Genomic DNA, 57,671 nt, shown 5'->3' with positions numbered 1-57,671 from the left:
TTTTTCAACAATTTGTGTGTCTTGGCTATCTTGGGTAACAGGCTTAACATCTTTAGTATAGTTTAGTACAGACAAGCCAATTTCTTTGGCTTCGGCATTGTGTTGTTCTGTACCATTACAAATACCAACCGGGTTTAATGCTAACGCTGCAAGAATACGTTTTAAATCGCTGAGTACAATGCTCTGTTCCTGGACGTCAGCAAGATTGATTACGATAGGTGCTCCTTTAAAAAATTTTGGAGCCTGGGAAATTTTATCACTCAGTTGTTGTTTTACATTACCAAGGTCGGCATCGAAGAGGTGTAAAACTGAGAGAGTAAACAGGTTTCCCTTCAATTCAAAAGACTGTGTAGACATAAGCGCTCAATACCAGTGCGATCTCTGATTAATATTGTTCTGACCCCGTACTCTGTACGTTTGAGAGTCGCAAAACTTTCCAAATATTATATAGGTCATGGTATAGTGCTGCTCTCAGATTAGCAAGATTTTATAGGGTTATAATGCTAGCCGCAGTATATAAAAGTAGTAAAAAAGCCGATACCTATCTTTTTATTGAAAAACGAGACGATTTTAGCAAAGTCCCTGACCCTTTAATGGCTACTTTTGGTACGCCAATATTTGTAATCATTGTGGATTTAGCAAAACGCAAGAAACTCGGTACTGCTGATTTAAGTAACGTTAAGCAGAAATTAATCGATGATGGGTTTTATTTGCAGCTGCCGCCTCCACAAGAGAATCTTCTGGACGAATTAAAAAGACAAAACGGAGTAAAAAGTGACTAAAACACTATCCGCATTATTAGTATCTTTATGTCTGGCATCGCAAACTGTTAAAGCGGATGATCAGGCGCGTTTCGACAGTTATGTAGAAGTTTTAAAGGCTGAAGCGCTTGAGCGCGGTTATAAACCCGCTCTTATAGAAAAAGCGTTCAGCACAGTCAAATTCAAAAAGAAAGTCATCAAACAAGATAAGAACCAGCCTGAAATTGTTGAGACGCTGGAAACTTATCTGCCAAAACGTGTACCGGACTGGAAGGTTCAGCGTGCACGTAAGCTGTATAAAGAGAATAAAGAGCTGCTCGATCAGATCAGCAAAGACTTTGGCGTGCAGGGACGCTTTATCGTTGCACTGTGGGGACTTGAAAGTAGCTTTGGCCGGGTTCAGGGCGGCTATCCGGTGATTAGCTCACTGGTGACATTGGCATTTGATGGTCGCCGGGAAGCCCTCTATAAACGACAACTATGGGCTGCACTGGACATTCTTAAAGATGGCCATGTGAATGTCGACAATTTCAAAGGCTCCTGGGCTGGTGCAATGGGTCAATCCCAGTTTATGCCGACCTCCTTCAATTCTTATGCTGTTGATTACAACAAAGACGGCAAGAAAGATATCTGGACCAGCAAAGAAGATGCCCTGGCATCTATAGCTAATTATCTGAAGAGTGTTGGTTGGAATGACAGTCTGACCTGGGGCCGTCAGGTAAAGTTGCCGGAGGATTTCCCCAGCCAGTATGTCCTGAAGCGCGGTTCAAAAAATCACAAGCAGTGGCTTGAGTTTTGGCGAGATTCTGAACGCTCACTACAAGAGTGGCAAAGCCTGGGCGTCAGACGTGCTGATGGCACAGATTTGCCAAAAGTGAATATTAGTGCGGCTTTGGTGATGCCTGATGACATGAACGGCCGTATGTATCTGGCTTACAATAACTACAAAGCGCTGATGAACTGGAATCGCAGCTATTATTTTGCCACCAGTGTCGGGTATTTGTCTGACCGCATTGGCTATCCGAAAATTTAGTTTTCAACTAAACGAAGCAAATAAAAAAGGCAGCGTGCGGGCTGCCTTTTTGGTTGGGCTAATGCAAGTGAAAATCAGTAGTAGCTCAGGTCCTGTGTTTTTCCCCAGAAAACCCGATAAGAGAATAGTGTGTAACCGATGATTGCTGGTACCACCAGTACGACGCCGTATAGCATAAAGGTGAGTGCAGACGGGTCAGCAAGTGCCTCATATATGGTTAATGTGCCAGGGACGACAAAAGGGAAAAAGCTATAGATAAGACCAAAAAAGCACAGTAAAAATATCACCACTGTGATGGCAAAGGGCAACCAGCAACCTTGATCTGGGGTCTGTTTGAGCTTTACTAGCACTCTGTCTTGAAGCACAAAAAGTACCATGCAGATAAGGGGCAGTGGCAACAATAACAGGCTTATCTCGGTGCCAAACCAGCGCGTCTGAACGTACGTGTTTATAAGTGGGTTTACCACCGAGACCGCTAATACGCCCAACAAAGCAATGAGATTGCTCACCCGGCACCAACGGATAGCCGAGTTTTGTATCTCACCTTCGCATTTCATGATCAACCAGCCAGCGCCTATTAAGGTATAAGCTGCTATGACACCAACCCCACTGAGTGCCGCAAACAGGTGGCTCGCCAGACTGTGTTCAAACGACATCACATACAGGCCCAGCATATACCCCTGTGAAAAAGCGGTGATCAGGCTGCCCAGTTTGAAGCAGCGATCCCAGGTTTCACGGTAGCGTGTTTTGGCCTTGGCACGAAAATCGAATGCAACGCCCCTTAGAATTAAACCCAGCAACATAAAAGCGATAGGCAGATACAGTGCCTGCAGTATGATTGAATGTGCGGTGGGGAAGGCAATGAGCGCAAGACCGACAGCCAGTACCAGCCAGGTTTCGTTGGCGTCCCAAAAAGGGCCAATAGAAGCAATCATAGTATCGGCAGCGGGTTTATTTTGGCCCGGCAACAATATACCAACCCCTAAGTCATAGCCGTCGAGCACAGCATACACTATGATCGCAAGTGCCATGAGTGAACTGTAAAGCACAGCCAGGTATTCAGCACTAAACATATTGACCTCCCTGAATCGGTGTTGTCTGATACTCTTCAACTTCTACGGCATTACGCGCGGTATAAAATAGTGTTTTAATATACGCTGTGAGTAGTACAGCATAGACAGTAAGATAGCCTACTAATGTAAGCAGCACATGCTCTCCCGGGACACTGGTGACTAGTTCTTCAATTTTTATTAGCCCATTTACCATAAAAGGTTGGCGTCCAATTTCTGTGACATACCAGCCTGCCAAAGTAGCAATCCAGCCAGAGAAGGTCATGGCTACTAGTATTTTAAGTTGCCAATCTGGCAGCGTTGAATGCCGCCACAATGTGTAGCGTGTCACTGCCGCTACCAGGATCATGAGTAAACCCATCCCCACCATTATTCGGAACCCAAAAAAGACAGGCTTAACCGGAGGGTGCTCACCTTTAAACTCGTTCAGACCTTTGATCTCACCGTCCAGCTTATGAGTCAGGATCAAACTCGCTAAGTTAGGAATAGCGACCTCAAAATGATTCGTTCGGGTACTTTCATCAGGAATTGCGAATAGCAACAGGGGGGCACCTTGCTCAGTCTCCCAGACCCCCTCCATTGCGGCTACTTTTTGCGGCTGATGCTCAAATGTGTTCAGGCCGTGCAGGTCTCCGACAAACATCTGCAGTGGTGCCAGCAGTGCAGCAACACTTAGCGCTACCTTCAATGTCAATTTGGGGGCATGCTTGTGGTCGTTTTTTAATAGCCGATAGGCGCTAATTCCTGCTACCAGAAAGGATGCTGTGAGTCCGCTGGCCAGGAGCATATGAGCAAAGCGATAACCAAATGAGGGGTTGAAGATTATCTCAAACCAGTTGTCAGGATAGAACACGCCATCGACTAGTGTGTAACCAGTGGGGGTTTGTAACCAGCTGTTTAAAGAGAGTATCCAGAATGCCGACAGGGTAGTGCCTACCGCTACAATGAGGGTAGAAAAGGTATGCAGACGCGGGCTAACACGTTTCATACCAAATAGCATAATACCGAGAAAAGTGGCTTCCATAAAAAAGGCTGTGAGCACTTCATAGCCGAGCAACGGACCGGCTATGTTACCTATGCGTTCCATAAATCCGGGCCAATTAGTGCCAAACTGAAAAGACATAGTAATGCCGCTCACCACACCCAGCGCGAAAGTGAGTGCAAAAATTTTAACCCAAAATCGATATGCTCTCAGCCATACCTGCTCGCCAGTTTGGTCGTAACGGAATTTAAAGAAAACCAGGAACCAGGCCAAAGCAATGGTTATGGTTGGAAATAGAATATGAAAGCTAATATTTGCCGCAAATTGAATACGCGACAACAGTAGGGTATCAAGCATGACGCACCTCGCATATTATATCAGCACAAGCTTTGCCTGGGTTGGGTAAAGCAATCTGGCTGACACGACTGTGATGCGCGGGCACGAGCCGCGCATTGTAAAGAAATCCTTTTCAAAGCCACTCAGTCAGGATTTTCTGAGCAGCTTATCCTTCAAATCAATTACTTTGCTAACAGATGAACCCAATTTCATTAAGGATTGCAGTTGTTCAGGCGTAAGCCTTTGTAATTCCGCCGACCATTTTGTCACTGTCTCTAGTAGATCATGGATAGACTGCATTTGCTCTTGCGCGTATTTTTCTTCTGGTGAATTTGCGCTGTCCAAAATCTGGTCACGTAACAGGGTCAGGGTCGGGTCAATTTCGCGTTTGCGGCGTTCTTCAAACACCCGGTTAGCCAGGTCCCAAATGCTGCCATTAGGGGAGTAATACTCTTTTCTGTCTCCAGGGATATGATGGACTTTAACCAGTTGCCATGATTGCAGCTCCTTGATACCCATACTGACATTACCACGGGAAATCTTAAGCGCTTCTGCAATTTCATTAGCAGTCAGGGGCTTTTCGTTGATAACCAATAAGCCAACCATCTGGCCTATGGTACGGTTGAAGCCCCAGCGGCTTCCCATCTCTCCGCAGTGGAGAACGAAGTTTTCGATTTTAGGTGATAGCTGCATTTTTAAAGTTTCAGTAATTATTGAAACTTTAATATATAGTGCGTTTTGATTTGGATCAACCCAAATATTCAACTAATTTAATTGCGGTTCAGGCAGGCAAAAATGGGAAGCAGACAAGCACTGCTTTCCCATCGGTTGAAGGATGTTCGTTTTAATCCGAGACTGGATGGTTATTTGGTGTGTTTGCCTGTTTCCCAGCGCTCATTAAGCAGTGTTTCCCCTGCATCAATGGCGCCTGCTTCCAGTGTAGTCGCCATAGAGTCATTCCAACGATTGAGGTAACCAAATAAAGCGATAACACCCAATATTTCGACGATTTCACCATCATCCCAATGTGCCTGCATTGCGGCTTCAATTTCGTCATCGACGGCATTTGGTACACTGGAGGCTGCTAGTGCAAACTCAAAAGCGGCCTTTTCAGCGTCATTAAACGCGTCACTCTCCCTGAACTGCCAAATCTGAGCCAGTCTTTCATCGCTGCCGCCGTAGCGTTGCGCCGCTAAGATAGTATGGGCTTCGCAGTAGCGGCATCCAGTATTGGCACTGGTGATATAGCCAACCAATCTTTTTAACTCCGAAGTAACCCGACCATGGTTTTCCATGACTGCTTTATTCAGATTAATGAATGCACGCGCAATTGCCGGGCGGATTTGCATGGTTAACACGCTGTTAGGACAAAAGCCAAGCGTTTCGTTGAAAAACTTGGCTAATTCTGCCACTTCCTGATCATGCTCTTGAGACAAAGGCTTAACTAAAGGCATACTGGTTTCCTGTAAATGTTTATTGTGTTGCATATGCAACAACTATATGTGTAGAGGTACAAATTGTCCAGTGACAATGATATGAAAAATGCCATTGCTAACAGAAAGCGTGCGTTGGCAGTAACAAATCCACATAAGGAAGCACTTGATTTGGCTGAGCATGTGCCATTTCAGGTCGCGGTAGTCAGTAACCTGTTATCACTCGATAGGGACCCGGTGATCCGCTCTTTGACTGAGCTCAATACCCGCGAATTGCGAGTATTGTTGAACGTTGGGTCCTATGGACCCATTACAGCTGCGGAAGTGAGCTATCAGTCCCGACTGGACCCCTACTCAGTAACGCGTGCTGTTAATGCCTTGCTAAAACTTGAATTGGTGCATGCAATGGAATTAACTGGCAAGAGTAAACCTGTAGTATTGACAGAGGCGGGTGAAAAAATCTATCGAGAAGTCACCGTTCATGTGCAAAAAAGAGAAGCAATGCTTACCGAGCATATGTCCGATGATGAAAAGGCACAATTAAGTGCCTTATTGATGAAGTTAGAATTAACCGCGGAAGAAATACTTGCCAATGAAGTCACCGAAATGGAAGCTCAGGGACAAGCAGTGACACGTGATCACAAGGAAATGCAGCGCTGGTATAAACGCAGCAGGCAGAGCTAGTTTTTACTATAAGGCATCCATACGATCGATTTCGACTCTTCGACTGCTAAAGCGACATTGGTTTGTGTCGTAATCAAAGATATCTAAGTAACGGCCGCTGATGATCTTTGTCGTCGTCGGCTGCGCATTATTTTTCAGCAGTAAAATAAAGTGAGATTCGCCGGCAAGAACGTCGTTTTGGCGGAACTGACGAGAGGAAGTCATCATATGAACAGTTTGTGTGTTACTGCGCGCTTTATTGAAACGGTCGACAATCTCGGTCTTGTTATGGAGTGAAATATTGAGTTTCTCGACGTTAAAGCGTGCATTATCTGTGAATAGTGCAGCATATTGATCCTCGTTTCCTTTATCGCGTACTTCCGGGTAGCTATAAACGAGATCCTGGCAGGTTTTTACGTGGGTGGGTTGCTCGTAAGAGGTACATCCACCCAGTAAAAAAAGTAGTAGTAGTGAGCGACGATACATGTGCAAGGTCCTGTTATAAAATTGTGACTGGATGATTACACAGTTTTATTCAGACGCCAAGCGTTGGGGAAAAGAGGGTTAAGGCTTTTTGTGAGCAGCTTTGCCTGTATTTTTTAATGCTTCGCGTGCTGCAATCATGCGATACCCAAGTGCGCAAGCTATGTAGGCAAGCACCAAGGCACTGCCGGTAAGCAGGGTGTCTTTATCCTGAACAAACATCCACAGCATAGCTAACGCAATACTTGCGAAAGTAAAGTGTGTGACGAGTGGGTTCATTCGGGTTTTCTTTTTCATTACGGTAAAACTGAGTTGGTCAAATATCGAACATATTATAAGGCACAGCGTTTAAACATGATAGTAATTTACGTAATTTATTTTTCTGTGTAGTTAAAAAGTGCTTATTGATTGTGCATTTCTCATCCTTTGAGTGAACTATGCTTATGTCCCCCGTGTGTCCGTTGCGATTTAAAGCATGTGTAAGCGGTTTAGGCACAGAGAGTTTGACCCAGAATAAGTTCTTTCTCCCACAGTATTTTACAATGACATCAGTAGCCATGTTCGTGCTGATGTTGGAGGGAATAGTGAAAATCATCCGTCGCTGGAAGCTGGATCTTAAGCAGCTCATATTAATACTGGTCAGTGCCGGTATCGTGTTAGCTGTGTATAGTGCATTAATGGCTAGCTATCGTGTACACGAACGAGCATTTATTAAAGACACGCTTGCTGCGAATCAGGCATACGCAAAAAAGCTTGCCACTGTTACTGAGCTATTTTTGCAATCGCTTAATAGCCAGTTACGTGTCAGTGCCGGTCACATTGCTAATCATTTTGACGATAGTCATGCTATCGATGTCGAATTGGCGCGCTTGCTTACCCAAACGAACAGTTTTGATTCTCTGGTTGTCATTAATGCGCAGCGCAAGATCATCTCGGCTCAGCCATCCAGCCTCGCGCTCAAAGGCCTAACATTAGATCCATCATTATCCTTGCCGATAGAGCTACAGCAACCCCACATTCTTGATCCATTTGTCTCGCCTGCCGGTAACTTGTTGGTAAGTCCGACATTTCCGATTTTTACACCAGACGGTACTTATCTTGGTTTTATTGCCGGTGGGATCTATCTGCAAGGCGATACCATTTTAAATCAATTATTGGGTACTCATCATGCTTCTGAGCATTCCTATGTTTATGTTGTAGATAAAAGTAAACGGCTGATCTATCACAAAGATAATACTCGAGTGGGCGAACATATTCCGGGTAATGTCGCGATTAACGCTGTATTGAGTGGTCAATCTGGAGCCGTTGAGGTACTCAATAGTCAAGGTGTAGACATGCTCGCGGGGTTTGCACCAGTATCCACCACGGGGTGGGGCATAATTAGCCAACGTGCCCTAACTAGTATCATCGCTGAGTTAAATTTGACACATACTAACGTATTGTATTCCACGTTGCCGTTTGCACTGGCTATATTTGTAGCGACTTTGTGCGCCGGGTTTCTTATTGCCAGGCCTTTGGCGCAGCTAGCTCAAAATGTTAGTTCATTGAGTCCCGGAAATCTACGTTGTATCGATGAAACGCCGGCCTGGTATTTTGAGGCAGAAAACCTAAAATCAGCGATCCTGAACAGCTCTGAGCTACTGGGTCAGGAGATCAGGGAATTGGAAGAAGACAGAAAAATGGATCCGCTCACTAAACTCAATAACCGGCTGGCAATGCAATTATGGTTGGATAATGTCAAAAACATGCATTATCAGTTCTCAGTTATGGCACTGGATGTGGATCATTTTAAGTCTATCAATGATGAGTTTGGTCATGCTGTTGGAGACGAGGTGTTGTGTGCTTTGGCGAGTGTGATGAAAAAGAACGCGCGCAGTCATGATTTTGTGTGTCGTAGTGGGGGGGAAGAGTTTCTGATTTTTATGCCATTTGTGGATGCAAACCGCGCATTTAGCATAGCAGAGCGGTTACGTATTGCGATAAGCGAACACGCCATGCCTTTATCCAGGCCTGTGACGGTGTCGATTGGCATTGCCTGCTGGCCAGCGCACAGTAAAAGCATAGATGAAACACTTAAAATGGCAGACAAGGCACTTTATCAGGCGAAAAACAAAGGCCGAAATCAAACTTGTCAGGCTAAGCTCTCTACACATGCCGCGAATCATGATGTGGCGCGTCACGCTGTTTAGCGCTTAATTTTTGTAAACATTATTCGGTTTTACTAAGGAGTGTTTGAACCTGATCCCGTGTTGTGGTATGAATAATATCATACAGCTGGTCAGACTAGGTTTACTACTTATCCTTATTTGACTTTGTAGAGCACAGGGATTGACGATGCTAAGAAATAAGTTCGATTTATTGATCTGTATCGAGAACAAGTCTTGCTTTTAATTCTATCATTGCAATTTGTTAAAATACCTGTTGATATTGAAAACAATAAAATATAAGAACTTAGCCGAACAATGACTTTTTCATTTAGTACATTTTACAATTTGTGTAGTAGTGAGGCGCGCTATGAATTGGCGCTCGATTTGATCTATGAGAAGTTCAAGCCGGCTCATTGTTTGATTGGCAAATTCATTGATGCCGATACTCGGGTCAAAACGGTTGCCTATTCTGTTGATGGTAATCGCTCAAACGATATTATCTACGACCTAGAAGGAACGCCCTGTAATGACGCCAAAACCAGTCAGGGGGTTTGTTCTATTAGTTGCAACCTGCAACAAATGTACGCAGAAGACGAAATCCTAAAGATCTTTAATATTGATGGATACCTCGGCGTGACATTGCGAGCACTGGATCATAAACCGATTGGTATAATGGTTTGCTTGTTCGATGAAAAGGTGACCGTCAGTGACGAAGATAAGCATTGGTTCCGAGAGCTCAGTTTGCTTGTTGGGGCTGAGTTAAATCACAACCTTGAAATTGCGGCGCAGCAAATCCTCGTTAAACAGCTGGCAAAGGGAGAGCGGATCGCTAAGCTAAGCTCCTGGAGCTGGAATATTAGCCGCGATAAGCACATATTCAGCCATGAAATGCGTCGCCTTTTGCAGCATCGTGAAGAAACATTGACTCTTGATGACTTTACGAACTGCTTAACAGAAGCTGATCAAAAGCGGCTGAGGGTCATTATACAGAAGCTCAGGACGGGCCATCTTGATTACATTGACGTTAATGTGGCGCACAAAAAGCGTACTAATTTGCGTGGCCTGTATCGCATTATAGGTCGTGTCGAGCAGTGTGAAGAACAACGTGACGAGCGTGTTTTTAGCGCAACGGTTCAGGATGTTTCCTATATTTACTCATTGAATAAGCAGCTTGAGCTAACCAATGTTGTATTTGAACACGCCACTGAAGCCATCATGATCACCGATGGTGAAAATAAAATCATAATGGTAAACCGTGCTTTTGAGCGTCTAACTGGATATACCGGCCATGAGTTGATGGGGCGTGATCCTTCTGTGCTGTCCTCAGGGCAACATGGTGATGACTTTTATCATCAAATGTGGAATAGCCTGATGAGTGCAGGCTGCTGGAAAGGCGAGATATTTAACCGCCGAAAGAACGGCCAGATCTTTCCTGAAGAGTTGACGCTTAGCCTGGTAAAGGATGAGCAAGGTGAAATTGTCAATTATGTTGCGATTTTCCGGGATATCACCGAGTGGAAGCGCAACGAAGCACAGCTCATGTTCTACGCGAATCACGAGCCTTTGACTGCGTTACTTAATCGCCGCTGCTTTATTGATATCGTTGAAGAAAAAATTTCCGCAAGTCGTAGCCTGCACACACCCTGTTCTTTGTTGTTTATCGGCCTGGATCATTTTAAGGAAGTGAATGATATTTATGGTCCGGAAATTGGCGATAAAGTGCTGGTTTCGGTAGCAAAAAGATTGCGGAATGGGATTAGGGAAAATGACACGATTTCTCGCTATGGCGGAGATGAGTTTGCAATTTTGCTTGATAATACCGACGTTAAAAGTGCATTACAGGTTGCCAAAAAGCTTAGCGACAAAATAAAGCAGCCCTATGTATTTAATGACTTGACGGTAGAGCTTAGTGCGAGCACAGGCATAGCGCAGTTGGAAAACCGCGGTCGGATCACGGCTGCTAAGTTTATTCGCAATGCAGCGCATGCGCTTGAAAGCGCCAAGAAAACACATCGCGGGCACGTGGCACTTCACAATGCCGCAATTCAAAACGCCTATCTGAATAAAATTAAACTCAAAGACAAACTGAAAGCAGCGCTTAAAGCCAACTTGCTGACGGTTTACTACCAACCCATCGTTGATGTGCAGCGCGGTAAAATTGTTAAATTTGAAGCGCTTGTCAGATGGTTCGATGACGAGCAGGGCATGGTCTCGCCGGGCACCTTTATTCCGATTGCTGAAGAATTCGGTTTGATACACCTGATAGGGCAGTTTGTTCTTGAACAAGCTTGTCAAGATTTGAAAGTGTTACATTCGCAAGGCTATGACGAAGTTAGCATTTCGATTAACCGCTCTGTCAATGAGTTTAAAACCAGTAATGATCAGTTTAAGCTGGTGACAGAAGCGATTGAAAAAGCGCAAGTACCCTACGATAAAGTGACGCTGGAAGTCACTGAGTCTATGGCGACGAATCGTTATACCTGGGAACTGTTATCGAAACTGAGAGCGCAAGGCGTCAAAATTGCGTTAGATGATTTTTGTACAGGCTACTCTTCGCTGAGCCATTTGGTAGAAAATCAGGTTGATTATCTAAAAATTGACAAGTCTTTTGTCGACAGCCTGATGGCAGATAGAAACAAAAAGGTGATGATCAGTTGTTTGCTGAATTTAGCTCAGGAGTTAGGCATCAAAGTCATTGCGGAGGGTGTTGAATCTCAGAGCCAGCTTTCGATGCTGGAACAGTTAGGGTGTAACCATATCCAGGGCTTTTATTACAGCCCGGCGCAGCCACTACCTGCTTGTTTACGTCTGTTACAGGAGTTCAATTCAGGTCAGGTATTCAATGACGAGCTTATTTATATAAGCAAATCATCACAACAACACTGAAAATAAGGGGCCAAATCGGCCCCTTTTTTTATATTTCGCTCTATCTGATATAGGGTTTCAGGATATCGAATAAAGCCGCTAAGTGATCGTCTCTGTCATTCAGCGCTGGTATATAGTGGTACGTTTCACCACCCGCTTCGATGAAGTACTCGCGGTTTTCTTCTTCAAGCTCTTCTAGTGTTTCCAGACAGTCCGCACTAAATGCTGGGCTGAGAATAGCAATTTCCTTTACCCCCTGAGAAGCCAGCTCTTTTAGCGTGACATCCGTATAGGGTTGTAACCATTCTTCCCGGCCAAATCGGCTTTGGAAAGTCGTCATGACGATGTCTTTGTCTAATTTAAGCTGCTCACACACAAGTCGAGTGGTTTGTTGACAGAAGCAATGGTAAGGGTCGCCGTTATCGAGGAATCGTTTCGGTGTGCCATGATAAGAAAAAAGTAGCTTTTCTGGCAGGCCATGTTTGTCTATGTGCTCTTGAACTGAGTTGGCAAGGGCTGTGATATAACTTGGTTGCTTATGATAGCCATTAATAAAGCTGAGGCTCGGCACCCAGCGCCAGGTTTTCAGTACGTTTGCAACCGCGTCGAACGTTGAGCCTGTTGTAGCGCTTGAATATTGCGGGTAAAGAGGGAAGACAACGATGTTAGTGATCCCTTTTGAGCGAAGTGCTTCAAGGCCGCTTTGGATAGACGGGTTACCATAGCGCATTGCCATGACCACCTCGACATTGTCGTAGTTTTGTTCTTTTAGTAATGCACTCAGTTTATTACACTGCTCTTGTGTAATTTGTACCAGCGGAGATCCCTGATCTGTCCAGATACTTGCATAGGCTTTGGCCGATCTGCTTGGTCTGACTCGTAAGATGACGCCGTGCAGTATTAACCACCAAAGTGCTCTGGGCAGCTCTACGATACGAGGATCAGATAAAAACTCACGAAGATAATTTCTTAGTGCAGGTGCATTCGGGGCATCCGGGCTACCCAAATTGGTTACCAGAACGCCGATTTTTTCATTAAATCTGTTCTCGTGTGGATTATCAGTAATGGCAGAAAGCTTTGGCACTCACGGCTCCTTTGGTGTGTTCTGTTAGCCTTGCTATTCTACATAAAAGGCTAGAGTGAAAAAACGATTTTTGGTTGTACGTACTTGGCGTTGAGTTAGATCTCGTTATTTTGTCTTAAAAAAATGGCAAAATACAGATTTGTTATTGCAAAAACAGCGCATTAGTCGTATTTTCTCGCTTCGCAGAAGCAATTGATAGCATAGAATTCGAGTTTAAACATGCGATTAAATCACCCCGTCACCAATCAGGAAAAACGCTTTTCCGCTGACACCCGACTAATTTCAGTGACCGATCTGAAAGGCACAATACTTGACTGTAATGAACATTTTGTTGAAGTCAGTGGGTATGCCAAAGATGAATTAATTGGCCAGCCACATAATTTGGTTCGCCACCCGGATATGCCCGAAATCGCATTTAAGACTATGTGGGATCAATTAAAAGCGGGTAAACCCTGGATGGGACTCGTTAAGAACCGTTGCAAGAATGGTGACCATTACTGGGTAAATGCGTATGTCACGCCAATGACGGAAGGCGGAAAAATCATCGGCTACGAATCTGTCCGTAGCTGTCCGGACCGTGAATCTGTGACTAGAGCCGAAGCGCTTTACAAACGGGTTAAATCAGGTCAACGTGATCAAGTGAAACTACCCAAGCTACGTGCAATCTGGCCTTCACTGGCAGTGCTCACGGCACTCTTTTTATATCTATCAGTGAATGAAATGCTTGGATTCGGGTGGCTGATTGCCAACACACTGGCGTTGTTTGCTTATAACACTTACCGCGATAACGAACAGCTGGGCAGGATTGATAAAGTGATGTCGCACAGTTTCTGTGATGATATTGCTACTCAGGTTTACTCCCCATGGAGTGGCAAGATGGCTCAACTACACGTTAAATTGCTAAGTGAGCGTGCGCACCTGGATACTATTATTACGCGTATTGAATTCGCTGCAAAGGGTGTCGCTGGTGGTGCGAAAGAGAGTAATAGTAAAAGTATCGAAACCTCTCAATGCCTGACAAAACAGCAACTCGAAACTGAGCTGGTTGCCACTGCGATGAATGAAATGGCAACCACCATCAATGAAGTCTCGCATAGTGTCCAGGCCAGTTCAGAAGATGCTAAAGGGGTACTCGTATTGGCCCAGGAAAGTGCACGCAGCTCGGAAGAAACGCGCGCTTCAATAGAAAGTTTGGGTGCAACCGTTGTTGATATTAAGGATTCAGTGTTAGGTGTGGCAAAACAAACATCTAAAATTGCAGAGGCGGCACAGATCATTGAGCAAATTGCTGAGCAAACTAATTTGTTGGCTCTGAATGCTGCAATCGAGGCGGCAAGAGCCGGGGAGCAAGGTAGAGGCTTTGCTGTAGTTGCAGATGAAGTGCGTCATTTAGCACAACGCACGCAGGAGTCGACTAAAGAAATCCATGCGATCATCGAACAGTTGACGCAAAGCACACAAAACGCCGAATTCATTGCAAAGCGAGGAGAAGATGAATCTCGTCAGGGCATTGAGCAGCTTTCACACTCTTCTCAAAAATTAGAAGGGATTTATCAACTGATAGAGAAAATCAGCGCGAGTAGCATGCAAATTGCCACGGCTGTGGAAGAGCAAGCAACGGTCTCTGAGGATATTAATCAGCAGGTGGTGAGTATTGCAACACTCGCCAACACAAGCGTAAATAGCTCAAATGAAATGCATGTGATCAGTGAAGAATTGACCACAGTGGCAAATGATATGTATGAACTCGTTGTCAGATTTAAACGCTAAGTTTTAATCAGTATTCTAAACGGGGTGGGTTTTTGTGATTCGAGCTGTTGTAGTTTCGCAACCGTTGCAGCGGTAAAAACATGCCCCTTGGGCAACAGCATTATGCCTTTATGACTATGAATGGCCAGGCCCAGTTCCATGCCTGGCTTGAGTTTTTGTGCATCAAGGATATTCATTGACCCCACTTGCTCCGAGCCTGTTCCGTCAGCTTGAACAGATTGCTCTAATGCAGCCACTACCTTGGGGTGATAAAAGGATCCACTGTACATTTTTATCATTTCCAACGCATGAGCGCGCTGTTCTTTTTCTGGGTTATTGGTTTTTAGCAGGTGTTCTACGTAATCTCTGACTGCCGCAAGAATGTGCGCGCCTATGGGGATTTCTTTGCCTTTCAAGCCTTTCGGGATGCCTTGCCCGTTGTACTTTTCATACTGATGGTAGATAGCTTCGCCAACATCACTCAAATGCTGTGCAGGCATGAGCATCAGCTGTGCGGTCGCTGGGTGCGTGAAAAATAATTTTCGTTGCTGTGGGCTTAACTGTTCGACAGGTCGATTATAAAGGGCGGGATCCATTGCCAGCAGCCCTACTTGCGCCAAGTAACCAGCCATCTTGGTTAGTTGTATGACTTTTTCACTGAGCCCAAGTTTATGTGCAACAAGGCCACAAAGATGAGCAATGTGCTTTGCCAGATCAGCATTGATATAGGGGTTAGCATTAATAAAATTGTACAGAAGTTCTACGGTTGCTTTATGCTCATCTTGTTCTCGTTTGTTAGCCGTTTCAAGTTGACGAAGTACTGTTCTGATCTGAGCAGTACGCTTTTCTACTAACTCTTCGAGATTGCCATTGAGCACTTTCAGTTGTTCGTTTTGTTTCCTAACCTCTTCTTGAAGTGCCAGGTTGTATTGTTTAAGGCGATATTTTTCGGCGGCATCTTTAATAACGTGGATAAGGGCCTCATTCTGCCAGGGCTTTTGAAGAAAGTTATGGATCCCGCCTTCATTTATGGCCGCGATCGTTGAATCCATATCCGCGTAGCCAGAAAGCAAGATGCGTTGTGACTCGGGTGATACTTGCCTCGCTTTGGTCAGGAATTCAACCCCATCCATTTCTGGCATTCTCATGTCTGAGATGATCACTTCAAAATCATTTTCATCAAGTGCCTTGAGTGCAAGCTCTCCACATTCATATATGGCGACCTGCATGCCAGCCATACCCAGCGTTCTTCTGAGTACTTTAAGCACGCCCGGCTCATCATCCAGGCACAATACTCGAATAGGCCCGGAGGGAGGCGTAGCAATTTCAGGTTTTTGGCTGTGTTCCATCATAAATCAATGACGTAAAGCAATAGGTAATATAAAAATTAGTCTAAACTTTGTTTTATAACAATTACTGTAGCGAGTTTGGTGCTAATTTATGTGGTGTAAGGAGTGAACAATGAAAGGCATAATATTCCGTAGTTTAGAAGAACTAGTTATCGAAAACTTAGGTATGAGCGCATGGAATGCACTATTGGATGAGCATAGCCCGGAACATCGCAGTTATGTATCTGCTGTCTCTTATCCGGACGAAGAACTGTATGCGCTGGCAAATGGTGTTGCTGAAAAAATGGCTTTACCTTTGCCTGACGTATTAAGCGTATTTGGTCGATTTTTGTTTGGCTCATTGGCTGCCAAGCATACTACTGTGCTTGCAGAGCTGGATACATTCGAAAAGTTGATTATGGCAATAGACAGCGTGATCCATGTTGAGGTGGCCAAATTATATGATGAGCCGAATCTGCCAAAGATTGAAGCTACGATTGTCAATGATACGGAGATATTAGTAGATTACCAATCACCCCGAAAGCTAGGGTTCTGTGCCGAAGGGCTTATCTATGGTGCGGCCGATTACTTTAATAAGCAAATAGAAATATCGCATAGTCGATCTATAACGCAAAGTGGTGAACACACCCAGTTTATGGTGAAAATTTTGGCGTGAGTGCCGAAAGTATGATGCGATTTATGGGTTAGGTCTGTCTTTTCCGGCAGCAGGGCTGATGCTGTTGGTTCCCAAGGTTGAGTGCAAGAGGTGACTATGTCGCAAGGTGACAATGAATATTACAAGGCGTACCGCAGAGAAAAGCAAGCTCGTGATGAGCTTGAAACGCTATTAGAAGACAAAACACGCTCTTTATACCTTGCCAACCAAGAGCTTGAGGCTAATCTGACGCAGCTAAAACGACAACATGCCGCTATTTTGCAGAGTGAGAAGATGGCGACGCTCGGTGTTATGTCTGCGGGCGTGGCACACGAAATAAATAATCCTTTGGCTTATGTTAACAGTAATGTGGCTACACTGGGGCAGGTCGCTAAAGGCGTTGCGGAATTGATTAATACAAGTCAGCAATTTTCAGACAACGCAATTGATCAGGAGGCGTTTAAAGAGGCGTTTAAGAACCTGGAAGCACAATATCAGCTGGGTTTCTTTGCGGAAGATGCAGAAGATCTCATCGAAGATTGCCAGGACGGTTGTCGGCGTATCGCGACTATCGTCGCAAGCTTATTGGATTTCGCTCGGCCCAAAAACAATGAATTTGTGATGGCTGATATGACAGAAGCGATTGACAGTGCGCTGGGCTTGCTTGCTAATCAGCTTAAGCACATTGAACTGGTGGTCGAAAAAGCTGATATCCCACTTAGTTATTGCAATCTTGCTGCGTTAAATCAGGTGATCATTAACTTATTGATGAATGCCAAATATGCTTGTGAGCAGGGTAAAGCACTAGGGAACTGCCCAACTCCTCAAATCAAACTGATCGTCAGTCAGTTACAGGACCATATCCTGATCGAAATGATTGATAATGGTACCGGTATAGAATCCGACATATTACCGCATATATTCGAACCTTTTTTTACCACCAAACCTGTTGGGCAGGGGACCGGTATGGGTCTGGCTGTTGTGTATGGGATTATCTCAGAGCATAAAGGCACCATTAATATTGAAAGTAAGCGTAATGAAGGTGCTAAAGTCTCGCTAACATTGCCTGTCATCATTGCCAGTTAATCACGCAGATACTCTTCATTAAGATTTCTATTCCTTCAAAATAACTTCTGAACAACCTCATTGTACCTCATTTAATGTCAAATCATGCCTTTGTTACAGTGTTAACGTTAACGTTAACGTGATGTTGCTGGTCTGACCTGGTTGGTTTCTTATATAACTATTGGTTATAACATATGTTTAAACGTGCTCTTCAGAATTGCACGCAAAAGATAAGAAAAACTTATCCGAATACATAAGTTTTTCTTTCCTATGTTTCTAATTTGTTTCTAACTGATTGTTCTTTATGCAATAGCGTTGAATATATGAACTGTAATATATGAATTTAACTCATTTAATTGGGGTAGGGTCAAAATGAGAAAAAGTCCATTCATTTGAATAATTGGTAGGTAAAAAGGATGGTTTGTGAGGTTTTGTTGATTAAAAAGTAGTCACGCTTACGTTGACGTACTTCATTTCTATGTTAGCTTTACTTTAAAAATGTTAATCACAAAAACAGTAAAGGTTGAAGAAAGTATGAAAACGAGAAACAAATTCAAGATGGCACTGCAGCTCAGCGCAATCGCTATTGCTATAGGCTCAACACATGCAAACGCGTATGACTGTACCGGTCTAAATCCATGGCAATCTGGTAATGCCTATACGGGTGGTCAGCAGGTCGAACAAAATAATAATGCTTATGAAGCGAACTGGTGGACGCGTTCTGAGCCGGCAACGAATTCTGGTGACTGGCAGGAGTGGACTTGGCTGGGTTTGTGTGACAGCGCTGTCGAAAATAAACCGCCAGTAGCTAGTAACTTACAGCCAGTTTCCGGCACTGAATTCGTTGCAAATGACAGCGTTGCCATCAGTGTTAAAGCCGTCGATTCAGATGGCACTGTGAGCAAGGTCGAGTTTTTTGTTGACGGAAGCCTGGTTGCCACTGACGTAAGCGGCACCGCGGATATGTTTGACGCGCAATGGAATGCCAGTGTTGGTACGCATGATATCAGCGCGACAGCCTATGATGATAAAGGTGCTGCATCTAACGTATTGACTAGTCAAGTGGTTGTAAAGCCAGCAGATACTGGTAACAAAGCACCTGAAGCGCAGCTTGTTATTAAGAGTCAGCCAGCGGAATTGATTGTTGGTTCGCAGGTCGTTTTCGGCTTGTCTGGTAGCGATATGGACGGCCAGGTAACCAAGTTGACGTTTACGGTAGATGGTGTTGATGTTGTAACAACCAATGGTAGTGCAACGGACCATACCTGGACAGCGCAGCAACTTGGCCCAGTTACATTTACTCTAACAGTAACTGACGATAAAGGCGCTACGGCTAGCGTTTCTCAATCTCTGACCGTTGTTGAGCAGGGCCAGGGTGGACGCGACGACTGTAAACCTGAAGGTTTGTTCCAAACACCTGGTGTGAACACACCTTACTGTACTATCTATGATGTCGATGGTCGTGAAAAAATGGGTACAGATCACCCTCGTCGGGTTATCGGTTACTTCACGAGCTGGAGAAACGGTGCCAATGGCCAGCCTTCTTACCTAGTGAATGATATTCCATGGGACAAAATAACCCATATTAATTATGCTTTTGCTCATGTTGACGCGAACAACAAGGTTTCAATTGGTGACCCAGCCGCACCAGGCAACCCGGCTACAAATATGGAATGGCCAGGCGAAGCGGGTGCTGAGATGGACCCTGCCTTACCTTATAAAGGTCACTTCAACTTACTTAACAAATATAAGAAACAACATCCGGATGTTAAAACTCTCATCTCTGTAGGTGGTTGGGCAGAAACCGGTGGCTACTTTGGCAGCGATGGCAAGCGCGTTAACAGTGGTGGCTTCTACACTATGACGACCAATTCTGATGGCAGTGTTAATCAGGCTGGTATCGATGCGTTTGCGGCAAGTGCGGTCGAGTTCATTCGCACCTATGGCTTCGATGGTGTCGACATTGACTATGAATACCCGACTTCAATGAATGACGCAGGTCACCCAGATGACTTCCCAATTTCTAATGCGCTACGTGCCGGGTTGAATGCCTCTTATCAGGTATTGATGAAGCGTTTACGTGAAGAGTTAGACAAAGCCGGTCAGCAAGATGGCAAACACTACATGCTAACTATTGCGTCACCTTCTTCTGGCTATTTGCTGCGTGGTATGGAGACCTTCCAGGTTACTAAGTATCTGGATTACGTCAACATTATGTCTTATGACCTGCATGGCGCATGGAACCAACACGTAGGTCACAATGCTTCTTTGTTTGATACTGGTGAAGATTCAGAACTTAAAGCATGGAACGTATACGGCACTGCTGAATTTGAAGGCATCGGTTATCTGAATACTGACTGGGCTGTTAAATACTTCCGTGGTGCGCTATCGGGCGGTCGTATTAACATTGGTATTCCTTACTACACGCGTGGTTTCAAGGATGTCCAGGGTGGGACTAATGGACTGTGGGGCCAGGCAGCCTTCCCAGATCAGGCAAACTGTCCTCCGGGCACCGGTAAAGGCGAGAAGAATAAGTGCGGCAATGGCGCAGTGGGTATCGATAACCTTTGGCATGACAAGAATGACGTGGGCCTGGAAGTACCTGCCGGTTCTAACCCGCTGTGGCATGTTAAGAACCTGCAGTCTGGCGTGTTAGGAAGCTACCTGGCTGACTATGGTCTGAACCCAGTTACAGACCCTGAAGATGCATTGACCGGTACATATGCACGTCATTATGACTCTGTTGCTGTGGCGCCTTGGTTGTGGAACGCAGAGAAAAAAGTGTTCTTGTCTATTGAAGACGAGGAGTCGATGGGCACCAAAGTTGACTATGTTATCAACAATGGCCTGGGCGGCATTATGTTCTGGGAACTTGCTGGTGACTTTGACTACGATGCCGCAAAAGGTGAGTACTTCATGGGGTCGAGCCTGACAACGCTAGCATACAATAAGTTTAATCAGTCTGGTGCGCCTTACGATATTCATCCGGGGAATGTGAACTTCCAGGTTCCTGCGGAATCCGTTGATGTTACCTTCACCGCAAAAGATTTCCCACTAGGTGATGATAACTATCCAATTGCGCCAACATTTGCGTTTACCAACAACTCTGCCATTGATTTGTCAGGTGCGAAGATCACATTTGATGTGCCAGTTGCAACATCGGCAATCTTTAAGTCGAACTGGAATGCACAAGAGAAACTGGGTATGGCGGTTGAAGCGAATGCCTCTAACGCTGCTGGCAACAACATTGGCGGATTTGAGAATGAGTTCCACCGCTTCTCAATCACCCTGGTAGACGAGTGGGGCAACATTCCGAAGTCGTTCGCACCGGGTGAAACGGTCAATGCTCAGGTAATGTACTACATGCCTATTACAGGTCCGGTTAACTTTGTTGCTGAGAAAGACGGTAAACGTTACGCATTTAAGTTCGAGTATCCGAAGTTGCCAGATGCAAAACCAGGTGATGGTAACGGCGGTCCAATCACAAGCTGTGAAGGTGTGCCTATCTCTCAGATTAAAGTATACCCAGAGTTTCCAAAGGGCACTCATGCTGCTCAGGGTGACTTAATCATCGATGGAAATGGTGTTTACAAAGCGAAGTGGTGGAGCAATAAACAGCCATCAGTAAGTTCGGATTACACCAAGGTTTGTAGTTTGTAACCGACCCAATTTCAAAGGACAGGGGCTTCGGCCCCTATGATAGAGGCAAACTATGAAAACGTTTAAATTACTATCACAGCAGAGCGCAATCAGCGCATTGGTATTGTCAGCATTGTGCTACAGCGACCTAGCTGCAAGCCATGGTTACATGGATTTTCCGCTTGCGAGGCAGGCTATTTGTGAAGACCAAGGAGGGTACTGGTGGCCAGAAGATGGTTCCAATATCCCCAATGCTGCCTGTAGGGCTGCTTATCTGGAATCAGGCTACGTGCAGTTTATTCAGGAACACGAATTCGCCGTTAATACGCCAGATTACAACAACCAACAGGCTGTAGAGAAGAATATACCAGACGGCACTCTCTGTGCGGCGGGCTCACATGAAAAACGTGGCATGAATCTGCCGTCAGCCGATTGGCAAAAGACAGAGGTTCGTCCTAATGCAAATGGTGAGCTGGCAATTCGCTTTCATGCGACGACACCGCACAACCCCAGCTTCTGGAAGTTCTATCTGACCAAGCCTGGGTTTAACCCGGCGACAGACGTCATGACGTGGGGCAGTATCGACTTGATCACAGAGATCGGTAACGTAGATTTTGTCAAAGATCCGGATGGTAAACGTATTTACGAAATGACCATTCAGATACCTCAAGGCCGTAGTGGCGACGCTATTTTGTATACGCGCTGGCAGCGCAATGATGTCGTTGGAGAAGGCTTTTACAACTGTAGCGACATTAACATAGTGTCTGATTCGCAGCCTACCGACTGGTACGCAGCTGGCTATTTTGTTAGCCGGGGACAGACTGCTAACGCTGGCGACCTCGTGTGGGCGCGCGTTTTTGACCAAAACGGCCAGGAAATTGTCAAACATTCTTTAGCAGTCACGGCGCAAAATCAGGCCAGTTGGGCGACTGTGCTGGCAGGTCAGCTGAATGCAACCTATGCCAATGATGTTCAGGTCGGTGTCAAACAGACTAATGGCGACGTGGTGTTCGATGAAGCGAATTTGCTTAGTAATCAAGTGTTCGTAACAGATGCGGCGTACACCTATAACCTCACTATCGTACCTAAGGCGCCAAACACGCCTCCTACGGTTCATCAACCTGACCCGGTTGTGATGGATGAGAATGCACAAGTACAGGTACACGTGCATGCCTTTGATGATGAACAGACCGAGCTTGTATACAACTGGACACTGCCTGCTGGGCTCTCTATGACAGGCAGCGGCGCCACTATCTCTTTACAAAGCGGTGAAGTCTCAGCAGATACACAGTATACCGTGTCGGTAGCTGTATCGGATGGTGAATTAGTTACTTCCAGAGACTTCACTGTCACGGTTAAGGATGTACCTGTATCAACTTTTCCTCAGTGGAAGGCCTCTAAAACTTACGTAGGTGGCGATAAAGTCTCTCATGGTAATAAAAACTACGAAGCCAAATGGTGGACACGTGGTGAGGAACCAGGAAAAGCACAGGTCTGGAAAGCGCTTTAGTCAGACAAAACAGTTTTAAGCAGTACCAATAACTCACCCCTCGGGGTTTGGATATAACATGTAAATAAGGTTGAGAAAGTAATGAAGATTAAACAGATAAGTACAGCGATAGGCTTAGCACTTATGAGCGGTTCAGTATTAGCTGCACCTTCAACACCTAGCTTGAGCTGGGAGCCACAAGTGTATTCTTTTGTAGATGTTGTACTCGATGGAAACGGGTCATACAAAGACTTGGTAACTGCTAAAGATAAAGTTGATATTCAGATTAAATGGAACGCTTGGAGTGGTACAGGTGGTGACAGTTATAAAGTCTACTTTGACAATCAGCTTGTCAATGAAGGTACGTTAACAGCCGGCACAAAGAGCGGCACTATCACTTTCCCTTATATGCAATCTGGTCGCCATACTTTGTATGTTGAGCTGTGTGATAGCACGGGTTGTGCAAGAAGTGCTGGTAAAGAGATAGTGATTGCCGATACAGATGGTGGTCATCTTGAGCCTCTGCCTATGGATGTTAACCCGAATAACCGTAACAACGGCACAATCCCGGGCAAAGTAACAGGTGCTTACTTTGTAGAATGGGGAATCTACGGCCGTGACTTTGACGTTACCAACATTCCTGCACAAAACCTGAGTCACCTGCTGTATGGATTTATTCCAATCTGTGGCGCGAATGAGTCGCTGAAAGAAATTGAAAATGGTAACAGCTGGCGCGCATTGCAAAAGGCTTGTGCGGGAACAGCTGATTATGAAGTCGTCATTCACGATCCCTGGGCTGCTGTGCAGAAAACACTGCCTGGCGTGAATCAAAACGACCCAATCCGTGGTACATATGCTCAGCTGATGGCACTTAAACAGCGTTACCCTGATCTTAAGATTCTGCCTTCAGTTGGTGGTTGGACGCTTTCTGACCCATTCCACGGCTTTACAACGAAAGCAAACCGTGACGTTTTCGTCGCTTCAATGAAGAAATTCCTGAAAACCTGGAAATTCTATGACGGCGTAGACATTGACTGGGAATTCCCTGGTGGTGATGGTCCAAATCCTGATTTGGGCGATCCAGTCAATGATGGTCCTGCCTATATTGCGTTGATGGCTGAGCTTCGTGCCATGCTTGATGAGCTGGAAGCCGAAACTGGCCGCACCTATGAGCTTACTTCTGCAATCGGTTCTGGTTACGACAAAATCGAAGATGTTGACTATCAGGCTGCTCAGCAGTACATGGATTACATCTTTGCAATGACCTATGACTTTTACGGCGGCTGGAACAATGTTACAGGTCACCAGACTGGACTATATTGTGGTTCGCACCTGAGCCAGGACGAATGTAATGGCACTGGAGTAGATGATAATGGTGAGCCGCGCAAGGGTCCTGCTTATACAGCCCACAATGCGGTACAACTGTTGCTTCAACAGGGCGTTAATTCCAAGAAAATTGTAATGGGTGCTGCAATGTATGGCCGTGGCTGGGAAGGTGTGCTAGACCAGAATACCACTATCCCGGGCAACCCAATGACTGCACCTGGTAATGGTAAATACGCAGGTTCAACTTCTGAGGGGGTTTGGGAACCAGGTATCATGGATTATAAAGCCATTGCTGCTAATCTGGTTGGTCCAAATGGTACAGGCCTGAATGGATTTGAAGTAGGCTATGACGATCAAGCTGAAGCAGCTTACGTTTGGAATCGCAGCAATGGTAAATTGCTGACGTTCGATAGCGCGCGTTCTGTAGAAGCGAAAGGCCGTTACGTTAACTTGTATGACTTGGGTGGTTTGTTTGCCTGGGAAATTGACGCGGATAATGGTGATATTCTAAATGCAATGTACGATGGCCTGACTGGTGGCGTGCCAGTTAATAAGCCGCCAGTTGTGTCTGTAGATAGTAACGTTGTAGTGCAGTCAGGTGGCTCAATCACAGTGACAGCTACAGCGTCTGACCCAGATAATCAGCCTCTGACTTACGCATGGAGTGCGCCGAGCGCTTTGACGCTGACTAATGCAACGACTACTTCAGTCGGTGTTGCGGCACCAGTGGTTACTCAGGATACCGAGTATACGTTAACGATTGCTGTATCTGATGGCGAAGCGACTACAACGCGCAATGTTACTGTGTTGGTAAAAGCGCCTTCAACAGGTAACGATGCACCTGTTGTATCACCAATCGCTGCAGTATCACTTGCGGAAAACACCAGCACATCAGTACAGGTAAGTGCAACGGATCCAAATGGTGATGCACTCACTTACACTTGGTCAGCAAGCAATGGCCTGACTGTCAACGGTCAGGGCGCGAACGCCACAATTACAGCGCCGGAAGTAACACAGGATACAACTTATCAGTTGACCGTTGCTGTATCTGACGGTACTGCGACGACTACAGCGTCATTTGATGTGACTGTGACTGATTCTTCAGTAGGTGCAGATCCTTGGGATAGAAATAAAGTCTATGTCGGAGGCGACCGCGTTAGCTATCAAGGTAACTTGTACGAAGCAAAATGGTGGACGCGTGGTGAAGAGCCAGGCAAAGCGATGGTGTGGAAAGCACTATAAAGTATGTTGATATCAGAGGTCAGGGTTTGGCCTCTGATTGACCAAGGGATTGGCCAACAATAATCAATAAAGGCGCTTCGGCGCCTTTGTTTTCTTCCAGTTATCCTTCATAATCTAGCTAATATTAATGATAGTTAGACATCGTGCATTTAATTTTTCTATTGTTTTTCCTGCCCATCGCTGCGCTTGCCAGTGAACAATGTGATACACGTTACAAGGTTGGTGTTGGTACCAGTTGGCCACCTTACGTGATGTACCGAGACACCGTGCCTTACGGTTTGGATGTAGACATCACCCGCAGGGTGTTCAGTAAAGCTAAGCTGTGTATCGATTTTGTACAGTTACCTTCATCGGCCCGCGGTATCACTGAGCTATCTAAGGGGTTCATAGATATCTTGCCTTCTGCCAGCTTCAATACGCAAAGGGCTGAACTGGCTTTTTTTAGCCAGGCATATCGTCGAGAGAGAATGCGCTTGTTTACACGCAAGGAACGGGTTAAAGAAGTCAGAAGTTTGACTGAGCTATTTGCTTCAGAACACACGTTTGTGTCTAATCCTGGCGCGTACTACGGCAAAGAGCTCGAACAAATTTTAAAAATTGCCTGGTACAGAGAACGGTTGCTTGAAGTACCGAGCATCAACCAGCGCATGCAGTTGGTGAACCGCAGACGTGTCGATTTTTTAATTGAAGATGAGTTTTCGGGTTTCTACTACATAGAGAAGTTGGGTTTTGAGCAGATGCGAATACACCCTTATGTGGTAAATGACAACGCGATTCATTTTATGTTAAGCCGAAAATCATTTAATAAGCAGCAAATAGATGAGATTAATGCCGCTATCGACGCCCTGAAAGACGAGATAGCCGATTTAATTGGTCAATATGGCATAAATACAGAGGCACGACCAAAAAGTGCGAGCCTCGAGTCATTTTACGGAGTGTGATAGATGCACAAAGCTGGCTTGATAATGAGTTTGATGATGGTGGTTTCGGTCTCTGCTATTGCCGACGATCTTAAGCCCTATCGTTTTGACAGCATGCAAATGAACCTCGGCGCTTTATTTTTTGACCGTGCAGATCGCATGAGGCCGGCAAAAAGTGACTTTAAGGTCAACCGCAGTGTGGCAATGTCGAATGACGATGGACACCGTGCTGTGATACTCAGCCTTGAAAACCTTTCCTCGGGCAGGCGTATCCTCGAACCTGAGCAACTGATGGTGATTTATGCTGACGGTACGGCATTGCGGGTTAACGCATTACCAAAAAAAATTCTGCTAGAGGGCTACGAAAAACGCAACTTCACACTGGAGTTAGGCGAAAATGATTATCCTGTTGTGGCAGTAGTGGCAGCCAATAACGAAGGATATTAATACAATGGGACTTAAACAAATTCGTCAGCTCCACGCAATCTCAAACAAACCTGTCCGTAGAATTCTGGGGTTGATGAGCGGCACGTCTCTCGATGGGCTGGATCTGGCCTTGTGTGAGGTGACTGGCTCAGGCACGGAGACACAATGTAAGTTGCTAAAATTTAAAACCTACGCCTACGACAGCGAATTTAAAACCAAGGTGAGAGCAGTTTTTGCCAAAGAGACCATTAACCTCGAATACCTCACCTTACTTAACCCCTGGATTGGGCAATACCACGCAAAATTAATCAATCAAACTTTGTCACAGTGGCAAGTCGACAGGTCAGGCATAGATTTGATAGCTAGCCATGGCCAGACTATATTTCACTGCCCTCATCATCAGCATATGCATGTGGACTTCGGTGACGGGACACTGCAGCTAGGGGACGGCGATCAGGTTGCAACACATACTCAGATAATCACAGTTTCGGATTTCAGACAAAAGCACATTGCAAAGGGAGGCGAGGGCGCGCCACTGGCACAGTACGGCGACTACCTGTTATATCAGAGCACACAGGTGCATCGTATTTTGTTAAACCTTGGTGGAATTGCAAACTTCACTGTGTTACCGCGTAATGGCCGGGTTGAAGATGTGCAATGTTCAGACATCGGGCCGGGCAATACGCTCATGGATGCATTTTGTCAGCGTTATTTTGATGTGCCTTTCGATGAAGGTGGACGGTTAGCCGCAAAGGGAGAAGTCTGTGAAAGTTTGCTCGATTTGCTAAAAACCATACCTTTTTTTCATTTCGACACGCCAAAGACAACTGGACCTGAAGTGTTTAATCTTACCATGTTGGAAGAAATGCGGGCCGAATGCCCTGAGTTACTGTCTTCTTGTGACGTGCTCGCTACACTCAATGAGTTAACTGTCTGGTGTGTGCTGGAACATATACAGCGCCTTAAGTTGGATGGTTCCGTGCAATTGATTGTCAGTGGTGGTGGTGCGCACAACACATTTTTGGTCAGTAAGATTGGGTCTGGACTGCCAGACGATTATGAGGTGTCTGAGCTGTCGCAAGATGGCGTGTGTGTTGATTCTAAAGAAGCGGCATTATTTGCGGTCCTGGCTAATGAATGCGTGGCTGGTGGTGGATCATTTTCGTTCGGTAAGATAAGCCTGCCTGGTTGAGCCTAGCAGGTTATTAATTTCTGTACGCAGATATTGGATGACAGCCTGGAACAATCCACCGGCATGCCTTGGGTTGTTGGCCGTTACCAGAGCTTGATTTTCATTTGGGTGTATTTCACGCGGTAGGTAGGCCATGTAATCCATGCTGTTTTTTACGCGTTGTTTGTAGCCCAGTAAACTCAATTGCAGATTATACGAGCCACTTTTTCCAGCCCCGCTCAGACGTACTTCAATGGTACCGGTCATAATATCTTTTTCTTTGAGCTTCGCCATGCCTACAAAGTCAACGTCACGGTTGTCCTGGTGATTTGCCGTAATACGGATTTGATTACCTGACACTGCATCCTGAGGTAGCTGACACGACACGACCAACTGGTCTTGCTCGATGAAAAACTCAAGTTGATCGAATGGTGAGCCTTGCTCAAGGAAAAACAGCTGTTGGGCCTGGTCCTGTATATCAAAAGTCAAAGACCGTTTACGTGTATTCATGATTCTGCCGAAAGATTAAACCGACGTCATTATGCCGGGGTTATATGTCAAAATTATTAAAAAAGGGCTCGTGTTTGAGCCCTTTTTACGAGTAACGAATTACTCGTGCTTTTGTTTACCAATCTATTTGATTGCAAGCATCAACAGGCCAGGCAGTACAAAGAAAGAACCTAATACGTAACCAAATGCCGCAGATTTATTACGTGTTCCAATGCGTGCCAGTTTCTCGGCCAATTGCAGCGGGATTTCACGAAGCAGTGGCAAGCCGTATATCAGGCCAACAGCGAATACGTTAAACATAACGTGTACCAATGCAATTGTCAGTGCAACTTCTGCATTAGGACCGGTGATAGATGTTGCAGCAAGTAATGCTGTGATAGTTGTACCAATGTTCGCACCCAATGTGAATGGATAGATTTGACGCGTGTTGAATACACCGCTGCCTGCCAGAGGGATCATTAGGCTAGTTGTGGTTGATGAAGATTGAACCATCACGGTTACGGCTGCACCTGAGCTGATACCAGCGATTGGGCCACGACCAATTGCACTGTGCAGAAGCTCTTTTGCGCGGCCTACAAGTGCTTTCTTAAGCAGTTTACCCAAGGTAGTTACTGCGAATAAAATCATGGCAATACCAACCACAACCATCGCAATACCTACAGCTTTACCGTCAAGGAAGCTTACTGCGTCTTTAACCAGGCCAACTGCAGGCTTTACAAGTGGTTTGATGAAGTTATAGCTCTTTAGAGATAAGTCTGCATCACCAACGAACAGGTGCGACAGTGCTGCAGAGAATTTTTCAAGCAGACCAAACATAATTTCCAGCGGCAGGAAAATTGCAACTGCAAATAGGTTGAAGAAGTCATGCACTGTCGATGCGGCAAATGCACGCTGGAATTCTTCTTTATCACGGATATGGCCAATTGAAACCAGTGTATTAGTGATAGTGGTACCAATGTTAGCACCCATGATCATAGGAATGGCGATGCCTAATGGCAGACCACCTGCAACCAGACCAACAATAACTGAAGTTACGGTAGATGAAGACTGAACGAGCGCGGTGGCAAATGCACCCAGCATTAACGCGACAAACGGGTTCGTTGCGAATGCGAAGATTTCTTTAGCACCTTCTGTGCCGCCTGAAGCCAATTTAAAACCACCACTTACGGTGCCTACAGCAACTAAAACAAGATAGACCAGTAATGCAATCGCGGTCCAATTTAAGATCTTTGCAAAAAGAGAGGTTTGATTTTGTTCACTCATGATTTTACTCAGTTATGTCTGGCCAAGCTATGTGGCACTTTGATGACGTTTTTATTTCAGGGCGGATTAAAACAAAGTTATATGACAGAAATATTTCAATGCGACTGTCATTTAACCAGGTACTCAAAGTTAAAGGCGACAGTTTGACACTTTGTCTATGAAGAATTTATAGATTTTTTTTTAAGTTTCTAATAATTGGTGCTATTTTGGATTTCGCAATAGTGTTACATTGGTTTACATTAATCGCAGGTCGATACGCAAATTCGTCCTTACTCCACATTTCATACACGATTTAGACCTATGATAGTTACAAATGGTTACCGAGTCTTGTTCATGCGTTTTATCTTAATGCTTTTAATAGCGAGCTTTTTGTTTGCAGGTCATGCCACTAGCGCAGAACAGCAGCAAAGATTTGTCATTGACGACACTACCACGCAGCTCACTTTGAATAACGCCACCTTTTTTTATGATTACGACACGCAAATCAAAGCGCCCGGCGATATACCCGAGTTTCTCCCGCAATTTGTCCCCCTGAACGAGATTGATAAGCGGCCTCAACATAAACTCTATTCTAAATGGGTCTCGCTGAAACTCGACAATCAATCAAGTTCAGCGGATTGGGTACTCTCATTTGGCTTTGCCAGATTGCCCAAACTGGTGGTTTATCAGGTGGACGGGGGAGAGTTTAAGCAGGTGCTATCGCAGGACGAAGACGCGAGGTTTGATGAACGGCCTGTCCAGGACCCGCAAATGTACTTACCATTAGACTTGAAGCCGGGTCACAGCGAATTCCTGATTGAGTACCAAACGTTTGCAAATGCACCTGCTAATTTGCGTTTACACTCCAATGCTAACTATTTATCCACGTCACAACTCAGCATACTTACCAATGCCAGCCTGGCCGGTGTCGTGGCTGCCATTTTGCTCATCGTCATTGTTAATCTGGCCTTCAACCGCAATACCACCAATGTCTTCTATGCCATGTGGACCTTGTTATTTTTGCTTATTGTGATTGATATGGCGGGCTTCTCATTTCAGTATTTTTGGCCCAATCATGGTTTTTTCAGCGGCCAGTTTTCAATAGCACTGATGGCAATAGTTCCCATATTTCACCTGTTGTTCGTACGCGGCTTTTTACAACTAAAACACTATCATCCGACGCTTAATACTGTATACGTCTGTGGGACCTGGCTTTATATCATTCTAGTTCCTACCGCGTTGTATCTCGAAAGCGTGTATTTCAACTTACTTGCCAGTACCTTTGTTATCCCACTGTTTGTGTATACCTGTATATGGAGTTTCAGACAAAAAGGGCCCGGAATGCGCACCTTTACATATAGTCTGATTAATCACCTGTTATTTCTAAATGTGCTTACCATAGTTGGGGCAAGTTACGGTAACCTGATTGACGTGTTTGAGATCACGTCCTTCATTAAAGTGGGCTATCTCATAGAAGTGCTGTTATTTACTGTCGCACTGGCATTGCAACATAAATCACTTCAGGGGCAATTAGTCAGACATCTGGAGCAACAGGTTAATGCGCTTAACCGAACCGTTGATAGTGAAAGGCAGGTGGTGAATGAGCAGGTGAATCAGCTCAAAGCCAAAGAAGAACAACTTTTCACTGACCTGTCGCATGAGTTACGTACACCGTTAACTGTGATGAAAATCCAGGTTGAGTCATTGCAATACAATATTGTTGAAAATGTCGAAGACTCTTATGCCAAATTAATGGCAAAGATCGACGAGCTTCACAAGTTTATCGATCAGTTGATGCTCGTGACGGGCGATAAAGACGTTGCGAGTATTCTCAACAAAGAAAATGTGAAAGTGGCGCATTTCATCAACGAAACCTTCCAAACCTGTATGACCTATGTGGACCCCAAAAAAGCGCGACTTGAAGTGATTAATCGACTCGACCCGCACTTTACGATGCAGTTTGATAAACGCTCTATTGGCAACGCCATTTTGGAAGTCGTGAAAAATGCGCTGAAGTATGGTGGTGAAGGCGTTGATATTAAAATGAGCGCATTGGTGACAGAGCAAAATCTGGTACTGAGAATCGAAGATTCAGGTATGCCCTTGTCCTATGATGCGCACAGGCAGTTGTTTCAGCCTTTGTTCCGGGAAGAGGCGTCGCGCAGCTCGCTGAGTGGGGGCAAAGGCATGGGTCTGGCAGTGTGCAAAAAAATTGTCGAGTGTCATGGGGGTAAAATTGATTCGCACAATAGCCTGCTGGGCGGATTGTGTATTGAAATTATCCTGCCTACCGCAGAGACAGACATGGCTTTGGCATAGAAAATAGTTGTAATCTGCTTGATGTCTGGCAGACTGCGCTGCGATATAGACTAAGAGTAAGGTTACAGACATGATAAGAAAAACCCTGGTAGCGCTCATCGTTGGTGTTGCACTGACTGGATGTGAAGCAACATCCGTCAATGTGCAGTCTCAACAACACAGTGTTGAGCAAGCGGATGCGAATACGCAGATGATGACGCTTGCACAGACTTACTTCGATGAAAGCATTACGCTCAGCCCGTTATCAGCCACTTTTTTTGGTATGTCTGAGTACAACGATAAGTTCGAGCCACCGCTTGGACCTGATAGTCTTGCACAGTCACGCGCATTCACTGCTCGATATCTCGCACGCCTGGAAGCGCTTGACCGCAGTAAACTGAGTGGACAGGCAAAACTATCTTACGATATTCTCCATTATGAGCTGGTGCAAAGCAAAGCTGCTGAACAGTTTGATGATCAGTTTATGCCCATTGACCAAATGTATGGTCCTCATCACGTGTTCGCAGCCATGGGGTCCGGTGAAAGCGCGCAACCTTTTAAAACGGTTGATGACTACAGTAACTTCCTTAAACGCGCTGATGGCTTTATTATCTGGTTGCAGTCTGTGCAGGCTATGATGACCCAGGGTATTGAGCGCAATGTCGTATTACCGCGTGCAATCACACTCAAAGTGATCCCTCAATTTAGAACGCATGCTGTTGATAAAGCAGAAAACTCTGTTTTCTGGGGACCAATCCAGAATTTACCTGATTCATTTTCTGATGAAGAAAAACGCCAAATTTCGCAGTCTTACAAACATTACATCGAGCGTACTCTGGTACCAGCATATCGCGACATGGTGAGTTTTTTAGAAACAACTTATTTGCCTGCATCCAGAGCGTCGGTGGGTTATAGTGCGTTACCCAATGGGCAGGCCTGGTATCAGCACTATATCAAAGAAAATACCACGCTTGATATGACCGCAACCGAAATCCACCAGCTGGGTCTGAGTGAAGTGAAGCGTATTCGCGACGAGATGAGCAGTGTTAAAGAGAAAGTGGGTTTCGAGGGAGACCTTCAGGCATTTTTTGAGCATCTGCGGAACAGCGAAGAGTTCTATTTTCAGTCTGAGGCCGAGTTAATAAAGGCCTATGAAGACGTGAAAAAGAAAATCGATGCACGCGTTCCTTTACTGTTCGATATTAAGCCAAAGGCTGATTATGTCGTTAAGCCTGTTGAAGCCTTCCGTGCAGCGTCCGCCCCGGGGGCATCCTATGAGAGTCCCGCTCCGGATGGCTCAAGACCCGGTGTATTCTATATAAATAGCCACAACCTTAAGGCACAGCCTAAGTTTATTGTTGAAACACTATCTATTCACGAAGCCGCACCTGGACACCATTTTCAATTGGCGTTACAGCAGGAAATTGATGATTTGCCAGAGTTTCGCAAATTCGGAGGCTCAACGGTATTTGTCGAAGGCTGGGCATTGTATGCTGAAAGTCTGGGTAAAGAGCTGGGATTGTTTACCGACCCGTACCAGTGGTATGGACGATTGTCTGACGAACAGTTAAGAGCGATGAGGCTGGTGGTGGATACAGGTTTGCATGCCAAAGGTTGGACACGCACTCAGGCTATTGATTTTATGCTTGATAACTCTTCGATGGCGAAAAGTGATGTAGAAGCAGAAGTAGAGCGTTATATCGCCTGGCCCGGGCAGGCCGTGTCTTATAAAGTAGGCCAGTTTAAAATCAGACAGCTCAGAGAGTATGCCGAGCAGGAGTTAGGTGAACGGTTTGATATTCGCGCCTTTCATAATCAGGTCTTGATTGATGGCGCTGTTCCCATGCCTGTATTAGAAGCTAAAATTCAGCGCTGGGTCAAATCCCAGAAATAATCCCACCACACAGAAGCAGGGCAGTTTTGCGCTGGCCTGTTTCTTCTAGTACAATTTGCGGCCCTTAAGTATGTGGCAAGTTCAGCGTTATGACTACAACTCCTTTTTGGATAGAAAAATCACTTGAAGAAATGAACCAGCAGGAGTGGGAGGCCATTTGTGATGGATGCGGTAAGTGCTGTTTACATTCCTTTATAGATTCTGACGATGAAGAGGAAGAACAATTTAGTAGCACTGATGTACTCAGGGAAGGGGAAGAGTTACTTTACACTGACGTTGTGTGTCAATACAGTGATGCAAATACGTGTGCCTGTACACGATATACTGAGCGCCAGACACTGGTACCTTCTTGCGTACAGTTAACCAAAGATAATCTCAAAGACATCTTTTTTATGCCACAATCCTGCAGTTATCGCAGGTTGCACGAAGGACGCGGTCTGGCAAGCTGGCACCCGTTGCACCATGGCGGCTCAAAACAGGTAATGCATGACGCCGGGATAAGTATCCTGGGCAAAGCTATCAGTGAGAATGACGTAGATCTTGAAAATGACTTCGAAGATCACATCGTTACCTGGCCTGAGCAGGATGCCGATTAATGCCTGTTTGTGACTTTGCCTAGAAAGTCACGCTTTCTCCCTCATTGAGTATGTAGACAGGGCGTGTTGGTGCCAGCGTTTGTTTTACGTGAAGTAGCCGAAACAGCGCAGAGTGGGAGGTTAAATCTCCCATTTTCCAGCTCATATTGCCATATCCCCAGGGCACTACCTGCTCACAGTTAAGATCATCGGCGGCTGCTAACATGTCTTCTGGTGTTAGGTGGACATTTCTATACCAATTACCATATTCCTCATGGTGATACGACGCGATTGGCAGCAGGCAAACATCAATATCACCGTATTTCTTTTGTATGTCTTTGAAGTGAGCAGAGTAGCCAGTATCTCCTGCGTAGAACAATGTTTTGCCCTGATACTCGAATAACCAGCCGCCCCACAATGTAGCATCGTTGTCTTCGGTCAGGTAGGGCACGATCACTCGGCTGCTGAAGTGGTGTGCGGGCACAAAGTGCACGGTGAGCGCTTTTTGCTGTGCACTTGCATACCATGCCATCTCGTTAATTTTGTATCCGCCATCAGCAAAGTAATCAGCAAATCCGAGCGGGGTATAGTAGGTTGGCTGAGTTCCTAAGGCGGCTATATCTGCTTTATTAAAGTGATCATAATGTATATGGGAATACACAACGCCTGTTAGATTGTCCAATTCAGAGCCAGCGGGCCAGTCTGGTTCGGTGCGGTAAAATCCGCCAGTCAACTTAAAACCCAGGTCAATTGGCCAATCAAACTGTTCACTCACAGGGTCTACGAGCACTTGCTGTCCATCAGGCATAGTTAGCAAAAAGCTTGCATGGCCCAGCCATTTTACCTGAAAGCCGTACTTGCTTTCGACATGGGGTTGCTCACCCACATAGGTACATCGCTCCATATTTTCCTGACACTCAATGAAAGGGGTATCCGGGTAACAGGATTCTTCACAAGTATAGGGGTAGCTTTCTGGCTGTTTGTAGAGGTTGGCAAATCTGTCTGTATATCCTTCCGTGACTTTATATTTGACCACTGTATGTTCTGATTGCGTGATCTCAACCTGGTTCGCGATACAGGCGCTAAGGCAGACGGCGAAAGGAAACACTACAAAGGGTTTGTTCATGAATCGGTTCTTTTCTTATTTTTTTACTGTGATACGCTTGCGCCTAGCATAGCATAATTGATCAGTATTAAATCAAACGCTTAGATGTAAGCAGGTATGAATGTACCTGTGTTTTTATCGACGAGAGTAGAGAATGGACAGAGTTGCGCCAGAAACCTGGTATGCGGTTGGGTTATTTTTTTCGCTTATTTTGGGACCTTTTATTATTGGCTGGGGTGTCATGAAGGTATATCGCCGATACCGCCCGAAAACGCAGTCAATGCAGAATGAAAGTTCAGTGTCTGTGGTTGCTCAGCTGAGTGCACAGCGGGATGGCTTTTTTAAACTTTATCTGGTTGGTCTCATAATTTGCTTACCGCTTTTCTACTATGTTTACACCGAATATCTGATCCACATTTAAAGTGTCAAAGACCAGACCTGTGTATAAGAATAAAGGCGCTTCCGTGCACCCACTCTCACAAATCTTTATGTAATATCTTTATGCCCGGGCAAAGAATCGAATGCCCCATAACGGGTCACCGCATAAGCACCACAGCGGCTGGCATATTCGACAGCTGAGTTTACGCTATTTGGGTCGCCCAGTAATGAATCGATAGGCTGATTTTGTTGCTGGCGGATGAGCGTTGCCAGTAACCCTCCTACGAATGCATCTCCGGCTGCGGTGGTGTCTACCGCTTTGACATCAGGGACATTGACAGACCCTTCAAATGAGCGTCCATAAAATCGAACCGGATTGCCACCATCTGTAACGATGAGCAGTTTTACATTTGCGGCCATAATCGCATCGATGGTATGTGATTGTGGCAGACCCGGATGACTTTGGGTATTTAAAAACTCGAGCTCTTCAAGTGACAATTTCACAATATCTACGTTGGAAATAACATGCCAGATACGCTTTGAGCAGTGCGTCAGGGATGTCCACAGGTTTTCTCTCAGATTCATGTCAAAGCTGGTGGTCATCCCCTTTGCGCGTGCCTGAGTCAATGCAGATAGGGTTGTTTTATAGATGTTGTTTTCTGTCAGGCTATTGCTACAGACATGCAACAGTGAATGGGTGTCAAACATCTTTGTGTCAAAGTCATCTGCGCGAAATAGCAGATCAGCCGCTGGCGGACGATAGAAGCTGAAGCTCCTCTCTCCTGAGCTATCCAAAGAAACAAACGCCAGCGCCGTTTTTGCTTTATCTGTGCTGATCAGGTAATCACAATTTACCTGGTGATGTTGCAGTTCACGTTTGATAAACTGGCCAAACATATCATCGCCAACCATCCCACAGAAGCTCGCTGCAATGCCCTGACGGGCTACAGCGACTGCGACATTGGCAGGCGCGCCGCCTGCATACTTAGTAAAAGATTCAGGCTCTTTACCATCAGACAGAAAATCTATCAGGGCTTCGCCAAAACATACTAAACTCATTGTTTCTCCTGCCCGAGCTGCTTAGCTCTTAGTACTTCGTAACAGGCGCCCATGGTGTGATAGTCGGTTTTACCAGCAGGACTTTTCTCGTTGCTGTACTTTTCGTTACGACTGTCCAGGATCCTATACCAGGCACCATGTTCATGGTCTATCATATTGTCCCAGCAATACTGCCATATTTTGTCGTACCACTGCCAGTAGCGGTCTTCGCCCGTAGCGTGAGCAAGCAGGGCGGCGGCGGCAAAGCTTTCAGCTTGAACCCAAAAATATTTGTCGGCGTCACAGATACTATTGTCTGGTGCGAAACCATAGAAGATTCCGCCATGCTCTTTGTCCCAGGCTGTTTCAAGCGCAGTGTCAAACAGGTAGCGCGCACGCTCTATCATCCAGTCTTGTGGCTTGTGTCGATATAAAATCAAGAGTAACTTGCTCCACTCGGTCTGGTGGCCAGGTTGAAACCCCCAGGGTCGGAAAAGGTGCTTGGGATTATCCAGATTATATTCCCAGTCTATCTGCCAGTTTTCAGAGTAGTGCTCCCAAATTAGGCCATCAGCTAGCTCGGCCTGCTGTACTGTCATCGTGAACGCCAGGGTATGAGCACGTTCGAGAAACTTATCGTCACTGGTGGCCTCGTAACACATTAACAGCGCTTCGCACATGTGCATATTGGCATTCTGACCACGATAAGGGTCTGCGATACTAAAATCGCTGTTATATTCGTCCAGGTACAGCTGGTAATCGTTTTGAAAGTATCTTTCTTCTAACATGCGCCAGACAGATTCAATGGTGTCCGCGGCTGAGTTAATTCCTGCCTTAAGTGCGACGGCATTGGCAAGCAGCACAAAAGCGAGGCCGTAACAATGATTGGTGGTGTCTTCAGCCTGATTTTTATTGATCACCCAGGCATATCCACCATTTGGTTGCTTATGCACCGTCTCCAGAAAATCCAGACCGTGACGTACTTGGTTCAGGTACTCAGGTTCCTGGGTCTGCAAATAGGCCATCGCATAATTAAAAACAAACCGGGTACTGGAAACCAGATGACGAGCATGCTGATTGTAAACGGTGCCATCGTCCAGAAAATAGTGGAAGAAGCCACCACTGGGGTCGATACATCGAGGGTGGTAAAAGCCCATTGTCCGGTTAATATGCTTAAGTAAGAAGTCGTCGTTTTTGAAATTTATAGACATAACCTTTCCAGTCTGTGGTTATTCGGCCTGAGTCTAGTGACTTGGCGGTACTCTCTTTGCGTCTTACTTTAGCACCAACAAAATTAAATTGGAACGGTCCAATAAAACATTTGTGATTTTTCTGTAACAGTGTGTAGAATCACTGAATCCTATAACACGGAGTATTCCAAGTGAGCGAAATCAACACTAACCAAAGTTATGTTGCCAGTGGAGATGCAAAGAACAACAACTATTTGTTACCACTGACGGCAATGACCACCCTGTTTTTTCTATGGGGATTCATAACGGTACTTAATGATGTACTGATCCCGCGTCTTAAAGCGGTGTTTGACCTGAGTTACACCGAAGCCATGCTGGTTCAGTTTTGCTTCTTTAGCGCCTATTTTATCGTCTCTTTACCTGCTGGAGCTTTCCTGAAACGGTATGGCTACAAAAATGGTGTATTAACCGGCCTTGTTGTTGCTGCGGCTGGCTGTCTCTTGTTTTATCCAGCGGTTGTCGTGCATGAATACTGGTTATTCCTGACTTCTTTATTTGTATTGGCATCAGGTATTACAGTGTTGCAGGTGTCTGCTAACCCGTATGTTGCAGCACTAGGTCCGGAAAAAACAGCGTCCAGTCGATTGAACCTAGCGCAAGCGCTGAATTCTCTCGGAACTACGGTTGGTCCGGCTGTCGGTGGTATGCTGTTGTTTGGTGCAGGCGCTAGCATGGCGACAGATGCGAGTGCTGACTCTGTTAAAGTCCCTTATTTGATACTTGCAGGCGCCTTGTTGTTGATAGCCGCTGTATTTGCATTTCTTAAATTGCCGACAATCGAAGCGCACACAGAAGAGGGTGATTGTAAGGCACGTGGTCACAAGCTGACAGAAGCCCCACATCTGGTTATGGGGGTGGCTGCCATATTTTGTTATGTTGGTGCAGAAGTTGCGATTGGCAGTTTCCTGGTTAACTATTTTGCAGAGCCTTCGATTGCTGGCATGGAAGAGCATACGGCAGCAAAATATATATCTTATTACTGGGGTGGCGCTATGGTTGGCCGCTTTATTGGCTCTGCCGCGTTGCAAAAAATCTCTCCTTCTAAAGCGCTGATGTTTAACGCCATTGCAATAATTGCGCTGTTGCTGCTCACTATGTCAACCGACGGTAAACTGGCTATGTTTGCGGTACTTGCGGTGGGTTTATTCAACTCAATCATGTTCCCGACGATTTTCTCTATTGCCATCGAGGGACTCGGGTCACTAACCAGCAAAGGTTCAGGTTGGTTGTGTCTGGCAATTGTAGGTGGCGCGCTGATCCCTCTGGTTCAGGGTCTGGTTGCAGACAGCGCGGGTATACAGATCAGCTTTGTTGTGCCTTTGGTTTGCTATGTATTTATCGCATGGTACGGCCTGAATGTGGTGTCTTTTTACAAACAGTGGCAGCAAAAAGTCGATAGCTAATTATCATATTTTCAAGCCGGCCTCAGTGCCGGCTTTTTATCCTCCCAACGCATCATTTTTAACTTCTCACTTTTTATCTTTGCATTTATTTCTTATCCTGTTTCTATTGAATACGTATTCATTTGCGGTGTAAGATAGTGTTAATTGGAACGGTCCAAATAATAACAATTAGGTATTAAGGAGAGGTGCATGTATCGCATCGTATCAGTAGCGACTATGGCTACTTTGATATCTGTCTCATCACTGGGGATGGCAAAAGAGTCAAACACTCAGTGGGTAGACCCATTTATAGGCACCGGCGGAGACGGTCATACGTTTCCTGGTGCGGTTGTCCCTTTTGGTATGGTTCAGCTCAGCCCGGATACGGAAAATCCAATGCGTGGGGTATCACCGCAGCCTGAAATTTACAAGCGGTGCGCAGGTTACCATTATGATGACACCACCATAGTTGGTTTTTCTCATACGCACTTTTCTGGCACGGGCCACTCGGATCTTGGTGATTTGCTGGTTATGCCTATTAGCGGGGAGGTTAAAACCGACCCCGGCACCGCAGAAAACCCAGACGCGGGCTATCGTTCGCGATTTTCGCATGATCAGGAATGGGCTGAGGCTGGTTACTATGGGGTAGAGCTGCAAGATTATAATATCAAGGCAGAGCTAACGGCCAGTCCCCGTGTTGGTATGCACCAGTACACGTTTAAAAATGGCGGCGAGGGTCATGTTCTGTTCGATCTGACCAGTGCAATTTATAATTTTGAAAACAAAGTGATTTGGAGTGATATTCGCAAGATCAATGACACCACACTGGTTGCTTATCGAGCAACTAACGGGTGGGCGCGTAATCGCCAGATGTACTTTGCCATTGAGTTTTCTCAGCCAATAGATAGCTACCGTTTCATCAATGAAGACAACATGCGCTATCGTTGTATGGATTGCCTTGGTAAGGAAAAGCACTCAACGATTGAAAACAAAGCAGTCAAAATGACAGCGGGCAAAGCGGTTAAATTCGTAGCCAGTTTTGACAATGTAGAGAGCAAACCGCTGCAAATCAAAGTGGCGCTGTCTGCTGTCAGTCGCAGTAATGCACTAGAAAACCTGAGGGCAGAGATCCCGCACTGGGACTTCAACAAAGTACGCAAGGCCGCCAATGCTCAATGGGCATCTTATTTGGACAAAGTTGATGTAGAAGGTACTCGCTCTGAGAAGCGTCAATTTTACACCGCACTGTACCATGCATTACAGGCACCCAGCCTATATCAGGACGTGAACGGGCAATATCGCGGTGTAGATGGTGAAATTCATGATGGCAAGGATTTCGAGCATTACACACTTTACTCGCTGTGGGATACTTATCGCGCGCTACACCCTCTGTTGACCTACATAGATCCAGACAGGGTTTCGGGTATGATCCAGTCAATGTTGGTGCACTATCAGCAAAGCTACGAAAAAATGTTACCTATCTGGTCGTTCCACGCACACGAAACCTGGACCATGATTGGTTATCACGCGGTCTCTGTTATTGCTGATGCTTACCTTAAGGGGATCCGGGACTATGATGTTGATCTGGCCGTAGAAGCTATCATTAACACCGCAAATAACCCGGTTTACGATGCAATTCCGGAATATAAAAAGTACGGGTATGTTCCTATGGATGTGCTACCCGAATCCGTTTCTATTACGCTGGAATATGCTTATGACGACTTTGCTATCGCCAGAATGTTTGAAGCCATGGGTAAAAGCGAGCAGGCTAAGCACTACTATGCCAGGGCAATGAGCTATAAGAATGTGTTTGATCCACAAAGTGGCTTTATGCGTGGTCGCGATAGTCAGGGCCGCTGGGATCCTGAATTCAACGCATTTAAAGCGAAGTACATGGGACCTTTCACGGAAGGTAACGCAATGCAGTACAGCTTTTACGTGCCGCAGGACGTCGCTGGCCTTATTGAGTTAATGGGTGGAGATGAAGCATTCACTCAACGACTGGATGAGTTGTTCGATACGCCACTATCACATGACATGATTAAAGAGCACGAGGACATTGCGGGCCTTATCGGTAATTATGCGCACGGCAATGAGCCTAGCCATCACATCGCTTATTTATATAACTATGCGGGTAAGCCATGGAAAACCCAGGAACGTATCCGTCAGATTATGGATACATTGAGTTCAGACAAGCCTGACGGACTTGCTGGTAATGACGACGTTGGCCAAATGTCTGCCTGGTATATCTTCTCTGCAATGGGTTTTTATCCTGTAGCACCGGGCGATCTGGCTTATGCGATTGGTGCGCCTCAGACACCCAAGGTCACTTTGAAGCTGGCAAACGGCAAACAATTCACAACCACAGCTGTGGGTTTGAGCGATACCAATAAGTACATTCAGTCAGTCACTCTCAATGGCAAAACGCTGCAACGCAGTTACCTGACTCATGGCGACATTATGGCTGGCGGAGAGCTTAAATATGTTATGGGTGACAAACCGAATAAACAATGGGGCAAGACTTTTACTGCCAGACCGCCTTCTTTGTCAGAGTATAAATAATGAAAGCGTCTACGATATGTACCGCAGCCTGTGCGATACTGATGTCGGCATCACTATCTGCTGCAGAGATAGACACACAGCTAAAGCCACTCGCTTTTGATGCTGATATTGCATGGCAGCAGTTTGCGCTGCCAAATGTCACAATCAGAAATTTCAGCGAATCTAGCCCCGAGGTTTGGCAGTATGTTGATATCAGACTGATAAGGCAGATTTCATATAATGTTGCAAGGCTGCTCTATAAGGATATGTCTGTGGCCCCTCAGCTGCCTGAAATTGAAATCATTCTGGAAGACATGAAAGGGGTTGCGTATAAAGAGGGGGATTTTAATGGTGCGAAAATACACATCAGCGCTCAATACCTTGCGAAATTTGCCGAAGGTAAATCGCAACAAGCATTGTATGATGAGTTGATTGGTGTGTTATACCATGAGATAGCTCATGCTTATCAATTTGATGATAACAACTACAAAGAAATAGGTCCTGTGATAGAAGGGATTGCGGATGTGGTGCGTATGAAAGCCGGATACGTTGATCCGGGCTTTCGTAAGCCCGGCGGTAACTTTGACTCAGGATACAAAACCACTGCGTTTTTTATCCACTGGCTTGAAGCAACCGGTTACCCGAACCTGCTGGTTGACCTGAATGGACAGCTAGACCCAAATGATGACACACAGTGGAGTTGGCAGACTTTCTCTAAGCACTCAGGGATTGATTTGTCGCTTAGCTGGAAGGCCTATCAATCACAGCTGTAGCGTTTTTTGATAATTATTGTGTGTCATACAAAGGTGAGAAATATCTCACCTTTTTTCGTTCCTGAAGTTGACACTTGTTTAATAACCATTCAATTGAAAAATAAATCGTGAAAACAAGTGTATAATTGACTTAAGACAGTAAAAGTTTCGCCGATAAGGTAAGACAAACTCGTTAAGATTTGGTAAAACAAATTTGTATTAGCAGAATTAAGACAGGATCCCCATGTTTAGTGCGCTTAAATTTACAACTAAAATAACACTGGCCGCTTCATTGGTGCTGGTGATCGTGCTCTCCCTTTTTACCGTGAACAACTTTATTCTGATGCGCTCGCAAACTCAGGCTCAGCTGACTCTGGTATTGCAGGAAATCTCTGAATCTGTGTCACAAAACATTGCAAACTGGTTGAATGACAGGCTGGATATTGTCAGTTCTGTAGCCAGCGGCCATCGCCGTGATGATGCAACCGCTGATATATTGCGCCGGGTACAAACTGCACATGAAGCCGGACACTTTAAGAATACCTTTATTGGTACGCCAGACGGCCAGTTCGTCCTGAACGATACGACGGTGGTGTTACCAAGCGACTTTGATGCCACCCAAAGGCCCTGGTATAAACTGGCAGAACGTAAAAGAGATACTGCATTTACGACCCCTTATATAGATGTAACCAGTAATGAGCTGACCATCACAGCTGTGGTGCCTATTATGAACAATGGTCGCTTCTCTGGTGTTGCCGGTGGCGACATAGATATGGCCACCATCACTGATATCGTCAATGAAATTGATTTTCTTGGTTATGGATATGGCTTTTTGCTAGACGCCGAAGGGCGGATCCTGAGCCATCCGGACACGCAGCTGAATGACAAACCAATGGTGGATTTATTTGGCACTAAATTACCCCTCACTGAAGCGTTCGCAGAGTTAGAAATCGATGGTAAAGAAAAATTGGTTTCCTTTGTGGCTATGCGCGGCATCAAAAATGTTGATTGGTATTTAGGCGTAGTTATAGACAAAGAGATTGCCTATAGCTCTGTCGCATCATTTCGCAATATGGCGCTAATTTACATGCTGGTGGGTGTCGTGGTGATAGTGGTGATGTTACAACTGTTGCTCAAATACCTGATGCGACCTATGGTTCACCTGAATGAAGCAATTAAAGACATAGCGCAGGGGGAAGGTGACCTGACGCGTCGGCTGGATGTAGAGAACAACGATGAATTTGGTGAGCTATCGAATTACTTCAACTTGTTCGTAGACAAAATTCACGAGAGTATCTCTAAAGTCAAAGAAACCACGCTAGCACTTGAGCAGGTTATGGCTGGGCTACAATCCCAAACTCAGGGGGCCCTGGACATTTATACTGAGCAAACCAAGCGTACTGATAGTGTTGCTACAGCAATTAACCAACTGTCATCCAGTGCGGTTGAGATTTCTAATAATGCCAAGCATGCGTCTGAGCTTGCTACTGAAGCAAACAGCCTGTCGAGTCAGGGGCAGGTTGCATTAAATGCCAACATTGAAGAGATTGGTTCTCTCAGCGCTAAAATGCAAAAAGCACAATCGACAATCGATGGTCTGGATAAACTGACCGCAAGCATAGGTCAGGTGTTAGAAGTCATCAAAGGGGTCAGTGAGCAAACTAACCTGCTGGCACTCAATGCCGCGATAGAAGCGGCACGTGCGGGTGAGGCCGGTCGAGGGTTTGCTGTGGTTGCTGACGAAGTCAGGCAGCTTGCACAGCGTACCCAAGAGTCGACACAGGAAATTGAAAATACTATTGGTGAGCTGCAACAGGGTTCAGCATCTGCCGTTGCCGTGATGAAATCAAGTATTGATGATTCCAGTAATAGTGCTGAACAGGCCCAATCTGCTGGAACTAAAATGCAGGAAGTTACTCACGCTATTGACTCTATTGATGGTGTGAATCATGCCGTTGCGAGCGCAACACAAGAGCAGAATGCAGTGATCCAGTCCCTTGACAGTGACATTCACGGGATAAGTGATTTATGTGTTGAGGGCAGCGACAGCCTGACAAAAACATTGCAAGAATGCCAGACGCTAAAATTGCAATTTGATGAACTCGAAAATATGCTCGCCAAGTTTAAAGTATAACCCTGTCATAGGCTGCATGAATGCAGCCTTTTTTATTTGTTGCATCAAAATAAATAATCCCTTCCATGAACTATATATGACATCTGTAACCTAACTGTATTGTTAGCGCAACATGGATGTCATTTAGGCACATTAGACTGCACGCAATTCCAATATAGCAACAAGCAAATATTAAAAGGTGTATGCGATGAAGTGCGTTAACCACTTGCTATTAGCAGGTATGGTCGCAGTTGCGGCCAATGCTCAGGCAAATGATCTGAACCAAGTCATTGACTCAAGTTCGAAAATCAATCAGTCCGCTCTACAGTCTCAAAATAAAATCAACTCGATTGCAGACGATATGCAGTCAAGATTACAGAAATTCAGAACGCTGAATAAAGAGATCGATGGCCTGGTAGTGTATAACGGCCAACTCGATAAGCAGATAAAAAATCAACTAGAAGAAATGGCTGCTATCAATGAGTCAATGGATCAGGTATCCGTGATCGAGCGTCAAATCACCCCTCTGATGATGCGCATGATCACAGGTCTTGATCAATTCGTTTCTCTGGATGTGCCGTTTTTGAAAGAAGAACGTGCAGAGCGTATTGCTAAGCTACAGGCAATGATGGACCGCGCAGACGTTTCTTCCAGTGAAAAGTTTCGTCGTGTTCTAGAAGCCTATCAGGTAGAAGTTGAATACGGTCGTACGATTGAAGCGTATTCAGCTCTGTTAACTGTTGATGGTCAGGAACGCGAAGTTGATATGCTGCGCATTGGACGTCTTGAACTTCTTTATGTAACGAAAGACGGCAGCAAAGCTGGTAGCTGGAACAAAGACAGCAAGTCATTCACAGCACTGCCAGACACCAATATCAGTCAAATCAACAAAGGTATCCGCATTGCACGTAAGCAACTTGCCCCGGATATGTTAACTCTGCCAATTCAGGCTGCAGAATAAGAGGTATATGATGAACTTTTTTAAATCTTTCAGCCTAAAAACCGTTATGGCAGCGACATTGGCGCTGTCGAGCTCCGCATTTGCAGCCGAGCAGGCTATGGACCTGGATACGCTGTTAAAGCAACTTGAACAAGGCCAGAGTGCACAAAATGCACAAAACGCTCAACGTGAAGCTCAATTTAAAGCACAGCAGAGTGAGCAGGTAAGAATGCTTCGCGAGTTAACGTCTAACCGCGATGGTGAGCTAAATCGTTCAGAGCGCCTCGAGACTCAGTTTGAAGAAAACGAAATTAAACTTGGTAACCTGAGCGATACGCTTTCAAAGCGCATGGGTTCACTAAAAGAGTTGTTTGGTGTTCTGCAGCAGGTTGCTGGCGACTCAAGCAACAAGTTCCGTACCTCAGTTGTTTCTGCAGAAATTCCTAACCGTAGCGCCTTTATGGACGATATGGCAAAACGTATGGGCTCAAGCACAAAGCTTGCTTCAATTGAAGATATTGAGAAGGTGTGGGTTGAGCTGCAGCGTGAAATGACGGAGCAGGGTAAAGTATCTCGTTATACGTCAGACGTTATTGTTGCTGGTGGTACTAAAACGCAAAAAGAAGTACTTCGTGTTGGCGCATTTAACCTGATTGCAGACGGTAAATATCTGTCTTATAACCCAGAAACTAACACATTGTCTGAACTAACGCGTCAGCCAACGGCTCGTTTCACACAAAGTGCTGCTGAGCTTCAGAGTGCACAATCAGGCATTGTTGATTTTGCCCTTGACCCGACTGGTGGTTCAATCCTGGGTCTGTTGGTTCAGGCGCCAAACACTAAAGAGCAGGTTGAGCAAGGTGGTGCAGTAGGTTATGTCATCCTTGGTGTTGGTCTGCTGGCATTATTGATTGCGCTAGAGCGTTTCGTATCACTGATGATTATGGGTGCCAAGATTAATCGCCAGCTGAAAGACTCGGTTGCACGCGAAGACAACCCGCTGGGTCGTGTAATGAAAGTTAAAGAGCAGTATCCTGATGTTGCATACGATACGCTTGAGCTGAAATTAAGCGAAGCAATTCTGCGTGAAATGCCAAAAATTACCCGTAACCTGACACTGATTAAAATTATCTCGGTAGTCGCGCCACTGTTGGGTCTGTTAGGTACCGTAACCGGTATGATTAACACCTTCCAGGCAATCACACTGTTCGGTACAGGTGACCCGAAACTAATGGCGGGTGGTATCTCTACGGCGCTGGTAACAACGGTACTTGGTCTGGTAGTGGCTATCCCAACCGTATTCCTTTACACCCTGCTTAACACTCGCTCTCGTAACCTGCTGCTTATCTTGCAAGAGCAAAGCGCTGGAATCATCGCTGAACGTAGCGAGAAAGGAGCGTAATTGTGGTTCTTTTAGTAGATGCAATTAATGCGCTACGTGAGTTCCTAGATACAGGTGGCCAGGTTCTCCTGGTCATCGGACTGGTCACTTTTCTGATGTGGCTGTTGATCCTCGAACGTTTCATGTTTGTTTTCGGCAAATTCAGAACTTATCGCAAAGATCTACTGAATAGCTGGAGCAGCCGAGAGGAGAGAAACAGCTGGAATGCAGAGCAGATACGCCAGGCCATGATCTCACGAGCCGGTATTCAGCTTAACAGTAATCTGCCTTACATCAATGTGATGGTTGCCTTATGTCCGCTATTAGGTTTGCTAGGTACGGTCACCGGTATGATAGAAGTATTTAATGTAATGGCAATCACAGGTTCCGGCAGTGCGCGTTCGATGGCAGCCGGAGTGTCTAAAGCCACTATCCCAACAATGGCGGGAATGGTTGGCGCGCTTTCCGGGGTATTTGCCTCGACTTTCTTACAACGTAAGGCAAAGCGCGAAGTAGAACTGTTAGAAGACAAGCTGTTGCTTGATCACTAGAAAAGATTTGAGGAAACATAATGAGAGCTCCATTAGCTAAGGTTTTTCAGGAAGAAGAAGCCGAAGAAATTAACATGACACCCATGCTGGACGTTGTATTTATCATGCTTATCTTCTTCATCGTAACGGCGTCATTCGTTAAAGAAGCCGGTATTGATGTGAACCGCCCGGAAGCCGCAACAGCGGTTAAAAAGCAGCGTGCAAATATCCTGGTTGCGATTTCTGACAAAGGTGAGATTTGGATTAACAAACGCCAGGTTGATATTCGCGCTGTACAGGCAAATATTGAACGTCTTAAAGCGGAAAATCCTCAGGGAAGCGTTGTTATTCAGGCAGACAAAAAAGCAACGACTGACACCTTAATCAAGGTAATGGATGCATCTCGTGCCGCAGGCGCGTTTGATGTCTCAATTGCTGCACAGGAATCATAGGATTAGAAAATGCGTTACTTACTAGCACTCGTTATTGCAGGTATTGTGACTTTTTTCTTGTTTCTCGGTATGCAAGCACTGATCACAGGCGGCGAAGGTAAGATGGATGAGCCGGTAAAAGGCAATGTTCTTGACTTTGTACGCCTGAAAAAAGAAGAAACAGTTCAGAAAAAAGAACGCAAACCACAAAAGCCGCCAACACCAAAAGAGCCGCCTCCGCCAATGGATGCACCGCAGATGCAAAGTAATAATCTCGATGCAGCTGGTGCTGACTTCAATTTTAGCGCAGATGTGGCAGCCGATGTAGCTCTTGCAGGTGGTTTGGCGCTTGAATCCAGCGATGGTGAATATCTACCAATCGTTAAAGTGGCACCTGTTTATCCAAGACGTGCACTTTCTCGCGGAATTGAAGGCTATGTCATCGTTGAGTTTATCGTAACTAAACAGGGCACAGTGAGAGATCCTGTTGTCGTTAAAGCTGAGCCCGAGAATATTTTTGAACGTGCGGCAATGGATGCAGCGTTGAAATTTAAGTACAAGCCTCGTGTTGTGAACGGTGAAGCGGTAGAAGTGGCCGGAGTTCAGAACAAGATCTCATTCCAGATCAACGGCTAACAGACAAAGGTGCGATTATGAAACTATTTAAAAAAGCTCTGTTGGTAAGTGCATTGAGTTGCGCGGGTCTGGTGGCGCCAAGCTTGGTCTCGGTGTTACCTGGGGTAGACCTGGCTGTTGCTCATGCAGAAACTAAAACTAAGCGAGTTCCGGCACTGCGTGAAAAGGTTTACAGCCAGCTTGCACGTGCACAAAAACTGGCTGATGACGGTGATGTCAAAGCTGGCCTTGAGGTGCTCGACTCCATCAAGGAACGCTCAGGAAGTATGAACTCTTACGAAATTGCCATGATGCACAATTTCTATGGGTTCATCTACTACAACGAAAACCAGCTTGATAAAGCTATCGGTTCTTTTGAGTTGGTTGTCGCAGAGGAAGCGATCCCAGAATCATTGAGATTATCGACAACCTTCAGTCTGGCACAGCTGGCGATGGCAAATGGTGATTACAAGGCAACGGTTGATTATTTAGATAGATGGAAGAAAATAAATACCCAACCAATTAAAAGTAATTACTACGTATTAAAAGCGCAGGCTTTATACCAGGATAAAAATTATCAATCAGCGGTAGAGAATATCAATATAGCTATATCGTTAACAGAGAGTGAGGGAAATGTACCTAAGGAAAACTGGTTGGTTTTACAAAGGGCATTATACTACTCATTAAGTCAGCCACAGAAGGTCGCTGATGTACTCGAAAAAATGGTTAAGCTGTTTGATAAGCCTGAATACTGGATTCAGTTGGCGGGTATGTTTGGCGAGTTAGGCGAAGAGAAAAAGCAATTGGCTTTGCTGGAAGCGGCTAAGCAGAGAGGCTTTATTCAAAAGCGCAGTGACATTATTCAGCTCGCTCAGGTTTATCTGTTTAACGGTTTACCATACAAAGCCGCGATAGCCTTGGACGAAGGTATTAAAAAAGGCGTGGTTGAAGGCAATGCCAAAAATTACGCATTTATTGCTGAGGCTTATGTACAGTCAAAAGATGAGAGTAAATCGATAGACTACTTTGTTAAGGCAGACAAAGATGTCAGCCATGGTAACTACCTACAGCGCATAGCTGAAGTGTATATCAACCTGGAAAAGTTTGATGAGGCCGCAGATGCAGCCCGTAGCGCACTGGATAAAGGGGATCTTACCTTTGAATCAAATGCGTATGTTGCACTGGGAATGGCACAGTATAACTTGAAAAACTTTGATGCCTCTATACTCGCATTTGAGCAGGCAGAAAAGCACAAAAAGTCGGCTAACCTTGCCAAGCAATGGATAAAATACGTTAAGCGAGAAAAAATTCACGCTGAAACGTTAAAGCAAGCTTTGTTATGATTTTATAATCGCAACACCAAAGCCGCCTTCGGGCGGTTTTTTTATGCCTGAAAAATAAAAGTTCTTACCCTAAATAGATACTTTCATTTTTTTGAAAATAAACAGACACACAAATGAAATATATGGTTTATATGATAACGCCAGCTCAAATAAACACTCAACGGAGAATAAAATGAAACTTACTGGGTTATTCAAAGTAAGCCTTGTTACATCTGCACTTGTACTAGCTGGTTGTGGCGGTGACATCGAAGTAACACCGACTGTAAACGATACAAGCGTTACAGATTCAAATAACACAACAACAAATAATAATACTAACACAGGCGGCGATAATTCCGGTGGTGACAACGGTAATGGTGGCGATAACGATGGTGATAAAGATCCAGTTGTTACTAATCCATGTGTAAGCCGTACCGTTGCAGGCGTAGAAGTTAAGGGTGAATTCCGTAACGACAAACACTGTTACTATGATTCTTCATTTGCAAGCAAAGCACTAGAAATTAAAGAGGACATCACTTTTGATGCTCTACCAAATGGCGGCGCGCATGTTTTTGCTGGCGCACTACTAATTGGTGAAAACTGCGATACTAGCTCAAACACAGGTTGTACGGTACCAGAAACAGGACCAACTCTGATTGTTAAGCCTGGTACAACTATGGCGTTTGCTTCAGGTGAAGCGATTGTTCGTATCGCACGTGGTGCAAAAATCATGGCTGAAGGTACGGCTGAGGCGCCAATTGCCTTTACTTCAGCAAACGCAATACCAGAGTTTGACCTTACAGAAACTGGCCCTCAGTTCGCAGATTGGGGTGGCATCATGATCAATGGTAAGGGTCTGACTAACCAGTGTACCAATGAAGAGCGTGCAGCAAACCTGTGTAATGCAAAAACTGAAGGTATTACCAGCCATTTCGGTGGAACAAATAATGCCGACAACAGTGGTAATATCAAATTTGCACAAATCTGGTATGCAGGTTCTGGCCCGCGTGAGGGCGGTGTAGGTGACGACCTTAACTCACTGACTCTGAACGGTGTAGGTTCTGGCTCTAGCTTTGAATTCCTTCACATTCACCAGGGTTTTGATGATGGTATCGAGTTCTTCGGTGGTGCAGCTAACCTTAAAAACATAGTAGTTACTGACACACAGGATGACTCAATTGATATCGACGCTGGCTGGCAAGGTAAGGCTCAGTTCATCTTCATCAAACACGGCACAATTAAAACTAAGAAGCCTGTAACTTATACCGGTGAAGATGATGATGGTAATAAAATTACAAAAATCATTGACGCGGGCACAGATGGCTTCATGGGTAACAATGGTTTCGAGACTGATGGTGAAAAGAACAAAGGTGCAGAGTACGATGATGTTCAACCGTCTAATCCTACTATCGCAAACGTTACTGTAATTACAACAGACGGTAAGTCGATTCGTGACAACGACCCATCACAGGCTGCAACATTTGATGATGCAATCCGTGGTCAATACTACAACACATTATTCGTTAAAGCGGACAATGCAGAAAATGGTACAGCGTGTCTTCACTTCAAAGATGACGATGCTGCACAAAACGCGACTAACGACGTTCTTAACTTCCACAGCTCTGTACTTGCATGTGTGAAGAATGTAACTGATGGAAGCAAAGTTTTGCCTGGCAACGAGTCTTACACAGCGTGGTGGGATAACGCAGGTTCTAGTGAAATCCTTGACAAAGCAGGTGACGTACTGGCTGATGACGGCTTCTCTACCAACAAAGAGTCTGCAGACATCACAGTTGCAGCAAATGACCTGAAGTCTCTGAATGATGATTTCTTCGAAGAAGTTGACTATGTAGGTGCGGTTTCAAGCACAGATACTACAAGCGATTGGTACAAGTGGGTTGAAAAAGCACTGGAAGCTGCTGACAAAGACTAATCCCTGCGATTACTTTGTGTTAACTCAATAAGTATTTCGAAGTAGGCGCATTGATTGCGCCTTTTTTACGAGTTTTATCAGGATTGCAAATGAATACGCAGATAAAATTAAGAAAAGTCGCTTTGGCAGTAGGTGCTTCTTTGTCAGTTGGTATGACTGCGCCCGTGTTTGCTGAAGAAGCGCAGGAAATCGAAGAAGTGGTAGCTGTCGGTTCACGCTTACAAGGCAGTGCTGCGGCCGTGATTGAAGAACGTAAAAATCAGGCTTTCGTTGCAGACATTCTTGGCGCAGAGCAATTGTCGCGAACAGGCGACAGTGATGTTGCATCTGCACTTCGCCGCGTAACGGGTCTGACGCTGGTAGATGGCAAGTTTATCTATGTGCGTGGCCTGGGTGAACGTTACTCAAGTGCACGTTTAAATGGCGCGGCAGTTCCGAGCCCGGACCTGACCCGTAACGTTGTACCTCTAGACATATTCCCATCAAGCATCATCGAGAGCCTGGCTGTTCAAAAAGCTTATTCGCCTTCCATGCCTGCGGCGTTTGGTGGTGGCAACATCGACATTCGTACTAAGTCTGTTCCGAGCGAATTTGTCGCTAATATCGAAGTCGGTGTTGGCCAGAATTTGAATTCCAGAGATGGTTTTACCTACAACCGCAATGAAAATGGGATCCCTGTTGCTGTGCAAACAGCGGTGGTGCGTTATCGGGGTGACCTGTCATTACGCGGTATTGTAGAGCGAGAAGGGATTACTGGCACAGAAACCCAAACCGCCGCTGATCAGGCTACTGCACTGAATAAGGCATTGGTTTTGGAATTGCCTCGTGATATCCGGGTTAAAGAAGAGTCACTAGATCCTAATTACGATGTGAAAGCCAGTATTGGTAACAGCTTTGATGAAGATTGGCTGGGTGGCACCATTGGCGTGTTGGCGGCTGTATCTTACGATAATGACTGGAAATACTCTGAGCGTATGACGGCAGTGCTGGATCAGTCATTTGACGAGTCTTGTACGACTAAGCTCGAAACAGCCGAAGACGCCGCAAATTCATGCTACGTGACGGTTAAGGACTCTAAGGTAACGACTCAGACAGAACGCATGAGTGGTGTATTCAATCTGGGTTATAAGTACGAACAACATAATGTTTCTTACTCAAAAATTTACCTGGAAGATACAGAAGACGAATCAGAGCTGTCTCTTGCACAGAGCCCAAATGGCAGTACTGTAAGAACGATTGCCGCAACCAACCAGGCCTATCGTACATACGACTTCAATTACGAAGAGCGTATTTTGGACATTGATCAGGTTGTCGGTCAGCATACCTTTATGGACTATATGGGTATCGGTGTGGACTGGCAGTACACTGAGTCTAAAGCTGAAACTAAGATCCCTACTAACATTGATTATGATTTCATCGATAACTATAACGAAGACCAGACATATCAGGATTCGATAGTCACCGGTGATGACAACCGTATTCTGTATTCTTATACAGAAATGGAAGACAATGTTAAATCTTATAGCGGCAACCTGACATTGCCTGTATATCTGGAAGATGTCGAACTGACATTCAAAGCGGGTTACGACTTTGTAGACCGTGCTCGTGTGTATTCGACTTCCAGCTTCGCTATCCACAACGAAACAAACATTGCTATTCCGGTTAATACTGGTTCAGAGGGCATCAATGACATTACGGCTTATCTGAACGATGATTTTGTTGCTAACAACGATTTTCTAGTCGGCTTCAATGAGCCAACCGCGCCCAGTGCTGATGACTACATTGCAGCTCAGAAAATCGACGCTGGCTACTTTGAGTTTGACGCTATTTTCAATAATACCTGGCGTTTAAGTGGCGGTATTCGCTATGAAGACTTCAAACAGGTGTCGATTGGTACATCAAGCTTGATTTTTGATCGTATCACGCACAGTACTATCTATTCGGAAGAGCGTATCCTGGCTGGTACAGTTAACGAAGATGACTTTTTCAATGCGCTATCGATGACCTATCTGGGTGGTGAGAAGTATCAAATCCGATTTGGTTATGGTGAGACAGTCGTTCGTCCTGACTTACGTGAATTGGTACCGGTATCTTATTTCGATCCGCTTACCGACATCCGTACGTTCGGTGTTGCAGGTTTGAAAAGTAGTGAATTGGCTAACTATGACGCCCGTTTCGAATACTATATGGATAACGGCGACAATTTCTCCGTTGGCGCTTTCTATAAAGACATCACTGCACCGATTGAAACTGTTTTACAAGTTGGTGACGAAGATTATACGGCCACTTTCGTTAACGGTGAAACCGGCGAAGTATATGGCGTTGAAGCTGAATGGCTATACGATTTGACTGGTGTCGCTAGCGGCTTATTCACTTCTGGTAACATTACTCTGAGTGATTCAGAAGTTGAAATTGACCCTGCAAGGGCGGGTAACCTGACTAACCCAACTAAGCGTATGACAGGCCATTCTAAGTACGTAGTCAACTTGCAGCTTAACTACGATTCTGCAGATGGTCAGCACAGTAGTTCACTTGTATATAATGTGTTCGGTGAACGTATTCTGGCATCTGGTATCGGTGGTCGTGAAGACGCGTTTGAGCAGCCATTCCATTCACTAGACCTTGTTTACACTTGGTACCCGGACTTCAATTCACAGGTTAAGTTCAAGGTTCAGAACTTACTCGATGAAGAGCAAGAAGTGACTCAGTCTGACTATATAGTGCGGCAAAAAGAAGTAGGCACCAGCGTGAGTCTGAGCTACAAGTACGAATTCTAAGTTAGTTTTTTAGAAATCCAAAAGCCTTCGGTCTGTTGAGTTCCGAAGGCTTTTTTTATCCAACATTCCCCCTTGGAAACTCGCCAATATTCTTGCATAAAACTGAATTTCAGAAGAGTATGCTCGTCAAAAGGTGGGTACAAAATGAAAGTGATGCCTGTTTGACCCTTTTGTGGTGTTCGTAAATTTGCTCTAAGTCAATTTTTGTGGTTTAAGTTGGTGATAAGGTTAAACTTATGTGACATTTGCGGTTTTGCCAAATTGGGAAAATATTTTCTTACTTTTCAGATCGTTGTAATCAAAATTTCTTGAACCCTTGTTAGAATTAAGCCATACTTTGTTCTCACATACAAAATCAGAATTTTGGCAATTAGAATGAGTTTCTGATTGCTAACTACCCAGTTCTAAACTGTTGCTTAGGCGACAGTATGGGACACAACCTTTACATGTTGTATCCAAACCCCGCTTATGCGGGGTTTTTTATAATTTATGTACAAGTTTAACGCTAAAAGTATAGTTTCTTCAGGTAATGTTTGCTATTTTTAGACGTCTAGACATACCTCTCACGCAAAGTACTCAATGAATCAAAAAAAGGTAATACCATGAAAAAAGTAGGACTAATTGGTTGGCGTGGAATGGTCGGCTCTGTATTGATGCAACGTATGCATGAAGAAAGTGACTTTTCTGATATTGAACCTTATTTCTTTACCACATCTCAAGCCGGGCAGCCAGGACCGGAAGTAAACGGCGAGTCTAAAGCACTCTTGGATGCTTATGATCTCGACAGCCTGTCGCAAATGGACATTATTTTATCCTGTCAGGGCGGAGATTATACCAAGTCTGTATACAGTGACTTAAAAGGCAAAGAGTGGAATGGCTATTGGATAGATGCAGCATCAGCATTAAGAATGTCATCCGACAGTATTATTGTGCTGGATCCAGTTAACAAAGACGTTATTAAGCAAGGCCTGGAGCAGGGCGTTAAGACCTTTGTTGGCGGAAATTGTACCGTTTCTTTGATGTTGCTGGCACTTGGCGGCTTGTTCGAGCAAGACTTGATAGAATGGGTGAGTCCGATGACCTATCAGGCGGCATCGGGTGCCGGCGCGCGTAATATGAAAGAACTGATCGCCCAGATGGGTGACATACATGGTTCAGTTAAAGCACAATTGGACGACCCAGGTGCGGCAATACTGGAAATAGATAAACTGGTCGCTGAAAAGCTAAAATCCGACAGTTTGCCAACTGATCAGTTTGGCGTCCCGCTTGCTGGCAGCTTAATTCCCTGGATCGATGTACCAATGGAAAGTGGCCAAAGCAAAGAAGAATGGAAAGCTCAGGTTGAAGCAAATAAGATTCTGGGTTCAAGTAAACAACCAATCCCTGTTGATGGGATCTGTGTTCGAATTGGCGCAATGCGCTGCCATGCTCAGGCGCTGACGATCAAACTTCGCGAAGATATTCCTGTTGAAAAAATAGAAGAAATTCTGGCATCACATAACGAATGGGTAAAGGTGATCCCAAACGATCGAACGATTACGGAGCAGGAACTTACGCCTGTTAAAGTCACCGGTACGTTAAGCATTCCGGTCGGCAGAATTCGTAAATTGACTATGGGCCCGCAATACATCAGCGCATTCACTGTGGGTGATCAGCTCTTATGGGGCGCCGCAGAGCCTTTGCGCCGTATGCTTCGGATCATTGTTGAGCAATAAACTAGCTAATAACTGCCTGAAAATACAGCTACGGTAGATGCGTCAGAATTTGGCTCGAGAGGTAGATCTTTACTTAGTATCAGAATCTACCTCTTGGTGAGGCATAGCGCTAAGTTCTCCGGCTGATAGGCCGTGTACTGTGAGCTCTAAGGTATTCCAAGTTGTGATATCTCGTTTTAAGCTAATTGTTGAGGTTGGAAAACCGGAGAACACACTTGTGATACTCAAAATAGGACTAATTATTATATATCCTATAATTTACGTTATGTTAAATGTGGTTGTTTTCTAGTTTATGCCCTCATAGTATCTGTGTTATCTAGCCTATATCGGTATCAGCAATGGCTAACCTCTTACTTAAAGGTATAGATTTGCGTTCAATTTTGCTCACGACGTTTATCCGTCATTCGCCAGCTCTGATGTTTATAGTTATTAAACTTCTTACTCGGCCCCCGAAGAGCCTTTCTTTACCCCGTTCTTTTGCCAATTTTCAACAATGCTGTCGGTGGTCGATTTTGATAATGGTGATTCCTAGTAAAATAAAGACCGATACTAACCAGTATCGGTCTTAAGGGCAATGTGCTAGTTTTTATTTAACCCGAACTGCCTGGACTGTAGCCTTTTTTTCCATCTATTTTCAGCCTCGATCACTAAGTCTGAATTTCAATCTGTAACTCCACCCAACCTAGTACAGCTCATTAGTAGAATTATGCAGCCTCAAGGTAGCCAACAGGAGTCATGTCTTCCAGCGTATCGTGAGGCCTTTCATACTTGTAAATTTCTAACCATTCATCTGTGATTTCGCGTACTTGTTGTAGTGAATCGAACAGATATAAATCTAATATTTCTTCTCGATAACTGCGATTAAAGCGCTCCACAAAACCATTCTGATAAGGACTACCTGGCTGAATAAACTCAAGCTTTATATTTTTGTTCTGAGCCCAACTTTCCAACAAGCTGGATGTAAATTCAGGTCCATTATCAATCCTTATTTGCGACGGCTTTCCTCGCCAGGCAATCACTCGTTCAAGCGTTCTGATAACCCGCTCTGTGGTCAAACTGGTATCTACTTCGATGGCCAGTGC

At 45.2% G+C, this 57,671-nt stretch carries 46 protein-coding genes (1 of these 46 running past the window's edge); 31 read left to right on the top strand and 15 right to left on the bottom strand.

The genetic code is table 11. The features are described 5' to 3' along the window. Positions 1–357, bottom strand: the 5' portion of a protein-coding gene (gene minC, locus MHN31_RS00230) for a septum site-determining protein MinC (RefSeq protein ID WP_010381220.1). 345 nt of this gene lie to the left of the window's left edge; 357 of the gene's 702 nt are visible here — the first part of the coding sequence; it begins with the start codon at positions 355–357; its stop codon lies off the left edge, out of view. 143 nt (positions 358–500) lie between these two features. Between minC and MHN31_RS00225 the strand changes: the two genes are divergently transcribed. After that, positions 501–782 carry a YcgL domain-containing protein gene (locus MHN31_RS00225; RefSeq protein ID WP_125556970.1) on the top strand — a complete coding sequence of 94 codons (282 nt, stop codon included), beginning with the start codon at positions 501–503 and terminating at the stop codon, positions 780–782. Beyond that, positions 775–1,794: a lytic murein transglycosylase gene (locus tag MHN31_RS00220; protein ID WP_194867191.1), complete on the top strand. Its 1,020-nt coding sequence runs from the start codon at positions 775–777 to the stop codon at positions 1,792–1,794. Before MHN31_RS00225 ends, MHN31_RS00220 begins: the two co-directional genes overlap by 8 nt. Positions 1,795–1,868: 74 nt before the next feature. Here the strand turns inward: MHN31_RS00220 and cydB are convergent, their stop codons facing one another. The 4 genes from cydB to MHN31_RS00200 all read right to left on the bottom strand — a co-directional run bounded on the left by cydB (position 1,869) and on the right by MHN31_RS00200 (position 5,636). Continuing rightward, positions 1,869–2,867: a cytochrome d ubiquinol oxidase subunit II gene (gene cydB / locus MHN31_RS00215; protein ID WP_239443118.1), complete on the bottom strand. Its 999-nt coding sequence runs from the start codon at positions 2,865–2,867 to the stop codon at positions 1,869–1,871. Further along, positions 2,860–4,203: a cytochrome ubiquinol oxidase subunit I gene (locus MHN31_RS00210; RefSeq protein ID WP_239443117.1), complete on the bottom strand. Its 1,344-nt coding sequence runs from the start codon at positions 4,201–4,203 to the stop codon at positions 2,860–2,862. Before MHN31_RS00210 ends, cydB begins: the two co-directional genes overlap by 8 nt. Positions 4,204–4,329: 126 nt before the next feature. After that, entirely contained in the window at positions 4,330–4,875 is a 546-nt protein-coding gene (locus MHN31_RS00205) for a GbsR/MarR family transcriptional regulator (protein ID WP_046005214.1), read from the bottom strand. A gap of 170 nt (positions 4,876–5,045) precedes the next feature. After that, positions 5,046–5,636, bottom strand: coding sequence for a carboxymuconolactone decarboxylase family protein (locus MHN31_RS00200; RefSeq protein WP_125556962.1), 591 nt, complete (start codon positions 5,634–5,636; stop codon positions 5,046–5,048). 81 nt (positions 5,637–5,717) lie between these two features. Between MHN31_RS00200 and MHN31_RS00195 the strand changes: the two genes are divergently transcribed. After that, positions 5,718–6,299, top strand: coding sequence for a MarR family transcriptional regulator (locus MHN31_RS00195; protein ID WP_228553174.1), 582 nt, complete (start codon positions 5,718–5,720; stop codon positions 6,297–6,299). 6 nt (positions 6,300–6,305) lie between these two features. Here the strand turns inward: MHN31_RS00195 and MHN31_RS00190 are convergent, their stop codons facing one another. Further along, on the bottom strand, positions 6,306–6,764 hold the full coding sequence (locus MHN31_RS00190; protein ID WP_125556958.1) for a nuclear transport factor 2 family protein: 459 nt from the start codon (positions 6,762–6,764) through the stop codon (positions 6,306–6,308). A 78-nt stretch (positions 6,765–6,842) separates the two neighbouring features. Beyond that, a complete protein-coding gene (locus MHN31_RS00185; protein ID WP_171045141.1) occupies positions 6,843–7,040 on the bottom strand; it encodes a hypothetical protein in 198 nt (65 codons plus the stop codon). A gap of 263 nt (positions 7,041–7,303) precedes the next feature. Between MHN31_RS00185 and MHN31_RS00180 the strand changes: the two genes are divergently transcribed. After that, positions 7,304–8,950 carry a sensor domain-containing diguanylate cyclase gene (locus MHN31_RS00180; RefSeq protein WP_239443116.1) on the top strand — a complete coding sequence of 549 codons (1,647 nt, stop codon included), beginning with the start codon at positions 7,304–7,306 and terminating at the stop codon, positions 8,948–8,950. Positions 8,951–9,223: 273 nt separating this feature from the next. Continuing rightward, positions 9,224–11,794, top strand: a complete 2,571-nt coding sequence (locus tag MHN31_RS00175; protein WP_239443115.1) for a GGDEF domain-containing phosphodiesterase — start codon at positions 9,224–9,226, stop codon at positions 11,792–11,794. 40 nt (positions 11,795–11,834) lie between these two features. On the opposite strand, the gene hemH is transcribed toward MHN31_RS00175, so the two are convergent. Beyond that, positions 11,835–12,857, bottom strand: a complete 1,023-nt coding sequence (gene hemH, locus MHN31_RS00170; RefSeq protein ID WP_239443114.1) for a ferrochelatase — start codon at positions 12,855–12,857, stop codon at positions 11,835–11,837. Between the two features lie 219 nt (positions 12,858–13,076). On the opposite strand from hemH, the gene MHN31_RS00165 reads away from it, so the two are divergent. Continuing rightward, positions 13,077–14,627 carry a PAS domain-containing methyl-accepting chemotaxis protein gene (locus MHN31_RS00165; RefSeq protein WP_194867195.1) on the top strand — a complete coding sequence of 517 codons (1,551 nt, stop codon included), beginning with the start codon at positions 13,077–13,079 and terminating at the stop codon, positions 14,625–14,627. On the opposite strand, the gene MHN31_RS00160 is transcribed toward MHN31_RS00165, so the two are convergent. After that, a complete protein-coding gene (locus MHN31_RS00160; RefSeq protein ID WP_239443113.1) occupies positions 14,624–15,958 on the bottom strand; it encodes an HD domain-containing phosphohydrolase in 1,335 nt (444 codons plus the stop codon). The two genes, MHN31_RS00165 and MHN31_RS00160, sit on opposite strands and share 4 nt — an antisense overlap. A gap of 109 nt (positions 15,959–16,067) precedes the next feature. Between MHN31_RS00160 and MHN31_RS00155 the strand changes: the two genes are divergently transcribed. The 8 genes from MHN31_RS00155 to MHN31_RS00120 all read left to right on the top strand — a co-directional run bounded on the left by MHN31_RS00155 (position 16,068) and on the right by MHN31_RS00120 (position 27,888). Beyond that, positions 16,068–16,610, top strand: a complete 543-nt coding sequence (locus tag MHN31_RS00155; protein WP_125556946.1) for a heme NO-binding domain-containing protein — start codon at positions 16,068–16,070, stop codon at positions 16,608–16,610. A gap of 96 nt (positions 16,611–16,706) precedes the next feature. Beyond that, on the top strand, positions 16,707–17,675 hold the full coding sequence (locus MHN31_RS00150) for an ATP-binding protein (RefSeq protein ID WP_125556944.1): 969 nt from the start codon (positions 16,707–16,709) through the stop codon (positions 17,673–17,675). A gap of 513 nt (positions 17,676–18,188) precedes the next feature. Further along, complete coding sequence (locus tag MHN31_RS00145) at positions 18,189–21,314, top strand: glycosyl hydrolase family 18 protein (RefSeq protein WP_125556942.1); 3,126 nt, start codon at positions 18,189–18,191, stop codon at positions 21,312–21,314. A 52-nt stretch (positions 21,315–21,366) separates the two neighbouring features. Further along, positions 21,367–22,803, top strand: coding sequence for a lytic polysaccharide monooxygenase (locus MHN31_RS00140; RefSeq protein WP_239443112.1), 1,437 nt, complete (start codon positions 21,367–21,369; stop codon positions 22,801–22,803). An 81-nt stretch (positions 22,804–22,884) separates the two neighbouring features. Beyond that, positions 22,885–25,350, top strand: a complete 2,466-nt coding sequence (locus tag MHN31_RS00135; protein WP_239443111.1) for a glycosyl hydrolase family 18 protein — start codon at positions 22,885–22,887, stop codon at positions 25,348–25,350. Between the two features lie 143 nt (positions 25,351–25,493). Beyond that, positions 25,494–26,291, top strand: coding sequence for a transporter substrate-binding domain-containing protein (locus tag MHN31_RS00130; protein ID WP_239443110.1), 798 nt, complete (start codon positions 25,494–25,496; stop codon positions 26,289–26,291). A 3-nt stretch (positions 26,292–26,294) separates the two neighbouring features. Beyond that, the gene (locus tag MHN31_RS00125; protein ID WP_125556934.1) at positions 26,295–26,717 is read left to right on the top strand and encodes a hypothetical protein; all 423 of its coding nucleotides are present in this window, start codon (positions 26,295–26,297) and stop codon (positions 26,715–26,717) included. Between the two features lie 4 nt (positions 26,718–26,721). Continuing rightward, positions 26,722–27,888, top strand: coding sequence for an anhydro-N-acetylmuramic acid kinase (locus MHN31_RS00120; RefSeq protein WP_239443109.1), 1,167 nt, complete (start codon positions 26,722–26,724; stop codon positions 27,886–27,888). Here the strand turns inward: MHN31_RS00120 and MHN31_RS00115 are convergent. Continuing rightward, positions 27,853–28,377: a hypothetical protein gene (locus MHN31_RS00115; protein ID WP_239443108.1), complete on the bottom strand. Its 525-nt coding sequence runs from the start codon at positions 28,375–28,377 to the stop codon at positions 27,853–27,855. The genes MHN31_RS00120 and MHN31_RS00115 overlap by 36 nt on opposite strands. A 123-nt stretch (positions 28,378–28,500) precedes the next feature. Further along, positions 28,501–29,640: a Na/Pi symporter gene (locus MHN31_RS00110; protein WP_010381270.1), complete on the bottom strand. Its 1,140-nt coding sequence runs from the start codon at positions 29,638–29,640 to the stop codon at positions 28,501–28,503. 333 nt (positions 29,641–29,973) lie between these two features. Between MHN31_RS00110 and MHN31_RS00105 the strand changes: the two genes are divergently transcribed. The 3 genes from MHN31_RS00105 (at position 29,974) to MHN31_RS00095 (ending at position 34,407) form a co-directional block, all read left to right on the top strand. Continuing rightward, complete coding sequence (locus MHN31_RS00105) at positions 29,974–31,938, top strand: sensor histidine kinase (protein WP_239443107.1); 1,965 nt, start codon at positions 29,974–29,976, stop codon at positions 31,936–31,938. Between the two features lie 70 nt (positions 31,939–32,008). Further along, a complete protein-coding gene (locus MHN31_RS00100) occupies positions 32,009–33,811 on the top strand; it encodes a DUF885 domain-containing protein (protein ID WP_239443106.1) in 1,803 nt (600 codons plus the stop codon). 89 nt (positions 33,812–33,900) lie between these two features. Beyond that, complete coding sequence (locus tag MHN31_RS00095; protein WP_239443105.1) at positions 33,901–34,407, top strand: YcgN family cysteine cluster protein; 507 nt, start codon at positions 33,901–33,903, stop codon at positions 34,405–34,407. 19 nt (positions 34,408–34,426) lie between these two features. Here the strand turns inward: MHN31_RS00095 and MHN31_RS00090 are convergent, their stop codons facing one another. Next, the gene (locus tag MHN31_RS00090; protein WP_138539295.1) at positions 34,427–35,512 is read right to left on the bottom strand and encodes an MBL fold metallo-hydrolase; all 1,086 of its coding nucleotides are present in this window, start codon (positions 35,510–35,512) and stop codon (positions 34,427–34,429) included. 133 nt (positions 35,513–35,645) lie between these two features. Between MHN31_RS00090 and MHN31_RS00085 the strand changes: the two genes are divergently transcribed. Continuing rightward, complete coding sequence (locus MHN31_RS00085; RefSeq protein ID WP_125556921.1) at positions 35,646–35,912, top strand: hypothetical protein; 267 nt, start codon at positions 35,646–35,648, stop codon at positions 35,910–35,912. 65 nt (positions 35,913–35,977) lie between these two features. Here the strand turns inward: MHN31_RS00085 and MHN31_RS00080 are convergent, their stop codons facing one another. Further along, complete coding sequence (locus MHN31_RS00080; RefSeq protein ID WP_194867206.1) at positions 35,978–36,928, bottom strand: carbohydrate kinase; 951 nt, start codon at positions 36,926–36,928, stop codon at positions 35,978–35,980. Continuing rightward, positions 36,925–38,118 (bottom strand): AGE family epimerase/isomerase, encoded by a 1,194-nt coding sequence (locus MHN31_RS00075; protein WP_239443104.1) that lies wholly within the window; start codon positions 38,116–38,118, stop codon positions 36,925–36,927. The genes MHN31_RS00080 and MHN31_RS00075 overlap by 4 nt, the downstream gene beginning before the upstream one ends. A gap of 170 nt (positions 38,119–38,288) precedes the next feature. Here MHN31_RS00075 and fucP point away from each other — a divergent pair, with 170 nt between their 5' ends. From fucP to asd, 13 genes are all read left to right on the top strand, one after another. Then, complete coding sequence (gene fucP, locus MHN31_RS00070; RefSeq protein WP_125556917.1) at positions 38,289–39,560, top strand: L-fucose:H+ symporter permease; 1,272 nt, start codon at positions 38,289–38,291, stop codon at positions 39,558–39,560. Positions 39,561–39,749: 189 nt separating this feature from the next. Beyond that, the gene (locus tag MHN31_RS00065; RefSeq protein WP_275446701.1) at positions 39,750–42,101 is read left to right on the top strand and encodes a GH92 family glycosyl hydrolase; all 2,352 of its coding nucleotides are present in this window, start codon (positions 39,750–39,752) and stop codon (positions 42,099–42,101) included. Beyond that, positions 42,101–42,853: a basic secretory family protein gene (locus tag MHN31_RS00060; protein WP_239443103.1), complete on the top strand. Its 753-nt coding sequence runs from the start codon at positions 42,101–42,103 to the stop codon at positions 42,851–42,853. Before MHN31_RS00065 ends, MHN31_RS00060 begins: the two co-directional genes overlap by 1 nt. Positions 42,854–43,076: 223 nt before the next feature. Then, entirely contained in the window at positions 43,077–44,966 is a 1,890-nt protein-coding gene (locus tag MHN31_RS00055) for a methyl-accepting chemotaxis protein (protein WP_125556911.1), read from the top strand. Between the two features lie 187 nt (positions 44,967–45,153). After that, the gene (locus MHN31_RS00050) at positions 45,154–45,906 is read left to right on the top strand and encodes a DUF3450 domain-containing protein (RefSeq protein WP_194867211.1); all 753 of its coding nucleotides are present in this window, start codon (positions 45,154–45,156) and stop codon (positions 45,904–45,906) included. Between the two features lie 10 nt (positions 45,907–45,916). After that, positions 45,917–47,287 carry a MotA/TolQ/ExbB proton channel family protein gene (locus MHN31_RS00045; protein WP_010381296.1) on the top strand — a complete coding sequence of 457 codons (1,371 nt, stop codon included), beginning with the start codon at positions 45,917–45,919 and terminating at the stop codon, positions 47,285–47,287. Between the two features lie 2 nt (positions 47,288–47,289). Continuing rightward, on the top strand, positions 47,290–47,817 hold the full coding sequence (locus tag MHN31_RS00040) for a MotA/TolQ/ExbB proton channel family protein (protein WP_010381299.1): 528 nt from the start codon (positions 47,290–47,292) through the stop codon (positions 47,815–47,817). Positions 47,818–47,837: 20 nt separating this feature from the next. After that, complete coding sequence (locus MHN31_RS00035) at positions 47,838–48,248, top strand: biopolymer transporter ExbD (RefSeq protein WP_010381303.1); 411 nt, start codon at positions 47,838–47,840, stop codon at positions 48,246–48,248. Between the two features lie 9 nt (positions 48,249–48,257). Further along, positions 48,258–48,863, top strand: a complete 606-nt coding sequence (locus MHN31_RS00030; protein ID WP_239443102.1) for an energy transducer TonB — start codon at positions 48,258–48,260, stop codon at positions 48,861–48,863. 17 nt (positions 48,864–48,880) lie between these two features. After that, positions 48,881–50,185 carry a tetratricopeptide repeat protein gene (locus MHN31_RS00025; protein WP_239443101.1) on the top strand — a complete coding sequence of 435 codons (1,305 nt, stop codon included), beginning with the start codon at positions 48,881–48,883 and terminating at the stop codon, positions 50,183–50,185. A gap of 172 nt (positions 50,186–50,357) precedes the next feature. Further along, complete coding sequence (locus tag MHN31_RS00020) at positions 50,358–52,097, top strand: hypothetical protein (protein WP_239443100.1); 1,740 nt, start codon at positions 50,358–50,360, stop codon at positions 52,095–52,097. Between the two features lie 89 nt (positions 52,098–52,186). Continuing rightward, positions 52,187–54,874, top strand: coding sequence for a TonB-dependent receptor plug domain-containing protein (locus MHN31_RS00015; protein WP_125556903.1), 2,688 nt, complete (start codon positions 52,187–52,189; stop codon positions 54,872–54,874). A 602-nt stretch (positions 54,875–55,476) separates the two neighbouring features. After that, the gene (gene asd / locus MHN31_RS00010; RefSeq protein WP_239443099.1) at positions 55,477–56,589 is read left to right on the top strand and encodes an aspartate-semialdehyde dehydrogenase; all 1,113 of its coding nucleotides are present in this window, start codon (positions 55,477–55,479) and stop codon (positions 56,587–56,589) included. A 704-nt stretch (positions 56,590–57,293) separates the two neighbouring features. Here the strand turns inward: asd and MHN31_RS00005 are convergent. Further along, positions 57,294–57,671 (bottom strand): integrase core domain-containing protein (locus MHN31_RS00005; RefSeq protein WP_239443098.1); only part of this gene is annotated, 378 nt, incomplete at its 5' end.

Origin of the sequence: Pseudoalteromonas sp. McH1-42 (assembly GCF_022347845.1) — a bacterium.
Lineage (GTDB): Bacteria > Pseudomonadota > Gammaproteobacteria > Enterobacterales > Alteromonadaceae > Pseudoalteromonas > Pseudoalteromonas rubra_D.
This window is presented reverse-complemented; position numbering and strand designations above follow the sequence as displayed.

Excerpts from the sequence above, each read along its gene's own strand:
- MHN31_RS00225 (WP_125556970.1), top strand. The coding sequence starts at position 501 with ATGCTAGCCGCAGTATATAAAAGTAGTAAAAAAGCCGATACCTATCTT.
- cydB (WP_239443118.1), bottom strand. The coding sequence starts at position 2,867 with ATGTTTAGTGCTGAATACCTGGCTGTGCTTTACAGTTCACTCATGGCA.
- MHN31_RS00210 (WP_239443117.1), bottom strand. The coding sequence starts at position 4,203 with ATGCTTGATACCCTACTGTTGTCGCGTATTCAATTTGCGGCAAATATT.
- MHN31_RS00205 (WP_046005214.1), bottom strand. The coding sequence starts at position 4,875 with ATGCAGCTATCACCTAAAATCGAAAACTTCGTTCTCCACTGCGGAGAG.
- MHN31_RS00200 (WP_125556962.1), bottom strand. The coding sequence starts at position 5,636 with ATGCCTTTAGTTAAGCCTTTGTCTCAAGAGCATGATCAGGAAGTGGCA.
- MHN31_RS00195 (WP_228553174.1), top strand. The coding sequence starts at position 5,718 with ATGAAAAATGCCATTGCTAACAGAAAGCGTGCGTTGGCAGTAACAAAT.
- MHN31_RS00190 (WP_125556958.1), bottom strand. The coding sequence starts at position 6,764 with ATGTATCGTCGCTCACTACTACTACTTTTTTTACTGGGTGGATGTACC.
- MHN31_RS00185 (WP_171045141.1), bottom strand. The coding sequence starts at position 7,040 with ATGAACCCACTCGTCACACACTTTACTTTCGCAAGTATTGCGTTAGCT.
- MHN31_RS00180 (WP_239443116.1), top strand. The coding sequence starts at position 7,304 with ATGACATCAGTAGCCATGTTCGTGCTGATGTTGGAGGGAATAGTGAAA.
- MHN31_RS00175 (WP_239443115.1), top strand. The coding sequence starts at position 9,224 with ATGACTTTTTCATTTAGTACATTTTACAATTTGTGTAGTAGTGAGGCG.
- MHN31_RS00165 (WP_194867195.1), top strand. The coding sequence starts at position 13,077 with ATGCGATTAAATCACCCCGTCACCAATCAGGAAAAACGCTTTTCCGCT.
- MHN31_RS00160 (WP_239443113.1), bottom strand. The coding sequence starts at position 15,958 with ATGATGGAACACAGCCAAAAACCTGAAATTGCTACGCCTCCCTCCGGG.
- MHN31_RS00155 (WP_125556946.1), top strand. The coding sequence starts at position 16,068 with ATGAAAGGCATAATATTCCGTAGTTTAGAAGAACTAGTTATCGAAAAC.
- MHN31_RS00150 (WP_125556944.1), top strand. The coding sequence starts at position 16,707 with ATGTCGCAAGGTGACAATGAATATTACAAGGCGTACCGCAGAGAAAAG.
- MHN31_RS00145 (WP_125556942.1), top strand. The coding sequence starts at position 18,189 with ATGAAAACGAGAAACAAATTCAAGATGGCACTGCAGCTCAGCGCAATC.
- MHN31_RS00140 (WP_239443112.1), top strand. The coding sequence starts at position 21,367 with ATGAAAACGTTTAAATTACTATCACAGCAGAGCGCAATCAGCGCATTG.
- MHN31_RS00135 (WP_239443111.1), top strand. The coding sequence starts at position 22,885 with ATGAAGATTAAACAGATAAGTACAGCGATAGGCTTAGCACTTATGAGC.
- MHN31_RS00125 (WP_125556934.1), top strand. The coding sequence starts at position 26,295 with ATGCACAAAGCTGGCTTGATAATGAGTTTGATGATGGTGGTTTCGGTC.
- MHN31_RS00120 (WP_239443109.1), top strand. The coding sequence starts at position 26,722 with ATGGGACTTAAACAAATTCGTCAGCTCCACGCAATCTCAAACAAACCT.
- MHN31_RS00115 (WP_239443108.1), bottom strand. The coding sequence starts at position 28,377 with ATGAATACACGTAAACGGTCTTTGACTTTTGATATACAGGACCAGGCC.
- MHN31_RS00110 (WP_010381270.1), bottom strand. The coding sequence starts at position 29,640 with ATGAGTGAACAAAATCAAACCTCTCTTTTTGCAAAGATCTTAAATTGG.
- MHN31_RS00105 (WP_239443107.1), top strand. The coding sequence starts at position 29,974 with ATGCGTTTTATCTTAATGCTTTTAATAGCGAGCTTTTTGTTTGCAGGT.
- MHN31_RS00100 (WP_239443106.1), top strand. The coding sequence starts at position 32,009 with ATGATAAGAAAAACCCTGGTAGCGCTCATCGTTGGTGTTGCACTGACT.
- MHN31_RS00095 (WP_239443105.1), top strand. The coding sequence starts at position 33,901 with ATGACTACAACTCCTTTTTGGATAGAAAAATCACTTGAAGAAATGAAC.
- MHN31_RS00090 (WP_138539295.1), bottom strand. The coding sequence starts at position 35,512 with ATGAACAAACCCTTTGTAGTGTTTCCTTTCGCCGTCTGCCTTAGCGCC.
- MHN31_RS00085 (WP_125556921.1), top strand. The coding sequence starts at position 35,646 with ATGGACAGAGTTGCGCCAGAAACCTGGTATGCGGTTGGGTTATTTTTT.
- MHN31_RS00080 (WP_194867206.1), bottom strand. The coding sequence starts at position 36,928 with ATGAGTTTAGTATGTTTTGGCGAAGCCCTGATAGATTTTCTGTCTGAT.
- MHN31_RS00075 (WP_239443104.1), bottom strand. The coding sequence starts at position 38,118 with ATGTCTATAAATTTCAAAAACGACGACTTCTTACTTAAGCATATTAAC.
- MHN31_RS00065 (WP_275446701.1), top strand. The coding sequence starts at position 39,750 with ATGTATCGCATCGTATCAGTAGCGACTATGGCTACTTTGATATCTGTC.
- MHN31_RS00060 (WP_239443103.1), top strand. The coding sequence starts at position 42,101 with ATGAAAGCGTCTACGATATGTACCGCAGCCTGTGCGATACTGATGTCG.
- MHN31_RS00055 (WP_125556911.1), top strand. The coding sequence starts at position 43,077 with ATGTTTAGTGCGCTTAAATTTACAACTAAAATAACACTGGCCGCTTCA.
- MHN31_RS00050 (WP_194867211.1), top strand. The coding sequence starts at position 45,154 with ATGAAGTGCGTTAACCACTTGCTATTAGCAGGTATGGTCGCAGTTGCG.
- MHN31_RS00045 (WP_010381296.1), top strand. The coding sequence starts at position 45,917 with ATGAACTTTTTTAAATCTTTCAGCCTAAAAACCGTTATGGCAGCGACA.
- MHN31_RS00035 (WP_010381303.1), top strand. The coding sequence starts at position 47,838 with ATGAGAGCTCCATTAGCTAAGGTTTTTCAGGAAGAAGAAGCCGAAGAA.
- MHN31_RS00030 (WP_239443102.1), top strand. The coding sequence starts at position 48,258 with ATGCGTTACTTACTAGCACTCGTTATTGCAGGTATTGTGACTTTTTTC.
- MHN31_RS00025 (WP_239443101.1), top strand. The coding sequence starts at position 48,881 with ATGAAACTATTTAAAAAAGCTCTGTTGGTAAGTGCATTGAGTTGCGCG.
- MHN31_RS00020 (WP_239443100.1), top strand. The coding sequence starts at position 50,358 with ATGAAACTTACTGGGTTATTCAAAGTAAGCCTTGTTACATCTGCACTT.
- MHN31_RS00015 (WP_125556903.1), top strand. The coding sequence starts at position 52,187 with ATGAATACGCAGATAAAATTAAGAAAAGTCGCTTTGGCAGTAGGTGCT.
- asd (WP_239443099.1), top strand. The coding sequence starts at position 55,477 with ATGAAAAAAGTAGGACTAATTGGTTGGCGTGGAATGGTCGGCTCTGTA.